The following is a 57,671-nucleotide window of genomic DNA, read 5'->3' as shown; positions in this document are numbered from 1 at the left end:
CTTTTATCTAAACGGCTGATGTTCAGTGGTAGAACTTCGTTATCTAGCTCTTTTGAGCCTTCTAACCAAGCACTGTAAGACGGCTGAATCGCACGAGTCGCATTGACTAACAGTTGATTAAAACTTGCTTCTTGCTCTGCTTGCGCGGTGTCATCGATACCAAGCAACTGGTTAATCACTCGTAAGTTACTGTCGAGTGTTTTAACGAAGAAATAGCCACCGCCAGCAAGAATGACAACAGACACAAACATCGCAAGATGACTTTGTCGTTGAATCAAACGTAGGTAGGTTTTGTTCTCACCCGCAAAATCGCTCTCTGGAAGGATCTGAGAATCGATCAGGAACCTTGAGAAGTAAGGAGTTTCTGTTAACTGAGTATGCTCAGAGGCAATGATCGGTAAGTTGAAGTAGTTGCTGCAACTCTTCGCCAGCAGGTTGTATTTACGTCCGCCTTGTAAGCTTGAGCAGAAAAAGATTTCGCGGATGTCTAACGAGTAAACACCACTGTTCGATTCACAGAGGCGCTCTAAGATGTAGCTAACCTCAGACTGAGCCAGTTCAAACTGTTTAGGAAAAGAAAGGATTGCCTGTTTTTCGTCGATCTCAGTTGAGTTTGCAGAAGAATCCAGAGCGTTACTTTCCAGCACTTTAACAAGGTTACGGTAACCGTCTTTGTAGTACTCAGTGATCACACCTTTTGCTTCTTTCAACGGTATAGAAAGGAACTCAACACGCGTTTTTAGTGAACTGAAATGAACGTACTCTTTAAAGCCATCCAGTTTATCCAGTTTAGACATCATCAAATACACAGGCAGTGCAGAGGATGTTTTCTCACTGATTGATGTCATACGTTGGAGTAATGCTGTCATGGTGTAATCTTTTTGCTCTGGCTCTGAAACAATCAGGAACTCAAAGTCGATAAAGAACAGACAACCAGCAAAAGGTTTTCTAGGGCGATGACGAATCACTTCGTTAGTGAACGTATTCCACAGTGAAGCATCGCTACTCGACACTTCTTGGAAAACTAAACGTTGATCAGGTTTGATGTACACCGCACCGTCAGACTCATACCATTCGAAGAAGTCATTTTTGGCCGTGCGTGTTCTGTCCATTGGTTTAATTGCACTGGAATTAAACAAAAATTGACGTCGTCCAGACCCTTTATTACCAATCATTAGATAGATTGGTTTTTTACCCGCGTTAGAAAGGAGAGGGCGAATCACCATGGAAAGCGCTTCTTCCTCTGTTTCTAGGCGCTGAGCCTTAGCGTTATTCTTTTTCTTAAACCACAAAGTGAATTGAAAAATAAGGTAGAAAGTGGCAATAACACCAAGACCAACCCAAAGATAAAGTTTGTCTGCGTCTTCAAGCCAGAATAAATACACCCCAGCCAGTATTGCGGCAAATAACAGTGCCACAAAGGTCGAAACCACGATCGGGTTTCTGAGTATTTTTTGTTTGAACATAAGCCTGTAACTTCTTTTACTTGTATTGTTATTTGTTGTCGGTTTCCGCAGTTTGTAACTGGTTTATCTTATATAGGTAGGTGTTCAGTAAAAGGAGTGAGCGATCAATTTCCTTTTGCTGGGTGTTCTTTTCTGCGTATTCAATTCGACCAAGAAGCGGAAAAAGTGAATTACTGTACTCATACGCTTTCTTTGAATCTTTATCTGAGTTCTGCTTTGCGACATTGGCAAATACGGTCCTAGCATAGGCAAACCGTTTGTATATGACATCGAATTCAGCCTCGAAACGAGAACGTTGCTCTAAAAAATTCTCTCGAAGTTGCTGTGCAGATGACGAATCTGGATAAAGTATCGTTAACTCACTGGTGAGCTTATCTATCGTATTTACCTTACTAACTTTGACTGGATCAATCGTCCAATCTGTCATTAGAACGTCGAGACGATCGACCGTCGGCGACCTTAAAGAAGTAAGATATTCCTTGTTTTTAACGCTTAGTGAATCAACCAAGGTGGTGAGTTCGCTCAAAGAGGCATGTTCAATCTGGCCTTTAAGTGTTTGGTACTGGTGCTGCTTGTAAATGAAGTGCGACGCAAAAGCCGTCACCATTAAACCGATTATCGAGTAAACCATCACCTTGCTTGACTTAGAGCTCTCAACGTCTTTCTCTTCGCCCTTTTGGGATTGAGTTTTGGTTACTGATGGTTTTGCTGGTGGTGCGATTTCAACCTTTATGCCTGTACTGTCGGGTTTCGCCTGTTTTGCTTCTATCGTTTTGGTTTCTTTTGCTTTTTGTTCTTTAAGCTCTTCAATCCATTGATTCAAAATACGACGAATACGACCAAACGAAGGCGCTTTAATGCCATAGTGAAGGCGAAGCTCTTCTTCAATCCTTAAACAAAGCTGATGAGCAGCCTCAATTAGAGGTAACTCTTCTTGCCTTACTTTATGTTTGTTGATGCGTCTTTCGGTGTTTTCAACCATCCATTCGATAGCGCCCATGCGAGCGTTAGCTTTCGAATGCTCTGGATAAGCGGTATACCAATACACCACGCACAAATCGAGTAGAGAGTTTAACCCTTCAACAAGCCCTTTTAGACCCTCATTATGCGTTGCTGCGACAGTAAAGTAGCAACTACAGCGAAAGTCTTTTCCTTGTGTACTTAAAATCTTCTTTGAGAGCGTTTGAACCGTCTTCCATGAAACACGTCCAGTGACCTTATTTAGATTATTTATTTGACGCTTTATTTCGTCAAAATCATCTAAGCCATTAGGGTTTGAGCCGCTGGGATTACTTTCATCGATCGGCCTTCTAGTGAAGTCGCTGAAAAACATAATGTCTAATTCCAACTGAATGTATAAGAAATTTAGCCTTCTACAATTAAAAGTATAAAAGTAGTGCTATGATCTATTTTTTGCTGGGATTTTATAGGCAAAAGTGAGAAATAGAATAATAAATAATATTTAAAAACGGATAAATTAACTATGTGTGATCTTCGTTCACATATTCTGTTGGTTGTGCTGAGTTGTAACGTATTAGCAACAGTGATGTGCGTCGCAATAGTAACCTTTATTGGGGAATATTTTAAGCATGACCCATATTTTTTTCTGATTGGATTGAGTAAGAATCGGAATCAATATGACATTATCTAATTTAAAATCACCTTTATTAGAGGTGACTTTAATAGAGTTTACTTATGATTTGGTGAAAGAATGTTTTGTGCTGGTTATCATTTTATTAACAATTCTAGCCTCACTTTTCGGTGTTTAATATTTGGTCTGTATTTTTAATTTTAAATGTTTATAAGTAAATTTAGCCGTCTAGCACTTTGCAATTATTGGTAGTCATTGTGTTCTAATTGATAGGCTTTTTACCTTATTTGATGGCGCTATTTTTTACCTTATTGAAAAAGAAAAGAGAGTTGATATCTTTCGCCTCTAAGTATTATTACAAGGCTTACCTAGAGGGACGAAATGCTAAAACCAAGTCAAGTGGGGCTGATTTCAGCCATGTGTCTGTTTTCTACTTTTGCAATAGCGAAAGGGGAACGATATGGTGGATCAGTAAACATGCTTATGATGGAAAGCCACGACTACGACGAAGGTTCTAGCGGCGATCAAGAGGCTTTACGTTATGGCTTGGTGCATACGCGCCCAATCGACGAAAATAACAACCGTTGGCGTTGGTGGCTAGGCCTAAATTATCTCGCAGAAGACATTGATGCTCCGGCAAATGGCGTCTACGAAGAAGTCACTAATTACGAGCTTCGCGTTGTGCCTCAATATGCACTGAGCTCTTGGAGTATTTTTACCCCTTATATTGGTGCCGGCCTGTCTTTGGGGTATTCCCAGTATTCAAATCGTTGGAAAGTCGATCAGGATGGTTTCCGTTATGAAGCCATCGAAGACATTGACCAATTTGAACTTGGCGCTGTCGTTACGTTAGGTACCGCAATCAAACTTGGTAGCAACCCTGACGCCCACATTCAAATCATTCCGCAAGCTTCCTACATTCTTCCTGTTGTAAATGATGGATTGGGTGGCGTTGAACTCTCTGTTTCACTGCTATTTTAAGGTTTAGCAATGCGCTTACATCAGCTAGTCCTATTCATTTCGAAATGCCCAGAGGAATACACGGGTGCGAAGCATATTGAAATGCCGGAAGGTGGCGGCTCAGTAGGGCGAGCATCCAGTTGTACTTTGCCTTTGGCGGATCACAATCGCTTTATTTCAGGAACGCACTGTCTGATCAGTGTTTACGGTGATACGTATTACATCAGCGATGTCAGTACAAATGGAACCATGGTCAATGGCAACAAGATACTGAAAAACCAGCCAGTATCGATTGTCGACGGTGACATTGTTTCTCTGGGTCAATACGAAATTGGCGTGTCGCTAGAGCACGTTACTGCTTCACAAGACATTGCTGCCGATATTGCTCCTGAGCGTGTTTCTAACGACCCGCTTGTTAACTTAGGGGAGGCGGTAGTCGAAGAGGAAGAAAAAGTAGGCGCATTAGAAGACTTGTTCATGGAAACAAAACAAGATGATGTTGATAGCCACGACCCTATTGCACACCTCAAGTTTTCCATGCAACGCGATGATGACCACTTAATCAGAAACGAAGAAAAAGATCAGGAACCACAACCTAGTTCTATCGAAAACACGCGTCAAATCGTAGACGACAGTTTCAGTATTCATTCCGAATTGGATTTGCCTAACCTGATCCCTGAAGATTGGTTGGGTGCAGACACCAAAAGTAACGAATCAACGCCTGTTCAAACCAAGAGTGATTCACAGCCCCAAGCAAACACGCAGCGAGTTCCAGACGATTTTTACCGTAAAGAGACTTCGTCTAATGCTGAAGAGTCATTGATGAGTGACCGTTCGCCAAGTCATCAGGTGAACGGTGATGCTTCCTATCAACAGAGTGCGCCTAAAAGCGAACCGGTTGGACAAAAATGGGAAGAGGTGACGCAAGCGTTTATCCCTTCTTCACAAATCACGGATAAAACTCAGCAGCCAGCGTCAGAAACAAAAGTCGGCTTTGTATCGAATACGTCTTTCGATGAGGCTGGAAGTGAAACTCATAATGATATTAGCCAAGCATTCTACGAAGGGTTAGGTATCACCAACCCCGACTTGATAAGTAATGAAGCCTTGTTGTTTAAGCAAATGGGTACGTGCTTACGCTTGTGTATCGATAACTTGCAAAAAGACCTTCACGAAGTGGAATCTTTGAAAGAAGAGGAAGGGCTTAGCCAAGCAGAGTCGAATCTTGCCGAGCTCATGTTGACGTTAAATAGCCAGAATTTACTCGCGCCAAACGAACTAGTCGAACAGATGCTTGATGAACTTAATGATCATCAAATTATTTTTAATAAAGCGCTCAATGAGTTGTTGATTGAACAATCAGAAACGAATGACCCTGTCACGTTTGCAAATGATGTAGCAAGCAAATCGATGTTTGCAACTAAATCTAAGCTCTGGGGCGAGTATTTGGAGTTTTACGCGAAGAACCGTCGTCAGTTCAACGAAACATCGTTGAAAGGTCTTATTAAAAAGAACTACAACAAAGCGATTAAGGGAAGCCATGCGTAGTATCGCTGTATTACTCGGATTTGCATTGCTATCCGGATGTTCCATGTGGGATCAGTTAAAAGAATCAACAGGCATCACGCCAGAAACTTCTTCTATTGAGTTAGTGATAGAGGCGTCGTCGGTTTTAAACGTACGAGAGGGAGGCCAATCATCGCCAGTTATCCTTCGCGTTCATGAGCTAAGCTCGCCAGTACTTTTCCGTAGCCTAGACTTTTTTGCATTGTTTGAGAACGATAAAGCGTCATTGGGTGACGAATACATCAAGCGTTACGAATACCAAATCCAGCCAGGCGACAAAATCCATGAGATGTTAACGCTTGATCCAGCTACACGCGCTGTCGGCTTCTCGGTCGCTTTCCGTGATATTGATGGATCGTCATGGCGAAAAGTGGAAGTCATTGAAGAGAAGAGCGAGTACTACCTGAAGCTCAAGTTAGAAGGCAGTGAGTTGATTTCTGATAATACTCGCGGCATTGAACAAGTTTACTTTTAAGGAATAAAAGCATGTCTTTATACAATCCAGTTGTTTGGCAAGATGGAATGTTCATGAAGCCGCAGCACTTTCAGCAACTCGATCGTTCACAAAGTAAACTTTCTAGTATGTTGAGTTCAAACGCCTCGCCCCTGCATTGGGGCATTAAGCGTTTAGAAATTAACTCGCAGTTACTTGCGCTGGGTAAGATTGGCATCACTCGGGCAGAAGGTATTTTGCAAGACAGAACGCCTTTTGATTTGCCACTGTTGGCAGAATTGCCAGAAGTGAAAGACGTTGACCCTTCGATTGCCGACAAAGTGGTTTATCTCTGTTGCCCATTACCGTCAGAACGTTCTGAACTGTTCGGAACGAAGAAAGACGGCGCGCGTTACACGATGGAATCTCAAGAAGCGGTTGACGCTTGTTATGATTCAGAAGACATGGCAAACATCGTAGTTGGTAAGCTTAACTTCTGTTTGATGTATGACCATGAAGACAAGAGCGCATACACATCGATTCCGATCCTAAAAATTTCAGAAGTAAAGCCAGATGGCAGTGTTATCTTAGATGAGAGCTTTATTCCGACTTGTATTGATATTCATGCTTCAACCGTACTGAACAAGTTCGCGACTGAATTTGCTTCTATGTTGAAACACCGCGCAGAGTCTATCGTTCAGCGTTTAGGTGTTGTCGACCAGCAAGGCGTATCCTCAGTTTCTGATTTTATGCTGCTCCAAGCGCTTAACCGATACGAGCCGTTATTTTGGCACTTTGCGAGTGCAGAAGGGGTCCACCCAGAATCTCTGTATCGAATTCTCCTTCAAGCGGAAGGTGAGCTTTCAACGCTTTGTTCAGCAACGCGTCGACCAATTGAGTTTACTAAATACAATCATGGTGACTTAACCAGTTGTCTATCACGTGCACTTGATAGTGCGAAGATGACGTTAAGTGTGATGTCTGAGCAACGAGCAATGCCACTGACACTGAAAGATCAGAATTACGGCATTCGAACAGCAGCAATCCCAGACAGCAAGATCATCGATACTACGACCTTTATTCTTGCCGTTAAAGCCGATGTTACACTGGATATCTTACATACCCAGTTTGTTAGCCAAACGAAGATCGGTTCTATCGATAATATTCGTGATCTGATTAACCTGCAGTTACCAGGTATCGAGATCAAACCAATGCCAGTTGTACCTCGTGCGCTGCCTTACCATGCGGGTTACACCTATTTCGAACTCGATAAGACGGGCGAAGAGTGGTCAGCACTGAAAAACACAGCGGCGATTGCGATTCATGTCGCGGGTGATTTCGCTAACTTGTCATTGCAACTTTGGGCAGTACGTCTATGAGTTATGCAGAAACCGATGTAACCGTCGTTCTATTTCAACCAGAGCCTGGCAAACCGATGGAGGTGATGCCGGCGCCTGATTTGTCGCGCAATATCGCCGTTCAAGACCTCAACATCGAGAGTATGGGTATCAACCCGTTAGTTGATCAATTCTCTTGGTTGATCGCGAGTCTGTCTTGTATGTCATCGATTCCATGGCTAGATGACCCAATGCCGTTTCGTGAACAGGTGGCTCGTGAGATTAGAAAGGGCGAGCGTAAGCTCAACGAAATGGAATTGGATCGCGCATCTATTTTGGTTATCCGCTACTGCTTGTGCGCAGCAATAGATGAGTCTGTCTGTCGTCAGGAGTGGGGAGCAAACAGTCATTGGAGCCAGAACAGTTTGTTGTCAGAGTTCCATAATGAGACCTCTGGTGGTGACAAGTTCTTCGTGATTTTGGAGCGCTTAAAAGCAGACCCTCGCAAGTACCGACACGTCATCGAGTTTCTCTATTTACTGCTTCAACTTGGCTTCCAAGGTAAGTACGGACGCGAAGAGCGAGGCAACGAAAAACTCGCGGAAATCGGCAGCACTATCTATCGACTCGTGCGTGATGAACGTTTAGCCGAGCAAGAGAAAGTATCTTTAGTCAACCTTAAAGCTAAATACCTTAAGAAGCCGTTAAAAAGGGTGATTTCACCCAAGCTGATTTTAGGGGTGAGCGCGATTACCTTTGTGGTCATGTATGTCGCGACCTACATGGTGATCGACCTTAAGTTTCAAAAGTTGTTGGAAATGTATCAATAACCAGAAGATCTCAAATTGAGATCTTCTGCCAGTTTTAAACTTTATCGTGAATATCACTGGCGATTTAGTGGAATTCACTAGTCATTTAGAGAGATTGCAATATGCGATCTCTTTTATTATTCAATCAACAAAATTCAAATGGATTGGTTATGGGCGTAACAGTTGGTGCAAATGGACTTTCAATAGTTCATAAAGGCTCAGGTGGTGAAGCGAATGCAACGCTCCCAGATGTTTGTTTAACGAAGGTCGGCAAGCCGATCGTTCCTATCCCTTATGGCAACAATGCTAAATCAGTAGACCTTGCTGGTGGCACTACGACTATCTCTATGGATGGCGGCAACAGTGTCGCAATCAAAGGCAGTACATTCTCAAAAAGTACCGGTGATGCGGGCGGCGATAAAAAAGGCGTCGCATCCGGCACGATAGAAGCCGAAGCAAAATTCATTTCAGCCTCACCAACGGTTAAGTTTGAAGGCAAGGGCGTATGTCGCCTGTCCGATCAAATGACCATGAACAAAGCCAATACCATGTGTCTTGGCGGCGCACAAAACCCCTCGGTTTCTGTTACGGAAGAGCAGGAAGGGACGTATACGGTTGATTTGTACCTCTCTTACTCAGACGGTGAACCAGTTCAAGGTGCAACTTACACTCTCACAGATCAATCTGGCGCCGTATTTGAAGGAACATTAGACAACAACGGTAAGGCTTCGGTCGGTGGCATTGCTCCGGGTGAGTTTGCCATTGAGTACGGCGAGGACAGCCGAGATTTTATGCCGAATGTGCCAACTAAGACCAATCCGAACTTTAATCCGAGTGCGAACGCTCAACTGATCATTGAAGAAACAAAGAAAGGTGAAGTTGGCTTCTGGGAAAACGCTTGGACGCGAATGTCTGGTGCCGCTAGTTGGATTTGGGGCGTGATTCTTGGTGATTTCAACGATGATGCTTCCGTTGAGCAGATCATCGCCAATACTGCTTTGACCATGATCCCTGTTGTCGACCAAGCTGCTGACGTACGCGATTTATCTGCGAACATTATGACTTTGCTGAGTGAAGAAGAGCGCGATAAGCCTGAAAACTGGTTAGCGCTTTCACTTACCCTTGTCGGCTGCGTTCCTACATTTGGAAGTGCGGTTAAGGGAACGTGTAAAGTTGCGCTAAAAGGCGGGAAAGGAACTTCAAAGGATACTTTGCTGGCCGTTTTAAGAGGCATGGGTAAAGGCGATCCAGAAAAATTCTTGCGTACGTTAGATTGGATGGATTATGCGAAACAAACCAGCCAGATTGTTAGTGATGTTCTAAAACCTTGTATTGAAGTAGCAACTGAGTTGGCTTCATACGCAAACAGAATGGGTGCAGATGAGCTTGGTGCGTATTTCTTGAAGTTAGCGGATGAGGTAAAAATCATCGATAAGATGGTACCGGACAAGCTTAAAGAAGCGATGGGCGAGTTTGATAAGCTTTTTGCTCGCATCTTAGGGAAGGGCGAGAAAACGTACCCAGCAAAAGTAAAACATAATACCGGTGAGTCTGCTCAGTCAGGAAAGAACTCTGCAAAGGCGAATGAAGATAAAGATAAGAAACCTGTAAGGTGTAAGATTTGTCGCCGTATTGCTGGTCACAAAAACGGTCAGTGTTCAGAAGCACTGAAAGTGAAGTAGTAAGGGATTAATATGGGCATTAGAGAAAATGAAGGGCGTTATGTTCGTTCACGTAGTTTACGGGATACTGCGGTTAAAAAGAAGCACCCATTGAACTTTATGGACAGAGCCGTCGCCTCTCATCATATCATTTCTTGCGAAGCTACACGTAGACTATCTAGTTACCGCCGTAAGCAAATAACTTATAAAGGCTATGATGTAAACCACACGTGGAATTTAGTCATTTTGCCAATGCAAGATAGAATTGCGTGTCAATATAAATTGCCGTTGCATAGCTCTAGCCACAAAGATAGTGGAATCGTAACTCACTATGAAAAATCTATGGGAGTTTCTGTCTCTGGATTACAGAGCGAGTTAAAGAGCGAAGTATTGAATGAGAGCGACCAGCTAAAGAAGAAGATCTTCGAAGACGATGTCGCAGTAATTGATGTGCTCAGCGGGTACCATAAAGTCGTTGGTGTGAAGTTGGCTCGTACTCTTAAGGGGTTAAACTGCAAAACTAATAAAGAGCGATTTACTGCAAAGTTGGACGACTTATCTATTGATATTCTTGGTGAAATTAGCCGAAACAAATTGTTACTAATACAGAGAGGTGCTAACTTTTTACCCGGAAAAAGTGGATGCAAAACATGTAGTGAACCAAATGCAAAAACTAATCGAGTGCATTTTAATAGTCAAGATAATGCTCCCAGTACTATAGAAGTAAAAGCATTTTGCTATAGTGGTCGTCGATTAAAAACAATCAAAGAACAAAAATAAAGTAGGGTATATATGTATTTTTCATTGATCTCCGAAAACTACTTCTCTTCAAGTGTTAACTTTGTTTCTGTAGATAACAGAGAGTCGTTGTACAGTACAAACCATTATCATCCAACTTCATCGATAAACCCTGTTGTGTGGGTGGATAGTGAAGGAGGAAGTATAAAAAACGTTGGACCGATAGTTGATTGTGGTGATTTATCGGTAAGTCGTCTATTTGCTGAAATCTTAATGAGTTTCGACCCTTTTGGTATTGAGTATTATCCTTCTCAGCTGAAGTTGGAGGATGGAGAAGTACAGAATCGATACATTTTAGCTATCAATAATATTATAGATGTACTAGATGAAGAGCGTTCAGATATTGAAATCTCTCCAAGAAGCGGTGAACTGATAGTCCACGAATTATTTATTTCTGAAGAAAAGCTAAAGCAAGTCCCGTTATCTAATAGAGTAGCATTTCGAGTAAAAGGTGCTGAAACGGCGATGTTTTTTTGTGAAGAATTGTTTGATGTGATTGATTTTATGGCAGAATTTTACTCTTTGAGAAAAGCTAAGATTAGCACAGATGACCTTGCTCCAAAGTTTTGAGGCTTAAGATGAAAGAACAATATCATATACTAACTAAACAAGACCTAGGTAACTTCCCATTCCAACAAAGCCCCAAGCCAATAGTGCCAGTGGAACCTGATCTACTTTTGGAAATGACCTTTTCTCCAAAGCTATTTATCATCAGTGATATTGCGTCAAAAGTGGAGAAACTGGTTGTACACGGAGTAGAGTGGTTAGACGCTCGCGTGGATTGTTCTCCAAGCCAGCCGTCTGATGATGAAATTAAAGTTTACGAAGATTATCGTATGCCTTACATCCATCAAACTTATAAATTGACGGATAAAGAAAAGCAATACGGGAAGTTAAACTGGCTAGACATTGAATCAACAGAGTTTGATTTCTCTAAATTAGAAAATATCCCCTTAGAAGAACGATTAATATTTAAACTAGAAGAAGATTTTGGCTTAGTTTTCATTCACCAAAGTGTGATTGACCTTCTTAAAAAAGACGTCAAAGACGTTTGGGTAAGAGATGTATAATAAGCGCCGAAAGGCGCTTTTTCTTTTATTCAATCGGATACAACTCTAACAAATAAAAGATGTGAACGTGGCTAATGAATCCATATTGGTTAGGAAATAATGAATAGAACAACGAAATTAACTTTGCTGTTGGCGGTGGCAACATCGGTCGTCGGCTGTCAAACGATGCCGAATCAAACACTGACTTCTACGGCAACTCAAGAAACTATTGAATATGCGAAAGCCGAACTTGATGGGCAGCGTTTCTACAAACTTAATGAATATGACCAAGCGATTGAGGTTTCTGACGACGGGGTCATTGTATTCAAGTCTTACTTACCTCGTAGCGGCGGTTACGAATGGGTACCTGTAGTTATTCAGAACAGCAGTTTTCATGTGTCATGCGACTATTTCCGAGAGTTTGTGGATGCAGGAATGGTAGTGCAGGCACAGTTTGTCGGTAAAGGTGGGCGTATTGAATACTATGATAAAAAACGCTGTGAAGAGTACGGCGAGCCCGTTTGGAATTAAAACGTTTCTATTAAAGCGCCATTCGGCGCTTTTTTACTCTCTACAACCAACACCCACTATCTAGCACATCAATTAATCGTCTCGACAAAAATAACTCAGCGTAATTGGCGTTGGTTTAAAATGAACCACACTAGGGCAAATGGTACACTGTACTCATATAGATACACTGTAAATTAGCGTTTGAACCTCTTCCCCATAACATTGATATTTAGCGTTCAAACGTTGAGAAAACCCATATGCGTTTGTCGTTAAACCTCGTGATTGCATCCACTTTTGTAGCTGTTGCTCCAGCTGATGCTAACTATGATCTTGATTCTCTGCTAGAGATGCCACTGTGCTCGTTAGCAGACACTAAAGTTGTTTCGGCAACTCGTACCTCTCAATCCCTTGCGGACACGCCAGCTTCGGTTTATGTGATTACAGCCAAAGAGATCCAACGCTCTGGTGCTCGTTCTGTGGCTGATGCATTATCTTTGGCTCCCGGTCTTCATGTCGCCAAGTTCTCTAATTACGATTGGGGGGTCAGTGTGCGTGGCAATAATGAAACACTTAACAACAAGATGTTGGTCATGGTAGATGGCCGCAGTGTGTTCAATCCAATGTCATCCGGTGTTAATTGGGATTTAATTCCCGTCGGCATGGACAACATTGCCCAAATAGAAATCGTTCTGGGCCCGGTAGGGACAGTGTGGGGTGGTAATGCCGTGACAGGAGTCATCAACGTCATCACTAAAGAAGCAGAAGGCTCGGCAAAAGGGAAGGTGTCAGCAAGCTTTGGTAATTATGGCTACAGTGAATATCAATTGCATCATGCAGGATCAATTGGTGAGTACACCAACTACAGTGTCTATGGTGAGTTTGTTGATCACATGCCTTGGACAAGTGATGAAGCTCGCGTGGCTCCGCTGCAACATTTTAACGTATACACTGAACGCTTTGGTGGCCGATTAGATTATCAAAAGCATGAACACACGTTGAGTGTACAAGCTGGTGGTATTCGCTCTCGCGAAGACTACAACTGGGGTAATTATCAGCCTCACTTTGTCATGCCCGGAGCAGAACCGGTCAACTTTTATGAAACCGAAATGACCATGCAAGAGTACTTCGTTGGGGGGCATCATATTTTTGATCGTCCTAGCGGAGACCGATGGGAAAATGAAGTTTGGTTAACCTACAGCTCTAACGACATTTCACACGATAATGCGCGATTTTTCCGAACAGATCTAGACTCCCATTATACCTTTTCAAATCTATGGGGAACCGAGTTTACTGTTGGTGCCAATATTCGGCTTATTGATGAACAGTTTGGAACTTTCGATAAACACGATGAAATGACGATGCCTTATTTGCGCTTATCGGACAGTCCAGATTTTCTCAACCAATCGTATGGTCTGTATGCCAACTGGAGTATTCCGTTGGACGAGAGAACCAAACTGACATTAGGTAATCGCTGGCAATACAACAACCTTACTCATCATGTCGATCCACAACCACAGGTGCGTTTGAGTTATGAGCTCGCGAATAACCAACGATTGTGGGCGGGTTGGGGTCAAGCAATAGTGACGCCGTCACGCTTGGAACTGAACACGTATATGCGTGAAAACCATTATATGGAAAACGTACAGTTCAGCGACGGTAATTACTATGACTACTATTACAGTTACCTATTAAAAGGGAATGAAGACCTAGATGTAGAATCAGTCTCGACCTACGAGCTTGGATACCGTTTGTGGGATGAGAACAAACTGCAATTCAATATTGGTGGCTTTTATACTCGTCATGAAAATATTCGTGTTTATAAAACGGATTCTGCGACACAAGCGATTGTTACTGGTGGCTCATCACCGGGCACGGTTGGTACTGTTGTAGAGCAATACACATCCAGCTTAGTTGATCCGATCTGGAGTGAAAGTTTTGGTGGAGAGGTTTCTGTGAAGTGGCAACCTCGTCAAGACATTCAAATAAACGCCAATTACAGTTACAAGCGTATTGTTGGCCATTGTGAGGGCGCCATTTGCTCTAACAACAAGGCCGTGAAACGTATGATTGAAAATGAGCCAAACCACTTTGTGAATGCACAAGTAATGTGGGACATCACGCCACAATGGTGGCTCAGCGTGACTGGTCAGTATGTTTCTGAATCTAAGTTACACGATGATTACGAGTCGGCTTTGAATCCGGTTAACGTGGCGAATAAAGACTATAACTGGCCGGAAGTGGTTTCCTTTGATGCATCGGTAAGTTGGCAATACAACGATTGTTTGCCACAAATTACAGCGTCGGTAGAAAATCTAGGTGCAGACCAAAGCAAAGAGTTTCCCAACAACTACAACCCTTTCGCTAATGGAACGCAATACTGGCTAACGCTCGATTGGAACTACGCTCAATGGTAAAACGGTTTGAGCGAAGCTCAGCAGTGAAATGGGTAATAACGATTTGGGCACTGCTCAGCGCGACGTTTGCCTTTGCTCAATACGATGATGCGGATCTGAAAGCCGTTTATTTATATCGTTTTGCTTTGCTCGCCGATTGGATGGCGACGGGGGAATCCATCGCCCCAGTTGAGTATTGTGTGTCTGAAAGTGACTCTGTTGGCGAGCACCTTAAAAACATCGTTGCGCGCAAGCCGCAGTTGTCTCGTTACTATGATTTATCAAATCCGGTGACGCCGAATACCTGCCACATCTTGTACATACCGCAAGCAAAGAAGTCCCAAATCTTATTGTTGCGCGATCAATACCCTCATTCGTTGTTGATCAGTAATGGCGAAGAGTTCGTGAGAATAGGGGGGATGGTCGCCTTTGTTAAGGTAAACAATCGTATTCGTCCTATGGTATCTCGTAGTCACGTCGCGCCAACACAGATACAACTGCGTGCCCAACTATTGAGTATCTCCTTATTGGTTGAAGATGAGGTCGCGCCATGATTCGCTCTCGTCTCGCTCGTTTGCCTTTAAGGCATAAGATGATGTTGCCTACATGGCTAATGATTACCCTTATTGTCATTGGTCTTGGTACGCTCGCGATTCAATACGTGGTAGTTGCACAAGAAAAGGCGTTAGAGCGTCGTATTGATATTCTTGGCCAAGGGGTGGCAAACACGTTACAAGCGGCATTGATGTTTGATGATGCATACACGGCAAAAGAGCAACTGACCAACCTGAGTTTCGACCCTGACATTATTTCCGCGGTCGTGATCAATCAGCATGACAAAACAATTGCGTCGATAGAAGATCTGCCAGCAGGTTGCCACTGGCAAGAGCGTCAGGTGATTTGTTCACATCTCAACGTTGTGATGCGTCATAACGATGTCTTATTAGGCGATGAGAAGTTGGGCGCACTCGAAATATGGGTTTCTTTAGAGAACCTATTAATAAACGAACGGAAAATGTGGTTATCGCTTGGCGTGATCGTTTTCTTACTTTCGTTGTGTGCGTGGGCGTTGGCAAAGTTACTACACTCATTAATTTCATTGCCATTGCTGTCGTTGCATCGTTCTGTTGAGCATATGAGTCGTGTCGGGGTCCTCCGAAAAACATTGCCAGTTTATCATCAAGATGAAGTTGGTAAGCTAACAGAATGCTTTAATGAAATGACCATGAGTTTGGCTGAACGTGAATCACAAGTGGCTCAAGTGTTAAAGCGTGTTGAAGATAAAAACCGTTATATCCATAGTGCACTCGACGCAATGCAACGTTGCGTACTCGTAGTTTCGTCAAATCACCAGGTGACGTACTTCAACCCTATAGCGGCAAAAGAGTTAAAAGGGATGGAATCAAATTCGGACGCGAGAAGCCTCTTGATGAGTCACTTCGAGCCTATGTTGAAAGTAGAGCGTATCCTGTTTGCAATCGATACGCATACTACAGTGAAAGGGTTAGAAGTTCGTAGTGTTGACAAGACTAAGCGCTATTTGATCTCTTGTAACCCGATGGACACAGAAAAGAGCAGCTTGATTCAGCTTCAAGACATTACGGAGCAAACGCTATCGGAGCAAAGACGTAAGCTACTCGATTTAATGTTTGATCAAAACCAAGACGCCATATTGGTATTGAATCGAGCTTTAAGCGTTCAAACTCAAAATCAATCTGCGACACAGTGGTTTGGTGAGGTTAATGCATTAAAAGGTCTAGAATTGTTTTCACCTTTTGAAGTGACGAAAGCGATTAAATTAAGGTTATTGAAAACGGGTCACTACAAAACGCACGTTGATGTAAAAAACCAACAAGGGCGTGTGATGCCGTGTGAGCTGAAGGTTCGCGCTTTGAAGAGTGAAAATGGACGTGCAGAAGCGTTTGTGGTCTCATTTACGGACTTGACGATTGACATCGAGTTAAAACGTTTAAATTATCAAGCAAACCATGACCCATTAACCGGCTTAGCCAACCGCTCAAAAGCGTTACGTCGACTCCAGGAAAAGCATGATGTGGGTGCCTCACAGCATATTTTATTCTTAGACCTAGATGGATTTAAAGCAGTTAATGACCAATACGGTCATGCGGTTGGCGATCAATTATTGAAAGCCGTTGCTCAACGTTTGGTCAACTGTGTGGCGAGAAGGGATCTTGTGTCTCGTCTTGCTGGCGATGAATTTTTGATTGGGGTTCGTCAGGCTTCGAGTTGTGAGCCGATCGCGAATCGCATCATAGAAAGCCTAGCGAAGCCCTTTTACTTTGGCGATATCACTTGCTATATCTCTGCAAGTATCGGTATGAGTTATTGGGCGCGAGAAGATAACTCGACGTTGGATGACCAAATTAACGCTGCGGATATGGCTATGTATCTTGCGAAAAAGGGCGGTAAGAATCAGTACCAAGCCTGTTTAGAGCCTGCTTGTATTTTGGATTAACTTAATAGCCACACACTATGCGATCAAGCGTCAAGTACGAGCAAATAGAGGTGTGGCTTTTAAATGTACGTCATTGTCCATTTTATCTTTTCAGAATATAGAGCATGTTATTCTGTTTGATTTTTGAGCGAAAGGCGTTCTGTTGATGATGAGATGGTGAACGCAATTTCGTTGTAGTCCAAGGTGGATAATGTTGTAAGAATGTCCTTACTAATTATTAAAAATTATCATATTATCAATAAGATAAAATTAATTCGCTAAGTTTCGAAATTTGACATTTAAGCTGTGCAAATTAGTCTGAGCTCCCAAGTCGTGGAAGCCAGTTATGCTTAGCATTTTTAGAAAAAACATCGTATTCATTTTCGCATTCATTGCTATTGCGTCTTCAACCGTTTCGTTTGCCGCGGATGAGCCAAAAGAAACGGTTGTTATTGGCGTTATTGCTCAGCATTCAGAAAATCCCCAAATAGGGGATGAAATCGGTGCTTTCTACGGGATCAACCTTGAGTATCTGACTAACATCGCCAAGGTCCTCGAACTGAAATTGGAGCTTCGTTCCTATAGCACGATTCCTGCCCTGTTAACTGACATCGAAAATGGTACGGTTGATGGCGCGGTAGGTTTTAGCAAAACACCAGAAAGAATTAGCCACTTCTTATTTTCAGAACCCTTTTTCTCCAGCACGATTGCGGTCTGGTACCGCGATAGCAACTATAATCAACGTGACCCTCGAGAGCTTCAGTGGGTTTGTGTCGAGGGAAGCGTCTATTGTGACTACATTAGAGAGGCGGGTGCAACCAAAGTACGCGAAGTAAGAACGCGACTAAAAGCATTTGAAGCAGTACGTAGTGGTCGTGCAAATGCACTTATCTCAACGTATGTCGCCATTAATCAATATTTAGACCAAAACGATATTGTAAAAGGGGCAGTAGACATTCCGAGTTGGCTCAACGAGGAAGAAGTTAGTTTTATCACTTCAAAATCAAACCAAGATTTGGTTGACCGAATCAATAAGATCTTGAGCTGGGAACGTCGTGGAAAGAATATTCGCTCGGTAGCGTCGAAGAACCCATATCATGTTAACGACAAACTATTAGTCGAGTACCGTCGTGATCTCGATAGTAATAAAGTCATCACCTACAGCAGCAGCGAAGAAGCGTTTCCGTTTCTTTATCGCAATCCACACACGGCTCGCCTAGACGGTTTCCTGCCTGATTTCATCGACCTAATTCGTTCAAGAACAGGCCTAAAATTTGAATACATAGAGCCCACGAACAGCTTAGATAGTGGATTGACTGCGTTTTCCTCTGACCTTGTTCCTGTCGCTTATGTTGATCATGTTCGGTCGTCTGATTGGCTAATTACTAAGCCTTTTATGCACAATAACTTTGTCGCGATTGAAGCGCTAGATGTGGAGAATCATCCTCCTCACGATGCGACGTCAGGCATTTTGATGAGTTTAAAAAAACAGGGACTGGTTAACTTAGACTCATGGAAGGAAGAGCGCTTTACTCGTTATGACGACTTGAAGCTACTTCTTAATGATCTAAAGAACGGCGAAATTGATGTGGCTTACGTACCTGACGATATAGTTCACAGCATGATTGCGCAAGATAACATTGATGGACTGTTGATCAGCGAAAAGGATGTCCTGACGTTGTCGATTGCCTTTGCCGTTGCCAACCACAATACCAAGTTGAAGAAAATCTTGGATAGCATCATCGATACGATTGATGCCAAAGAGATCGACAAGTTGAACCGGACTTACCGCAATTTCAACCTTGTCTATGGCTATGATGAAGAAGAGATTACCACCATTGTACTGTTTGTCGCGGTCATTTTTGCGGTGCTTCTCGCCGTCGTCTACTTCGTATTGGCGCACCTCAAGCTGAAAGTGAACCTTGCTGAGCTCAATGCCACTAATGAAGAGAAAGAAAAACAGTGGTTGATGGGGATCATTCAAGAGATAAACAGCATTGTATTCATCCATGGTGAAGACAACCAGATTCAAATGAGTAACTGCTCTTTGTTCCTCAATCGGCGATGCAATGGTTGCACCATTCTCGACCGAAAAACCGCAAAACCGTTGGTCGATAATGCCCTTGAACTGCGTGAAGTCATCGAGGGTAAACGCATTACCGATACTAGCGCGTCCACCGGTTGCAAAGGTGGTATTCAGCACGTGTACCGCGAGCGAAAAACCATCCTTTCACCAAGCAGCAAGAAAAAATTTGTCCTAACGGTTCTTCAAGATATTACCGAACAAAAAGAACGTGAGTTTGCCTTGATTGATGCTCAGGAGAAAGCTCAAACGGCAGTGCGTGCACGTGAAAACTTCTTAGCGACCATGAGCCACGAACTAAGAACGCCACTGTCTGCGGCGCATGGGTTACTCGACTTATTAGAGCGTCAAACTCGAAGCGACACCAACAAAGAACTCATCACGCAAGCCATGCGTTCTCTTAATCACCTTAACGTGCTGGTGGATGAGGTCCTGGATTATTCAAAGCTTGAAGCAGGACAATTAAAAGTGACACCAGTAAAAACCAACGTCATTACAACCTTATGCGATGTTGTGCGTAGTTTTGAACCCAAAGCGCAGAGTAAGGGGTTGGATTACCGAGTGACTGTTAAACCCTTTACCAACCCTTGGTTAAAAGTAGACGCGGTTCGACTCGTACAAATTACGACGAACATCTTATCAAATGCGGTCAAGTTTACTTCTGATGGTGAGATACGGATTAGCATTGCGCTCAATCAAGAACAACTGATTCTCAAAATCGCCGACACCGGCATCGGTATGACGGAAGCGCAGTTGGATGGGATTCTTCAACCATTTGTTCAAGCGGACGATACGATCACTCGTAAATTTGGGGGTACAGGCCTAGGGCTAAGCATTGTTGATGGCCTTGTGGAATGCATGGGCGGAGACCTTCAGATTAACTCTGAATCGGGACTGGGGACGACCATCGTGGTTAAACTGCCTGTTAAGCTCTGCAAACCCATAGCGCAACCTTCTATTGTATATAGCTACTCGCCGACATTGCCTGCCAATATTCGCGATTGGTGTGAAGTATGGGGAATGGAAGCAACCGATATTTCCCCAAGCCTTGCTGGAACATTTTCTGAGGAAGGGAAGTATCAAGGGCTTAATTTGAACTGCGGTTGTGACGCCATATGTTCACTAACCGCAGTAGAAGCAAAATATCCAGATACGTTGTTAAGTCTGTTGAGCCAAGGTTGTACACCGACAGTTGAGCCGATTAAGCAAGTAGATAAGGTCTCTTGGAAGCACGGTACGGTCTTGGTCGCAGAGGACAACCCAATAAACCAAAGTGTCATAACCATGCAGCTACGAGAACTCGGCATAGAACCCGTAATTGTGAGCAATGGTTTAGAAGCATGGCAATACGTAAATCAGGACGAATTCGTTACCTTGGTATTAACCGATTTCCATATGCCGGAGATGGATGGTTTTGAATTGGTGAACAAGCTCAAAGCAAATGAGGAGCTGTCTAAAATTCCAGTTATTGGTGTGACCGCAGAGGATTCCCGTCTAGCAAACGAACGAGCGAAAACCATAGGGATCGACGACATTCTCTTTAAGCCATACGACCTTGAGCAGCTTAAGGTGAAATTGCTGCCTTACTTGAGTGAACAAAAAAACAATCTTTGGCCTGAATGGCTAGAGAAGTTTAGAGCGCAGGATGCAAAAGAGATCGCTAATGTCTTTAAAAGCTCGATGACGCAAGACGTAACCAATTTAAAAGCGGCAGAAAGTAAACAAGAGAAGAAACGAATTATTCACGGTATTAAAGGGGCGTTAGGGGCGATAGGCGTCACTATCTTAGCTGAGTTATGTGTTGAAGCCGAACAGGCAAGTGACGCGGATTTCGATTCGCACGTCACAGGACTTATTGACCGGATAGAACACGAAGTTAACCTCGCAGGACACTGGATTAAAGCTCATGAATAAACCACTGAACACGATGGTGATCGATGACCATCCTCTACAGATTACGTTGTTAAGGCAGATGTTATTACGTAACGGTGTTGATGTTGCTGCTTATGATAAGGTCGACGATGCGATAGCACATGCGAAACATAACAATTTAGATGTCATCTTTTGTGATTTACAGATGCCAGAGAAAGATGGCATAGACATGATGGAGATGCTCAATCAAATTGGCTACAAAGGCAAAGTTGTTCTAGTCAGTGCGATGGAGCTGACGATCGTGACAGCCGTGCGTGCTATGTGTGAAAGCTTTAGTTTTGAAGTGCTTGGAAAGCTATTGAAACCATACGAAGAGCAGCAAGTCATCGATATGCTGACTCAAGTGAACCTAGAACCAGTCAAAAGCACCAAATTTAACCAATGCGTAGACGTTCAAGACCAAGAGTTTTTGTTTGCGCTTGGCGAGGGACGCATCAAAAACTACTACCAACCGCTGGCGGACGCGAACAGTGGTGACATTATCGGATTTGAAGCTCTGGCTCGTTGGTTTCATCCCATCTATGGTGTTTTACCACCACATTGTTTTTTGCCGATTGTTGAACGTTGTCATTTGTCCGCCGAGTTGTTTGATGCCGTGTTTAGTAACGCGTTATACGACATTAAGCATCGTGGACTCACTCAAAAAGTCTCAATCAACGTTGACCACGATAATCTTGAAGATTGCGAGTTCGCAAGCCAGTTTATTCAGCGATGTTACGAAAACGGCATCAGCCCAGACCAATTTACAATAGAAATTACCGAGCGTGATACTTTTCAGACCAGCGCCGCACTCTACAAAAACTTACTCAAATTCAGAATGAATGGCGTGACGGTGAGTATCGATGATTTTGGTACTGGCTCGTCATCGCTAGAAAAACTCGCTCAATTGCCTTTTAACGAACTGAAAATAGACCGCTCGTTTATACAGGGGTTAGTGAATGACCCGAAAAAGAAAAACATCGTGCTCGCAATATGTGCACTAGCAAAAAGTCTCAACATTAGCGTCGTCGCAGAGGGGGTGGAAGACGAGATTACGCTGCAAGCCATGCGCCAATACACGATCGATGTTTGCCAAGGCTATTACATCGATAAACCAATGCCTTTAGAAGCCATAACAATACTGAATTAAAAGAATGATGAACAAAATAAACTGCCTGATCTTTGATGATCACCCACTTGTCTGTATCGCCATTAAATCGCTTGTTGAAAGCCTAGGTATCGCCAATGAAGTGATGACGGCAACAAGCTCAAAAGACGCTTTAAAAATGCTTAAAGAAGGCGATATTGGGCTGCTTATCTTAGACGTGAACCTTGCTGATTGTGATGGTTACGACTTTTATAAACGTATTAAATCCCATGGTTTTAGCGGAAAAGTGATTTTCTTTTCTGCTGAGACTAGCCATATGTATAGCCAAATGGCATTCCGTTCAGGGGCCGATGGTTATGTCTGTAAATCCGAAAATCACGAGATCTTAAAAGACGCTATAGAGGCGGTTGCGAAAGGGTATTCATTCTTCAAGTTCAAACAAACAGTGGAAGAGCATCGAAATGTCCCAACGTTATCAAGCCGAGAAAGCGCGGTGATGAAGTTACTTCTACAAGGAAAAAGTAACCGAGATATTGCCGATGTTCTGTCGATCAGTGACAAAACCGTTAGTACATACAAGCGCAGAGTCATGGATAAGTTCAACGTGAAGAACATCGTGGAGCTTTCAAAAGTCGTTGATACTTAAAGGGTAAGGGATGAACCTGAAAAATATTTATTTGTCTTTTTTCTTTAGTGCGCTTTTGTTTACCACTTCAATGACCATGATCGGTGCGATGTTGATCTCCCATGAAGTGAAGCAGTTTAAGATTTACACTCAGGGGATATCCAAGACCAAGCAAAAAGTCACCTTACTTGGTCTATTGATGGAATCTGAATTGGCACGTTATGAAGGTTCCACAGCTCATGAGATTAATCAACTGACGGAATTCAGTTTTCAAGATGCGATCTACGCGTTAGAGCCGGGCAGCGAACTGGACTATGTCGAAACGATTGCGCGGAAAGTACTGCACGAGGCTGAAGGGTATTTAGCAAACGTTTATGAACGAATTGATGTCGTGCTTTACTTTCGTTCATATACGGCGAGCAAATTGATTCTCGAGAATCCGATTAAAGAGCTTGAGAACTTGTCTGAACCTTTTGATATTGATTGGTGTAAACAAACGTACTCTTGCGTACTCGCGGCATGGAAGGATCAGCTAACCGATCGCATTCTCATTTCTAAACCTTTTAAAACGACGTATTCGGAGAGTAGGGCATTTAGTGTGATTAGCCCTGTTTACTACCAAGGTGAGATTGTTGGTGAATTTGGAGAGCAAATTTTTCTCGATTCACTCAAGGTCGAAGGGAAAGCCCTAAAAGTGGATATCAACAACGGCAACAAACACATCGTTGTTTACTACCCACATTACCCGTGGTCAGACTTCGCATATACACAAAGCTACGTTGCGGATAACAACAACTTAATCGTTTATCAATTTCCATTCAGTAAAATACTGATTGATTTCGGATTCCTGTTCCTAATCATGTTTGTATCTATTTATGGATACTATTCAAAGGCGCAAGAGTCCAAAGAAAGCAAAATTCAATTAGCCAATGCAATCAGTGATGCAACCAAAGATGAATTGACTGGTTTGTTCAATCGTAAGGTGTTCAAGGAACAAGCGTTCAAGAATAAGATAAAAATGACTCCGTTTACTGTGGTTGCTATTGATGGCGATAGAGTGAAACGCATCAATGATAAATATGGTCATCATGTTGGTGACGAGGTGATCGTGATTATTGCGGATGCGATGAAGAAAGTGTTTAGAGTGTCTGACTACTTGATTCGCACGGGAGGGGATGAGTTTATTGCGATTCTACCAGGATGCAGCGAGAGTAAATCTCTGATGTTGGCCAAAAAGCTGCAAAATGCCGTGACAGAGAACCGTTTAAAAAGCTTAGATATTAATGTAAGCGTCAGTACCGGACTTGCCATGAGCAACGAACACGAGACGTTAAATGATGTGATCATGCGCGCGGATGAGGACCTTTATGAAACAAAACGGCATCGTAGTTACTCTGAAACTGTGTCTTAAACGGGAAAATCAGTGTAAATGACTATATTGTTATTAATTGAAAAGATAAGAGTTTGATAAACTTGACCAAAACGTGACTTTGGTCTTCTATAGTAAAGCAGCTCATTCAAAGGCTGCTTTCTTTGTATTTGGCCGAAACTAATTATAAAAAACACAACTTTAATCTTTGATTCTACTTGGTAACCACACTGTGAATAAAGATCTCGACCTAAATCTCCTCAAAATACTGGTGCTGTTAGAGCGTCATCGTCAACTTAAACCTGTTGCTAAGGCATTGGGTAAAAGTGAAGCCTCGATCAGTAAATACCTCACTCGTTTGCGAACACAATTAGAGGATGAGTTGTTTATCCGTCATGCACATCATTTTGAACCGACGGATTATTTAAAGCGTAAACTTCCTGAAATTACAGGGGCGCTTGATCAACTTGAATCGTGCTTAGTTCGACGTGAGTTTGACCCGCTTTCATACGAAAAGAGCATTACGATTTGTTTGCCTCAATCCGCTCAGTACTCATTTGGACACCTTTTGCTTGGGGATTTGATGTCTTTGTTCCCTAATGCTTACATCACTGTATCAAGCAGTACCGACCACACGATTGAAGATATCTTGGAAGATAAAGTAGACATGCAATTGCACTACTTCAACGAAGAGTATCCTAAGTCAATCCATCAGCAATTTATTGGTTATGCGCCAGCTGTTGTTGTTGTTCCGGAAGAGCTCGGTATTAGCGATTTAGAGAAAGCGTGTGATCTTCCTTTCATTTTATTAGAAATGAATGGTTGGAAGGATCGAGAACAAGTGACGAAGCGCGCGTTGGAGAAAAGCGGAATAAACATTAACCGTGTGGCAACGATGGGAAATATCACAAGCTTATTGCAGGCGATTAAACACCAAGGTGCAGCGACAATTTTGCTTGAATACCAAAGACCCATTAACGGTTTCAATTTTATCTCTGTACCAGAGAGCTTTTACCCAGATGGTCGCCCTAAAGTGGTGGTACAGATGAAACAAACTCATCGCTACAATTCAATGCATCAGCTACTGACGGATGCCATCTCGAAGTATGTCAATGTCTAACAACATAAGCTGCCGCACTCTTCTTGAGGAAGGGTGTTGAGCAGTTCAACAACGGATTCTGCGTGGTACTTTTTCAGAATGCGTGTTTTGTAAGTACTGATGGTTTTCGCACTTAATGACAGTTGCTCAGAAATCTTTTTATTTGAGTAACCTTGCGCTAAATAATGGAAAACCATCGCTTCTCGATTCGATAAAGTGACGTTACCTGAGGACTGGTTGTGCGTCGCTTTAAACATCGAATATCCGCGTGTTACGCTGAGAACCGCATCCATGATGGTTGCTTTCGCCTCATTCTTATTCAAAAAACCGTGTGCACCCATCTCAAAGGCCGCTTTAGATAAACTTGAATAATCACGGGATGAAATAAACAGGATCTTTCCTTGATAGCCAGTTGCAAGAATATTCTTAGCTAAACGCATACCATCTCTATCACCTAGCACAACATCCAGAATAACCAAGTCAATTGGTTGGTTACGAATCAACTCCATTACCTCTGCGCTGTCTGTTGATTCAACGACATTCACGGATTTAAATGCGCTTTGAACGAGAGAAGCCAGAGCCTCACTATATAACGGTTGGTCGTCGATAATAAGAACGCTATTCATATTTATGCCTCACCTTATATTTCAATTTACTGGCCGCATCCCTTCAGCAGTCATTTAATGTGGAAGAATTGTAGGAAAAATCCGTGGCGAGCGGGTGAAAATGACAATTTCACTATTTGAAACTTGTTGTCTCAATTGTGAGATGGTGTCGCAGTAAAAATAATGAAATCAATTAGATGCAGGATGAAAGATTCGCAGTGTTGCATTGACGTCCGTCTCTTTCTTTGGGGTCGGAAAAAGCTTACAAAAACTTAAAATCCTATAAAATACAATGGCATACCGTTTCTTAATGAAAGGTGTTAATTTGCGGTAAAGAAACGTGTTTTTTACTATTTCTTCCTTGCTGTTCTTATGGAGTAGGCGGAATGCTAAATAGGATTAAAAAAATAAAACACAAATTTTACCTGATTTTAAGTACCGTTATTTTGGTGCTTTTTGCGATAACCGCAGTCGGTGTACTTACTACCAACCAAATCAATACAAACTTTATTCACTTTCAATCGATTAATAGCAGTGCATTTGAAGCAACTGAAATCGAAGCGAATCTTCTAACTGCAAGAATTAATGCATTAACCTATCGAACAAACCGAGATCGCCTATTTTTCAATCAAGCAATGGAGGCGTTAAATCTGGCTAAAGACGAGGCGCAAAAGCAAGCATTAAGTTCGGAGGATGATGAACGTAAGTTGCGCTTTGAAAAGGTTTCGTTTCAGCTTGAACAGTATATGGTGCACTTGGGAGAAGTTTCTCAATTAATGGCGAAAAGAAATACCGATGTGAATGCTTTAGTTTCTTATCAAAAAGAGATAGAAAACAAACTCATGCGCCGTTTGAACAAACACACAACTGAGCGAGGTTTGATAGCAGATGCGACTTTGGTGTTTAAGGCGCTTACGCAAGAAGCAACGGAATACTTGTTAACCAACAGCGAGCAAGACTATGAGCAATTTGAAGCGAAGCTGGATCACTGGAAGAGATTCATGATACAGCTTCATTTTGTTGATCAAGACAAACTCAACGAATTAACTGGACACCTTTCAACTGCGTTATCCAGTGTTGCAGAAACCATTCGAGCAAGGAATCAACGTTGGGATGCACTTAAAGATATTGGTTTTGAAATTGCCGACCAAATCAACGCAATAAAATTGGATGCAGTTAATGACCAGAATGTTTTAAAGGAAGAAATTCAACAAACGACAGAACAAGCGACGATGAATGTAGCCTTGGCATTGTTGATTGGTTTACCTGCAGTGACGTTTTTGTGTCTATTTATCTCTAAAGACATCACGAACAATGTCATCTTTGCAAAGCAAGTAGCGGAGAAATTGAGCCGAGGTGAAATTAGTGTAGAGCAGCAGCATGCAAAAGGCAGTGATGAGGTTTCTGAAATGCTTGTTGCGTTACACAACATGGAAGAGCAGTTGTATAAAACCGTTTCTGAAGTTATCTCTTGTAGCGACCTTCTTGCTTCGGCATCAGAGCAACTTTCTGCAGTAAATTCCGAAATCTTGAGCAATGCGCAGTCACAGCAATTGGAAACTGACCAAGTAGCGACAGCGGTGAATGAAATGACGGTGGCGATTGCAGAGGTAGCACAAAGCGCAAACGGAGCGTCACGGGAAGCAGAAATTGCATCGGAGGTATCCGACAGAGGGCAGAGTGTTATGAACAGTGCGATGCAACAAGTTGGTGGACTTGCTGAACAGATGGGAAGCATAAGTCAAGAAGTTGGTACGCTTTCTAATGGTACTGCGGAAGTGGCAGACATTACCGAAGTTATCCAAACCATAGCTGAACAAACGAACTTGTTGGCGTTAAACGCTGCGATTGAAGCTGCACGAGCGGGCGATCAAGGTCGGGGCTTTGCCGTTGTTGCTGATGAGGTTCGTCAATTAGCGCAGGAAACACAAAAAGCGGTCGAAAAGATTGGGAATCGTATTACTACGCTGCAACAAAATACCTCTCAAGTGGTTGAATCTATCGATGCAGGCCAGCACATGTTGGAACAAACTGTGCAGCAATCGGCTTCTGCCAATGATGCGTTTTTAAGTATTTCATCAAATATTGATCAAACGAATGCATTGAACATACAGATTGCAGCCGCGACAGAAGAGCAATCTGCGACCGCAGAAATGATCAACCAAAGTGTTGTCTCTGTTCGCGATCAACTTGACCAGACGGTAAATATGATTCAAAACAGCAACCAAGCCGCCGATGAATTGGCGAAGATGTCGATAAACCTCTCTGATCAGATTCGCTTTTTTAAACTGCAATAAAATAAGAAGGGCAGACGCGATTTTGTGTCTGCCTTTGTATTTGCGCTTGCAGGAGGAAGATGATTACGTAAAGATCCCTTTTTTGTTCTATTTTGAGTCTGTTATGAGCCAACCTTCTTTTGAATCCATTGTTCACTCCCGTCGTTCTGTACGTAAGTACGATGCCAGTGCTGAATTTAACCACAGTGATGTCGCGGATGCCCTTGAGCTGACAACGTTAAGCCCAAACAGCAGCAACATGCAGATGTGGGAATTTCATCGTGTTATTTCATCTGAAAAACGCGAACAACTTGCAGAATTTTGTATGGGGCAAAATGCAGCGAAAACGTCAAATGAACTGGTTGTGTTTGTTGCTACGACTCATAACTGGCAAGAGCGCGCCAAGCGCAACGCAGAGACTGTGCGTCAAGCTTTTGAAAACCGTGACGACGCTGCGGCTAAGCGCGCTCTTAAGTATTACGAAAAACTGATTCCAATGGTTTACAACAATGATGCATTTGGCCTTCGTGGCGTTGTACGCAAGTTATACAGTTGGTGGTTGGGGCGCAATAAGCCAATGGTTCGCGAAGTCAGTAAGTCGGATATTCGTGTTTGTTTGCACAAGAGTGTTTCTTTAGCCGCGATGACGTTTATGTATGCGATGCGTGAAAAGGGGTACGACACGTGCCCAATGGAAGGCTTTGATTCAAAAAGAGTAAAGCAGCTTCTTGGATTACGCGGTAGTGACCAGATCACCATGATCATCAGCTGCGGTGTAAGAAGTGAAGAAGGCGTGTATGGAGAGCGTCATCGCGTTGCCAACGACAGCGTGATTAAATCACATTAATTAACACTAAACTTTTCTGTCGCTATGCCGTTAACAGTAGTGAGTAAACTGCGATATTGAGTCGTTGAATGTGTTTTGTTCAAAAATGAGACAAAATTTCAGCATTTGATAGAGAAGTGTGCAGTTCGCATCCTTTTGATTATTTACAAATTCTGTCTCAACGACTACAAAAGGACTCTTGGATTTTTCGCCTGTGAAGTGATTCTCTGTGGCATTGCATCAAGCCTCTTTTTCTTGATGCGTATTTTGGATAATTGGGTTTATGAGTAACGTAACCAGCACCATTTTGACTGAAAGTGGCACCAATGAACTTGAAATCATTGAGTTCCATCTAGAAAAACAAATGCCAGATGGCAGCACAAAAACATGTTTTTACGGCATTAACGTCGCTAAGGTTCGTGAAGTGATTCGCGTCCCAGAGACGACTGATTATCCGAACGCCCAACCGCACATGATTGGTGTCTTTTCTTCTCGTGAAGTGCTTACGCCTCTTGTTGATCTTGCTGGTTGGTTAGGTGTCCCGACACGCCGTGATTTAGAACGTAAGTTTGTTATCGTTACTGACTTTAACAAGATGACTAATGGCTTCTTGATCGACAGTATTTCTCGTATTCATCGTATTTCTTGGAATGATGTTGAATCTCCAAGCCAGTTTCTAGAAGCTGGGGAGCAAGATTGTGTCGTTGCCGTTGTGCGTAAAGATGGCAACTTAATCATGATTCTCGATTTCGAAAAAATCATTGCTGACATCAACCCAGAACTGAGCATGGAAAAATACGATGTGACGGGCGATAAATCGGTTGATTTGAACCAGCGAATGGTTGGCAAACGTAATGCTAAAACTATTATGGTTGTGGATGACTCTGCATTTATTCGTTCTCTGATTCAAGATACCTTGGCTTCTGCGGGTTATAACGTGATCACTTGTAAAGATGGTGGTGAAGCGTATGAAAAGCTAATGAGCTTGATTGAAGTGGCGAAAGAAGAAAACTTACCAGTGCGTGAGTTGCTTGATGCTGTCGTCACTGACGTTGAGATGCCTCGTATGGACGGCATGCACTTAGTGAAACGACTGCGTGATACAGAAGCGTACAACCAAACTCCAATTGTGATGTTCTCTTCTTTGATGAGTGAAGACAACCGCGCGAAGGCATTATCTCTTGGTGCGAATGACACCATCACCAAGCCTGAGATAGGCCGTATGGTGAATATGATGGATAAACACGTGTTTAATTTTGCGTAGTCTATCCGACAGTGAACAAAAAGGCTGCCAATTTGGCAGCCTTTTGTTTTATTAAGGACAAGGAAGAATCTCTAGCGTGTAGCTCTCATTCTCTGATTCTGGCGGTCCATATAAAATGCCACATTGAGTAAGGCTAGCGCGGGGTTCATCTGCTGCAGCAATAACCATTTCACGTGTACTTGAACCCGATGGATGTCGGATAATCTTCCAATCTGAGTCCGAACCATCAATTCCCTGAACTAATAATGGAAGGCTATCATTGTCCGCATCTGGGTAGCCGTAAAGAAATACACAGTACTTCGAGCCATTTAGCTCACAACCATCGAAAGGCAGTGCTTGCATTGGTGTTTTGCCGTGTGTGTTTTTGTTTGAAACATAGGCAAGGTGCTCTTGCCCTGTAGTTGCTAGTTTTGCATACCCGACGCCTAGGCCAGAAGCTATCGCACCTTTCATCCCTTCCAAGCGAGCTTCACGAGCATCGTCTTGAATGTTTAAAAAGCGCGGAGCAGCGGTGACAGCCAAAATACCAAGGATAACGATAACAACAACAAGCTCAATTAAAGTAAAACCTGATTTTCTTTTCATAAATCATCTTTTAATTAGGTTGATACGATAGTCTAATGTTTTTAATTTATATGGTGCTATAGACTATTAATTTCCATAAATGGTGAATTTATATGGTACATCCACTCTAAAATGGAGTGTGATTATAGTTCCGTTTATTTGTGCTGGATAGTGTGGAAATCGTAAATCTAGCGTTGCAAATCTGTATGAATTGTAAAGTCGTAGAAACTGAGACTAAGAAGTTCAAATGTTGACACATTTTGATTGTGTTTTAGTGCGCTTTGATGAATCCTACGCAGGGCGAGAGTGGGGGAATTATTACTATCTGATATTCATTCTGCTTTCTAATCATAAAATCAAATATAAGAATGACATCGATGGAATTCGATTCTACAAACTTGCTTGCTATGGGGCTGATCTTCTTAGGCTCTTACGTTCAAACCGCGATTGGATTTGGCCTTGCTATTGTCGCCGCGCCACTACTCATTCTCTGGGCTCCAGAGTATGTGCCTGCACCTATCTGTTTGGTCGCATTGTTTATCTCGTTAATGAATGCGATGAAGCACAGAAGCAGCGTCGAAATTGGCGGTTTAAAGATGGCACTGATTGGACGTGTTCCCGGATCAATTGCTGGTGGTGTCTTACTGTTTTTCGTTTCGACAGAAGCATTAACTTTATGGATTGGCTTTTTGGTTCTGTTTGCCGTTTCCGTCAGCGTGTTGCCATTTCGTATTGAACCTACGCCAGGTCGTATGACTTTTGCTGGATTCTTTTCTGGTTTATTTGGTACGAGTTCTGCTATTGGTGGACCACCAATGGCGCTTTTATTGCAACATCAAGAAGCAAATCAGTTACGTGGTAACCTGTCAGCGTTTTTTGTGTTCAGTTCTATTATCTCTTTGATTGTTCAGATCCCTGTGGGTTTCTTTAACTTACATCATCTGGTGATTACTTTGCCCTTGCTACCAGCGGCCGCACTTGGTTACTGGTTAGCGGTAAAAACAACGCAGTCTTTACCAAAAGAAAAGATTCGATTTGGCGCTCTCACACTGTGCTTTGTTAGTGGTATTACTGCGGTGATCCAAGGTCTCTCTTTGTAGTTATCCGAGAAGGTCAAATTCGCTTTACAAAACGCGTTCTCACTATAGAATCGCGTCACTTTTCTTTGTCGAGTTAGTTATGAACAACAGTCGTTACGGCAATTTCATGGCAGCGTTGTCCTTTGTAATCTGGGGATTACTGCCTATTTACTATCGTTTTTTACCTAATGCTTCAATGGATGAACTATTGGCACTGCGCATTATTGGTTCAGTTCCGGTTGGTTTTATTATGGTTTTGGCGATCACCCGCCATTGGCCTAAATGGACGGCAATTTGGCAAGATAAAAAATCACTATGGTATACGTTTGTTGCCAGTAGTTTGATGTGTATATCCTGGGTGGCGTTTACGTGGGCGTTAACGAATAACCGTGTTATTGATGCTAGCTTAGGCTTTTTTATAGGCCCGCTTGTCTCAGTGGCCCTTGGGGTGTTTGTCTTAGGAGATAAGCTTTCAAAAGGGCAGTTTATTGCGATATTACTGGCATCAATTGGTGTTATCTACCAGGTGATTCAATATGGTCAGTTACCTTTAGTTGCGTTGACGATGGGGTTGTTCTTTTCACTCTATGGCTTATTCAAGAAAAAGATCAATTATGATTGGAGTACAACGCTTTTTGTCGAAGCCATTGTGTTAACACCGTTTGCCTTAACGTATTTATTTATTAAACAGTGGAGCTTTGGTCAACTAGCATCAACGGTTGATGTAACAACATTTATGCTCTATTTGGGGAGTGCTCCGGTTACGCTATTACCGTTAATTTTCTACTCCATTGCTATTCGTATTACTAACTTATCAACGGTTGGTTTGATGCAATACATCGAGCCGAGTTTACAGTTTGTTTTAGCCGTTGTATTTTTTGGAGAAGTATTCGATAGCGTAAAAGCCGTGACATTTGCATTTATTTGGGTAGGGCTGCTATTTACTATCTTTGAAGGGATCGCCAAACTTGCCAAGCGCAAAAAGCTTGCCAACCACTCACTTTAATTGATTCCTTCTTTAGATTCATAGGGCTAGCTTATATTTAATATATAGTTAACCCATAATGAACTCTAAAGAAGGAATTGTCATGATTACCGCTCTCTACGCTTCTGTCCTCACATTACTGCTCATCTGGCTTGCTTTTCAAGTCATCAAACAAAGACGAAGTAACAAAATTGCTTATGCTGACGGGGGCGTTGAAGCGCTTCAAATTGCTCGCAGTGCGCAAAGTAATGCAAGCGAATATATTCCCATCACCCTCATTCTCATGGCATTACTTGAATACAATGGCGCCCCAGTCTGGTGGATACACCTTGCTGGTATCACGTTCGTCATTGGCCGCGTCATTCATGCAAAAGGGATACTTGGAGAAGAGCTGAAAGGTCGTGTTACCGGGATGAAGTTAACCTTCTTGACTATGATTGGTTTAGTTGCACTTAACTTAATCTACTTGCCCTACGATCACTTATGGTAAAAAAATCAACGTATTTACCCCCAGCTTGGCTGCTTGTTCTGGTTGGCTTAGTACTGAACATAGCAGCAATTATCTTAACCAGTGTGGTGTTGGATAAACTTGGAAAAGAGACAAGCCTTCTTGCTGATCAAAAAGCTGATAATCTTTATTCGATTCAACTTGCTTGGAACAGGGTTGAAACGCTAGAGCGAAAACGGGAAGTGCTGTTATTGCATTTACATTTAGCTCAAAGCCAGAGTGTCTCCGAAGAAATGAACAACGTACTCAGAGCGCATTTGTCTGCTTGGACTGGTGAAAAGGTCAGTCCAATCGAAATCACTCAACTTCCAACTCTGATGGCAGAAATTAATCACGCTCAAGGTAACGATCGAAATAGAATTGATGGCTATTACCTTGAAAACTTGGAGATCAGTGAAGTGATGTCAGAGTTGGAGGAAAACATGGCTTGGTATAAAAGTATTGGCTTGTTTCTTCAAGTGTTTGGCTTGGCGTTAATTTTAGCGAGAGATTTGGCTCGTAACCCCTGAATTTTTCCTTATTGGTTGCTATTTGCGAAAATACGTTCGCATATTGCATTCTCAGTAATGCTCAATGGATTATTATTCATGGTGATTAATTGATATTAGTTGAATATCAATTGGTTAAGTTGTAACTGAAAATTGGCACATCTAATGCTTGAGTTAGAGTGACCCTTTAAGCCGAGGGTCACCTAGCCAACTGACGTTGTTAGTGAACTAGATTGTTCACAAGTATATATAGCCAATCACATCTTTTGTGGTTGGCTTTTTTTTTCACAATCAATTCACGGATGAATTGTTACAGTTTCGGGTCGAAGAGTCGCGATAGCTGTGATAGTTTTCGCCCGAGTTGAATCATAATTGGTTGTATTAATGAAGAAAATTGTACGTTTGGTTGGTGTGGCCTCCATAATGGGGTCTCAGTCTGTGTATGCAATGAGTGAAAAAGATTGGGATATTCTGACTGACATTGGTGCGTATGGCCTGGTTGCTACCGCAGCGGCCGTCCCTGCTTACAAAGGGGATTGGGAAGGCTTTTGGCAAGCGGGGTTCAGCATTGGTGCTGCTTCAGGCATCGGTTTGATCGGTAAAACCACTATAGATGCAGAACGTCCGGATAAAAGTGGTAACGACAGTTTCCCATCCAACCATACGGCTAACGCTTTTGCTTCGGCAACAAACCTTTATTTGCGTTATGGTTGGGAAGCTGGTTTACCTGCATATGGTGTTGCAGCACTGGTGGGTGTAGGGCGTGTGGAGGCCAAAAAACATTATTGGCGTGATGTTCTTGCTGGTGCAGCTTTAGGTACGTTGAGCGCGTATGTCTTCACTGATGCTTATGATGAAAATGTGCAGCTTGTCCCATGGGTGACGAGTGAAGACGTTGGTGTATCGCTGACTTATCATTGGTAATTTTGTACGAGCACGATCAAAAGAGCCTCGGCATACCCGAGGCTCCTGTATTATGACTTTTCGTTTCTAAGTGCAGTTTTTAGAACTGGGCCTTAATCCAAATCATACGGTGGTCTGAAGAGACATCTTTGCCATTGCCGTACTTACCGATACGGTCGTCGTTAAACAGCTTGCGACCTTCTTCATATGATGCTGCCCAGTAAACACCAGAATCAGCCACATTTAGGTTCGCTGATGGCATCGCATAGTCAACACCAAGACCGAATGTAGACGTAATGCGGTTTGGAATTGGGTGTGTTGAGTTTTTGTCTACCGCGTGCTCGGCTGCACCATAGCTTGTTGGGTAAAGCTCGCCATTCATCACATCTTGGTTTACCAACGGATCATTGTGGAAGTCTTGCATGATTTCACTAAAGCCATCGCCATCCAATGGGTCAAGGTTTTGGTCACCCATCATCACAAACTTCGCACCTTCAGCTAAGCCACCTTTGTTGCCTGCATCATCGTAGAAGTATTCTTTACCTTGTACATAGTGATGCCAGAACTCAACTTCTGCACCGTTTTGAACTTTGTTTTTACCTGGATCGAATACCGGTGGAGTAGGGTGAGACATCAAAAGATGTACAACTTCGTCGCCTTTTTCTGTTGGGATAATAATCGGTGCATCTACGTGGTTTTTAGAGGACAGACGAACAACATCCCACTCTTCTGCTGTGTACCAATCGTCACCACAGGCCATGCCATCAGGGATCGTTTGTGAACCGTCACAGATAGTGATGGTTGGGATTTCTGCCCCTTCCATGTCTTTCCACTTGAACTCTTGGAAAGTTCGTGTGTTTTCTGTGTCAATTTTGTATTTAGACATCAGTGCAAATGCGTATTGACCATGATAGAAACCAAAGCCCCATGCATCGCCAGGAAGTTGGCCTGCAGTGCCATTGTTATCTAGGTCAAGGCCACTGTTTAAGCCTGTGTTGGTTGAGTAAGATTCCGCATAAGGATACTCAATAGGCTCAAGGTTAGCTTCGCCACCGGCGCCTTCAAGGCTTTGTGCGATAGATAGGTAGTTTTTCTGGAAACCTTCCAGTGCGACTTTATCTTCTCCAGTTCCATCATTATTGAATTCCGCCATCATCAGAACATCAGGTCGGTTTTTTTGAATGATGGCTGCGACGTTACGAATTTGAATGACTTTCTCAGCCATTGTTTTATCTTCGTCGGCGATTGTGCCGTCAAGGTAAGCCGTTACCAGCTCAGTTTGCTTTGCTGGTTCAACTTGCATTTCTGCAACGAGGTCTTCAAAAGTACTACGATCAAAAGAGAGGTTATAAGTGGCGATCTTTACTTCTTTAGGTTGAACATCTACGTATTCAGTGTCGTCGTTGCAGCCAGTAAGTAACGCAGCGCCGATTAGGAGAGCTAAAGGGGTTTTGATGTATTTCATTAGTATGCAATACCTTATAATTGGGTTCGCGCAAATACTAAAGTTATCAGTAGCTTTTGTAAGCGATCTTTGTCACACAAACGATTGCGTAGTTGCACTAATGATCAGGTTTTGTGTGATTAATGCAATAAGTGCATCATTTTCAACAGTAGAAGGTTATATACAATCTGTTAAATAACGATGTCTATTTTATTTAATTGGAATGGATTTATAGCGTTAATTGATTGAATGAAGTGGATTTTGTGCGCATACAAACTGAGTTTAGGTGAGAGACGTTTTTCTTTATACTACGCACGTACCAGAAGTGAGGACGACCTCACCGCTCTCATCACTATCGGGGACGGCCCCATTTGTTAGGGATCTCTCAATGGCTTGGGCAATTCTTTTTCTTGCGGGTCTATGCGAAGTCGCATGGGCTGTTGGGCTTAAATATTCTGAAGGCTTCTGCAAACTTGGCGCATCAGTATTCACCATCGGTTTTATGGCGTTAAGCTTTTGGTTGCTTGGTATTGCGCTTAGAACGTTACCACTTGGTGTTGCTTATGGTGTTTGGGTGGGCATTGGTGCGATAGGAACGGCGATTGCCAGTATCTATTTATTTAATGAGCCAGCGACATTGGTCAAGCTCATAAGCTTACTGTTGATTATTGCTGGTATTGCAGGCTTAAAGTTTGCGGCTTAAGTTCTCAATCATTGATAAGTAAAAGCCAGAGTCAGACTCTGGCTTTTCGCATTTTAAAGCAGGTTCTTGCCTTGTTAGCGTTTCATAAATGGCAACTTTAAGTGTTGTCCAAATACGTTGATAAGCGCGCCCGTAACAATCAGTGCTCCTCCTAAGTAAGTCCAAGCGGACGGTAACTCACCAAAGAACACGATCCCCAGCAGTACTGAGAATATGATTTGGACATAAGAGTAGGCGGAGGCTTTACCGGCTTCCTGAGTTTGCATGGCTTTGGTTAAACCAAGTTGGCCAATTTGGGTAAATACACCAACGAGAACGAGCATCAAGGTCAAGTGCAAATCCGGCATCACGAACTGATCTCCGATGAGCAGGATAGATGCTGGAAGTGCAACCAATGGAAAATAGAAAATAATAACGGAGCTGTCTTCTGTCTGACTGAGTTTCCGAACAATCACGTACGCAATCGAACTACCAAATGCACCTAATATCGCGATCATAACACTAAACATCGGAAGGGCATGTTCAGCATTAGGGCCCGTTTCCGAACTGACCATGACATAGACACCCAATAAACACAGCACAATACAAATTAGAGTCGAAAACTGAATGCGCTCCTTAAGGAAGAAGACCGCGAGCAGTGCAGTAAATACAGGATGTATGTACTGAAAAATGGTCGCTTCTGCTAAGGGTAGCGTCGTAACGGAATAGTACACACACATGAGCGCCATCGTGCCAACCGCGCCTCGCGCAAACAACAAGGGTTTGTTATTGCCCCAAACTGATATGCCTTTGCGTTTTACATCTAGGTAACTGATCACGAGTGAAACTAAAGCCCTCGCTGCGACAATTTCAAATACAGGTATGCCATGTAAGCTGACATGCTTAACAGTGGCTGACATGAGAGCGAAACCAAAGGCAGAGAGCACCATAAAGCGCACACCAATGGGAATCATCGAATTGATTGAATTAGGCATCTTACGGCTCGTTTATTGAGGGAGATCGCACTTTAGCATACTAGACTGACAAAAAGATCAGCACCTTGTGATTAAGGCTCCGGATCTTATTGAAGCAAGGTAGACTGTCTCGTTCAGATATAGAAATAATAAATACATAAGGAGAAAGGGATGATTCCTATTCAAGCAACGCATGTATCTGGTGTTGTGATTTCCGAATTCGACGGCATAAAGAAAATGTTGTTATTAGAGCGAGTCAAAGGTGGTTATTGGTGTCATGTAGCTGGTGGGATCGAAGAAGAGGAAACTGGTTGGCAAACGATCGTTCGAGAGCTCAAGGAAGAAACACAAATTGAAGACGTCGAGCTTCACAGTGCGGATTTTCTTGAGCAGTTTTATGAAGCCCACAAGAACCGAATCATGGTCATCCCTTGCTTTGTTATGTTTTGTAAACCCAACCAAGAAGTGGTATTGAACCACGAACATACCGATTATCGTTGGTGTTCGTTAGAAGAGGCAAAGCAACTTGCTCCTTTTGCTAACCAGCATCAACTCTATGATCATGTGTGGCAAAATTATGTAGATAAAGCACCAACACCATTTACTCTTATTAAACAGAGCTAGATTCAAACAGGAAAAACGATGTACGAAGGGTATGAAACGAGCCAACCGCTGCAAATTTCTGAACGTATTACGATAGAGCCATTAATGACCAAGCACGCCAATACGTTACTTGAAGTTGTCAATAAAAGTCGCGACAGCCTGTCTCGTTATCTGCCATGGACAGAGTTCGTAAAGAATCGACGCGAAGCCGTGCGTTACATTTCTCAACGTATCAACAGTCGTGTAAGCGAAGCACACTGGTTTGCGCTTTTACTGGATAATCAATTTGTCGGCGTTCTCGGTATTAAAGGTGTGAACGAAGAGACACGCGTAACCGAGGTGGGGTATTGGCTTGCAGAAAGTGGGCGTGGTCATCGTGTCGTCAATCAAGTGCTCTCTGTCATCATTCCGTTAGTGAAGGGAAGAGGGCACGCGAGCTTGATTCAGTTTCACTGTATGGAAGATAACATCGCGAGTATTAAAGTAGCGGAACGAGCGGGAGCCTCTTTGAAAGAATACGTTGATCATGATTTTGAAACGTTGGATCCGTCTCAACGATTAGGCATTTATGAACTGAAACTAGCTGAAATTAATGCTTGATAAACATAGCCTAAAAGTAAATGTGGCGATATAAAAGAAAGAACAAATAGCAAAGGAATAGAGCGATGGAAATAAGCATTCGTCCCATTACTTGGCAAGAAGCAATGCCTATTCGCCATAAGGTATTGTGGCCCCAGAAGGCTATCGAGCATTGCATAGTAGAAGGTGATGAAGACGCTGAACACTTTGGGGCGTTTGTGAATGATGTTTTGGTTGGGATTGCCTCAATCTATCTTGATGACAACAAAGCAAGACTGCGCAAATTTGCGGTGTTACCGGAGTTTCAAAGATTAAGCATTGGCTCTTCCCTGATTCGATATATTTTAGCGAATTTACAGTTGTCACCCGTTGAATATTTTTGGTGTGATGCGAGGGAATCTGCGCTGGTTTTCTATGGAAAGTTTGGGATGCAAGTTGAGGGTGAACGCTTCTACAAATCTGAAATTCCTTACTACAAAATGAAGCTTGCGCTTTAAGCAAAATAATCTGAGTTTGAACTCTAACTTCCTTATTGCGTTAATAGTCAGAATGTTGCCCTTGTGTTAACGTTGAGCTGTACATAAGTGCGACATTGCCCGTTATCGGGTGCACAAGGAGATAAACATGAACGCGATCGTCGACGTCGAAGTGGGTCAATTACTACAGCAGAAGTTGGATAAAGTCAGAGCGGCGTATAACGCAGAACCATTCCCGAGCTTAGACGCCAGAAAGCAAAAGCTTAATCTTCTCAAGCAGACTATCTTGGATAACCAACAAGATTTAGTTGAAGCGTTGAGTGAAGATTTTGGCTACCGCTCTGAGTTTGATACGGCAATGACAGATGTACTACCGACCGTTGCTCAAATCAACTACACCCTAAAGCGCCTCAACAAATGGTGTAAACCAAGCCGTCGTCATGCTGGTTTATTGCTTGCTCCCTCAAAAGTTACGGTGGAGTACCAACCTGTTGGTGTTGTTGGCATTATTTCTCCTTGGAATTTCCCGGTCATTCTTAGCTTGTCCCCTTTGGTAACGGCTCTTGCAGCCGGAAACCGAGTCATGATTAAGCTGAGTGAATTTACGCCACTGACAAATAAAGTGATCACTGAGATATGTCGAGCATTGCCCGATGATGTCATTGTTGTCGAAGGGGAAGCAGAGGTTGCTCAAGCATTCAGCAAGTTACCGTTTGATCACTTGCTGTTTACTGGATCAACTAATGTTGGTCGTGCAGTGGCTCGTGCCGCCGCAGAGAACTTAACACCAATTACATTGGAGCTTGGCGGAAAGTCTCCGGTTATCGTGGCGGAAGACGCCAACTTAAATAAAGCGGTCGATGCTATTTTGTTCGGTAAGTGTATTAATGCGGGGCAAATTTGTGTTGCTCCAGATTATGCTTTTGTACCGGAGGGAAGAGTCAATGAGTTTGTTGCGCTCTTCTTGCAACGTTTTGATGCGCTTTACTTAAAAGGTCAAAACGACCAAGGCTTTACTCATATCATCAATCAACGCCAGTACGACCGTTTAAAGGCTGTGTTGGAAGATGCTAAAGCCAAGGGTGCAGAAGTACATACCGTGCCCGAGACGAGTTCAGAAGGCCGACGATTATACCCGCATCTGGTCACCAACGTTTCAGAAGAGATGACTATTATGCAGGAGGAGATTTTTGGTCCCCTTATGCCAATTAAGCCTTACCGTGATATGCAAGATGTCATCAGCTATATCAACCAGAATCAACGCCCACTTGCGCTCTACATCATGTCGGATGACAAACGCACGATTGAACATATTACCCGTAATACCCACAGTGGTGGTGTCGGGGTGAATGACACCATCTTGCACGTTGGCGCAGAAGACGCGCCATTTGGTGGTATTGGTGAATCTGGTATCGGTCACTACCATGGCGAGGAAGGCTTTAGAACTTTTAGTCATGCCAAAACGATCTTAACTACGCCAACTTGGCTTCCTCGTGTCGCTATGCTGATGGAGCGACGCGCTACGGCAATCAAAGCACTACAAAAGTTCTTTATGCGTTAACGTTGTTGATGTTTGAACGCTTAGGAATAAGAAAACCGCCTCGTGAGGCGGTTTTTGTTTGGGGCTAGAATATACGGTCGTGCAGCTTAAACTATGTAACTTAATGGCCACCTAAACATTCGGTAGCCTTTGATAGCTCTACTCTACACAGCTCCAGCCTGTGGTATCAATCGAGTTAATCCAATCGGCAATCAACTGAACTCCTTCATCATGGACAACGTGTCTACCTAGCTCTGGCATCATGTTTCCGTTGTCGACATTGATACGGTAGTGCAATACGGAGTTTTCTGGGTCGCCCGGCACAATTACATATGGCGATGGGCCTTTATGGAAGGTGATGCCGCGAGCACAAATGCCCATCTCACCAATACCTTCACGCCAGTATTCAAACTTGAATGGGTTGCTTGCAGCTTTACCTTCGGTACGGTGGCAGTGCGCACAGTTCACATCTAAGTATGCTTTGGCATAATCCAGTAGTTCTGTATTCGTCAGGTTACTTGCACCAGTCTCCGTATTAAAAACAGGGGTCTTAGGTAAGTTCTCAGGTGTATCTGGCAAGGCTTCTGTGAATAGTCCTAATGTCTCCCAATGTACTAACTGGTTAACTGGGGAGCTATCAGAAACGTCCTGTACGCTGTTGAGGTTACGAGCCTTCGGACCAATTGGAGAGAACCCCTTAGGTTGCGTATTGCCAGTGGGGTCGGACACGTCGGCTTCAACCTTGTGACACAGGGTACACTCGTTTCGGCTTGGCACTTCATAAGTGAAATTAAGCGTTTCACCGTTATGCTCCACACTTCGTTCAAACGGAACAGAGACTGCCGTCAGGTAAGCATCTGTTTTGTCTTCATTCCATACGTAAGGTAGGGCAATCCAACCACTGTCACGACGAATCAACAGGCGAGTCTCGATCATCTCCTCGTTTTCACCACGCGCATTATCGGTGCTTGAAGGAAGAGCAAAGGTTTTGATCAATACTGTGCCAACTGGGAAGTCGAATACCTCTTGCTCACGATAGCTTGCGGAGACTTCGTTTGGCATCACAACAAAACGGTATTTGCGTGCATAGTCGGTAAAGAGCTCAACGTTCATCTCATACAGCGTACCTTTGGCTGATGCAGCCAAGTTCAGGTTTTGCGTTGGATCTTTGGCATCTTCAAACAGATTGTATTGAGAAAGACTCACACAGTTTTCACCGTAGGTCGCGCTTTCTCGCGTAATGGCATCCCAGTTTATGCCAGACACATTTTCTACAGTACAACTCACGTTGCCTACGATACCGTTTGGTGTATCTGGATTATCAGGGTCAGTAGCCCCGTCTTCTGTTTGATTGTAACCATAAATAACACCATTAATCGTGACGGTATTGATGTCTAATGGCGTTTTAGAATCACAGCCAGCGGTTAGTAGCGTCGATTGCTCATTCTCGTACAAGAAATCGGCATTCGCTGGATCTTCGGCGTAGCGAGCAATGGCAGTAGGGTCCATATTATCAACCAATACACCTACGCTCGCTCCATTGTTGACTAAGCAATTACTTTCTGCGTCATTAAACTCCGTGAGGTAGTTCCAGTTTGTTGTTCCTGTCATGCCGTTTAAAGCATCGCGTAAAGGGGCAAACATTTGGGAGCGAATTAGTGATTCACCCGCGCCATCGTAGAACAACGCAGGGAAGGCTTGATGATTTAAGGTATAAGCTAAAATCATATCTTCAATGAGCGAGCCGTTAGGGTTTGCGCCTGTATTAGTAATGGTGTTGTCGTGGAAATACAGATTGGTCGGAACCGGATTCCAACCCTGCATTACCGCATTACCCTCGGATGTGCCATTCAGCGGACTGTAGGCATTAGGGTCACCATTGACCAATAGATAGCTGGTCATGGCCAGCGCCATCGAATCATGGTTGGAGATGGTATTATTATAAAACTCACTGTTACGGCCAGATAGGATCACAACGCCAGTACCTGGCGGGACAATACCAACTACGCCACATCCACCAAGTCCGCTTTGACAAGTGGTATCAACGTAGTTCTCTAGATTGTTGTCACGAATCACGTTATCGAAGATACGAACATCATCAATTAAACGACCGATCGTAGTTGCTCCCGGTAAGTCAAACAGCAAGACACCGCCCGTATTGCCTAAAGCGAGGTTGTCATAGACATCAACGTTCGAACTATTTTCAATTTCGATACCTGCGATGTTCTTTTCCGCTACGTTGTCACGTATTACTGCACCAATGGTTTGACCCACATAGATACCAGCATCGGCACTACCGTAACTCCAAGTGTCTTCAATCAATACGTTTTGGGATTTTACTGGGTAGATACCATAAGTACCACGTAGGTTACCATCTTCATCACGGGCACGTGGCACCTCGAGCCAGACCGCGGCAACATCGCGAATAATGATACCTTCAACACCATCGGCTTTTATGCCATTTTTTGACGCTTCTGATACTTGCAAATCAGAGACAGTGATATTAGAACCGCCACTGATTGCGATGCCGTCTTTACCATCAACATTACTAAAGTCGAGGTAAGTTTGATCAATACCTGCACCGCGTAAAATGAGGTTGTTTTTTGAATCGACCGTTAACTGGTTATTCATTTTAAAACAGCCAGCAGGTAAGGTCACAACACTGTTGTCCTCGGCCAGTTCAACAAGGTTTTCAATCGCAGTGACTTCTGCTGCGCTTGCCCATTCTTGTCCATTTCCACACAACTCAGGTGTGCCGTATTCAGACAGTTCATACCCGCTTGAGGATTGCGGTTCGTCATAATCATCACTGTTACAACCAATTAAAAGCGTGGAGCTTATTAGCGTAGCGACAACCGTTTTGTTTATTCCATGCATGATTTGCTTCCCTGTAATTAGTTTTATTGACTCAGTCAGGAATAATTAGAAAGAGTGGTTGTATTGGATGCCGTAGATGTAGGCATCGCCCTCTGAACGATAGGCAATATCAACACCCGGCAGAGCGTGTGGTTCAAGTGGCTCGGTAAACGTGACTTCTTCAGCATCGATAAAGGTAAAGCCAAAGTCGATTCGGCTGTTTTGATTGAAAGCGTAGGTTGCACCAAAGCTATAATTGATTCGGTCGGAATCTGGTAAGCTGATGCTCTTATCGTTCACGTTAGGTGTCTCGTCGTAGGCAATACCTGCGCGAAGAGTGAAAGAAGGGTTGAGCTGATAAGTTGCCCCTAACGCATACTTGAAGGCGTTTTCAAAGTTCTCATCTTTTTGCAGAACTTCTTGTCCATCGACGGTTGCGCGAATTTCCTCAAATACATTCCAACCCGTCATCATCACACTGTAGTGAATAGCAAGTGGCTCTGTAATCTGATGGAAACCAGAGAACTCAGTGATGCTTGGTAAATTTAAGGTTAAGTCACCAGTCACTGTTTGACCTGGCATCGAAATCGAGCTTGGAATATCTGAGTAATAATCACCTTCAAAATCTACATCAACTTTGGAGCGGTAACTTAAGCCAAAGCGATGTTTTTCGTTTATCTCCCACAGCGCGCCTAAATTAAAGCCATAACCCCAACCATCACCATCAAGTGATTTCGCGACGTCGCTGCGAGTAAAATTAGCGCCGGTATCGGCATTGATGGCATCAGCAAGGATTCCAAGGGTGCGAGTAAGCTTGGCTTTACCATAGACAAGGCTTGCTCCAGCACCAACACTGAATTCATCGTTGATGCGGTAGGCGATAGTTGGATTAAAATTGACGGTTTCTAAACTGGTTTCTCCGCCAATTGGGCCCGCTAGATAATCATCAGGATATTCAGTGGCAAGGCCAAAGTCGGTAAACATACCAAGTCCCCAAGACCATGAATCGTTGATAGGGGCGGCAATATAAAACGATGGAACGATCACATTATCAACAACGTCATTGTTGGTTAGCTGATTATTAAAAGCGTCTGACGCACCATTACCGGTGACTCGAACCTCTGGCATGATGTAAGCGGCGCCGATAGAAAGCTCGTATGAGTCAAACATCGTAATCGCAGCAGGGTTGTGGGCGACAACTGATGCGCCATCGGCAATGGCTGCCTCTCCTGCATTGGCTCGTCCTAGACCCGCAGCAGAATGCTCAGATAACTGAAACCCCGCAGCGTATAACTTAGGGGAGCTGAGCGCTATCGCTATAGCAAGCGCGAGTTTTGCATTCCTTGTATTCATATCACTCTGAAACTCCATGTGTTTTTAGGATGCGTTTTAAATAAAAGTGCTTATGTACCCATAAAGAGGGTGAGTAGGTTATTCACGAAACACTCATCTCAAGCATAAAAACAATTAACATAATTGTAACATTGAATTTCAAGATCTGTTATTTCCATCTCATATAACCAACGGGTTATGAATGTGCTTATAACTATCTGTAAATGTTATAGTTAAGTTCAATTTGTATCGTAGAGAAGCTTCACGAAAGCACTTGATTGCGTTTGATGTCCACGTTAAAAGTGTGGCTTAAGTATCAGCAAATAGCGGGTTGTAACAAATCATTTTTTAGTACGATCGTTTTAAACGGTTGTTTAATTGATATTTAAGGCTTAAAAGTTGAATTTGCGGAAATGATGCAATTTATCACTGAATCGGATGCTAAACTTTATGAACGATTAGAGCTTTTACTTAAGGAATAGAAAGCAATATGGTGCTGAATTGTTAGGAGCGTCTTCGGGTGTACCTACTAAATCACACTTTGTTTCTGCGATCTCTTTGCCGAAGAGAGGGAAAAAGGGTGGTTGCTTGTCGATGTATCAATCGAGCAAAGGGCGCACGATCTTGCCCACTGTAGAGTGGAACGGGATGGAAAAGTGATCGAGATACAGCGTAATTCAAATCTATACGAGTAAGCCTACTTTGAACGCATTTTATACGATTGCTAAGTTGGCTCATTTGGACCATAATAATAAGACCATTTGGTCTGTAGGAGTTCAAGATGGCAACAGCAACATTAAAAAGCTTTAAACCTAAGCTGCCATCTAAGGCAAATTTTTGGTTTATGCTGGGCATTGAAGATGCCGAAACCGGTCGTACAGATGCGGTTCATAAAGGTTTTGAGCCAAAGGTTTATCGTAATATCGTTGAGCGCGTAAAGCTCTCTCAAAGCGAATTTCAGCACGTGACGCTTATCCCTGTCAGCACAATCAAACGACGTTTAAAAAATGAAGAACGTTTTAATACGCAAGAGAGCGATGCAATCTACCGTTTAGCAATGCTGCTCAAACTTGCAACGGAGTTGTTTGATGATGAAGAGCGCGCTTTGGGCTGGATGCGAGAAAACGTCTATGGTTTAGGAGGAAAACGCCCACTCGACATGGTCTCTACCACGGTCGATTTCGAGATAGTTAAAGACTTGATAGGGCGATTAGAGCACGGGGTATTCTCGTAGTATGAAGCTCTATCGATTGACGCAAAAGAAGTTTTCCGAATCTCCATTTAGTCCGATTGGCGCAAAGCTTTACGGAGGGCGATGGAACTCAAAAGGAACCGAGGCCCTCTATTTTTCGGAGTCTGAGTCACTTTGTTCTTTAGAAGTATTTGTCCATGTTAATAACGATCCTGCTATTACGAGACTTTACGATTTGTATCGTATCGAGATGCCCGAATATCTGATTGCTGCTTTGGATGAAGAAGACTTGCCGGTAGCTTGGCGATCTATACCCGCCAGTGAATCCACTCAGTACATTGGTGACCAATTTCTAAATGATCCGCATCCAGAGTTCGCGGCATTACAAGTACCCTCAACCATTTCCCCCCGCGATAACAACTATGTTGTGAATCCAAACCATCCCAAGATGAAAGAGATCATCAGGAAAGCAGAAAAGCTCGAATTTGCTTTTGATCCACGAATATTTAAATAAGATGCTCAACGCTTAATAGGGTAAACGTTGAGCTTTCGTTTTTTATTGGTCTTTACCCCGAATTTGAGTGAGCGGCGTATGCGTTAGTTTTTGGCGGCCAGCTGTTGACTATCGCTCGTGTCGTTTTGGTAGCTGCTTAATACCACTTCAGCTCCTTTATAGGACAAATGACTTGCGTCGGTATACATCGCGTTATTCGCGTCGATCTTCATGACACAATTGCCTCTCTGGCATATGTAATCAGTTAGGTCGACAAACTCAACGTGTTCGAACTGCTCAAAGTACTGAGCAAGAATCGCAATATTCTTCGGATGGGTTTGTTTTGGGGCAAAGTCGCACTCTGTGCCTTTTTCACCGCCGAATAAGCGGATTTTCCATAAGCACTCGCCAATAGCAAAAGGCGCAGAAGGTGTTGGCCCAAATACCACTATCTCTTTGTCTTCTAATCCCTTCAATAATTGCGTTAGCGAAGCTTGATAGTTTTTACTGGAAAGCTCTTTTCCGAAGTTAGAGGAAATGACGACCTGTCGAATAGAAGGCGTGTTTTGAATGGTTTTGACTGCGTTGGTGAAGAAATCGTGACAAGATTGCCCGCTAACGCCAGGAATCACGTCGATATAGCCAATCGCACAAGAATCTTGAGTAAGTTGGACCACTCCTGCAGGCGTTTCACGTGCTAGTTGTTGAACAAATACCATACTATGACTATTTCCTAAAACCGCGACTGTCGGCTGCGATGAAGAAGAGCAGGCGTCGTTTACATTTGTATTACCGTTGCACGCTAATCCGTAGCCATTATTGACACGCATGGCCTCAAAAAATGCATTTCGGTCAGGGAAACCACCGCTTGTATGCCCAATAAAGCCAAATGTAAGCAGGGGTACCGTCATCAATACAAGTGAAGCGGTGAGTGTTTTCATGCCGATTTTTCTTCGGCTGCGAAATGGTTTCTCGACAAATCGCCAAGTCATGTACGACATTATTGATAGCATGCCGACATAAAGAAGGAAGCTGAATTCTTGTCCGGCCGTTAGTACATAACGATAAAATACCAACAGTGGGACATGCCATAGATATAGGCTGTAACTGATTAAACCGATAAAGACGATCCATTTTAAGCTAAGTACCTTACCGCACGTATTTTGGTTAGCTGAAAACAGAATGATCAGCGATGTACCAATGACAGGAATTATTAACATAAGGCCCGCACCATCTTTGGACTTATCGAATAACAAGGCTGAAGCCATGACTAAAACCACACCGATGACTGCGAGCGTATTGTTTGGTGTTACGTTGGTTTTTCTCATGATGAGGGCAATCATTGATCCTGCGGCCAGTTCCCATGCTCGCGAAAAAATCATATAGAACGCGAAATCGGGATCGCCACTCGCATACCAAATCGTCATTAAACTCAATAAAAAGACACCAATAAAGAAGGCAAGGTATGACATGATTTTATTTCGGGCGAGCAACATCAGTAGTAATGGAATGACGATGTAATATTGCTCTTCAACGCCTAGACTCCAAGTGTGGAAGAGTGGGTTGGCCTGCTCCTCTAAACCAAAGTAATTGTGACCCTTCAAATAAAGTAAAACATTAGAAGCGGACAAAATGGATGAAACAGAAAATTCACTGATTTCTTTGTGCGCTTGAGGGAGAAATAACCACCAAGACAATACATAACTCACTGCGATAACCAGTAACAACAGCGGTAAGATACGGCGGATACGTCGCTCATAAAAATCGGCAAGGCTGAATTGATTTTTGTCTAAATCATTGATGACTATGGTAGTAATGAGATAACCACTGATCACGAAAAAAACATCAACACCAACAAAACCACCAGCAAAAGCTTCGATGTCTGCGTGGAATAAGATAACGAGTATGACCGCTAGTGCTCTCAATCCATCTATTTCTGCTCGGTAAGTCATGATCTTCTCCATTTATGTAGCCAACGTTTGTTGTTCATCCTTGGGTGGGATGACTTGATCTTAATTAGGTTGTTCTATCCATTGGGATAGCCTTTGAGCTTGTCGATAAGCATTAAAGTATTTGAGGACTCGTTGTCGTCCGCGTTTGCCCATTTCTTTACGCTTCTCCAGAGATAGCTCCGCAAACTCATTAATGCACTGAGTGATGTCGTCAACACTGTGTTGTTTTACAAAAAATCCAGTCTCATCGGTGACGATTTCTTTGCATCCCATGACGTTTGAGGTGATCACTGGTGTGCCAACTGCCATTGCCTCTTTGAGTACAAGAGGCCCGGTATCGACGCAGCCAGTACGCGAGTAGCAAAAAGGAGCCACGAGACAATCGTATTTTGGTAAATTGTCCTTTACCCAGCTGTGTGGTTTTGCGCCCAAAAAGGAGACGCAATGAGTCAAACCAAGTTCACTAGTCATCGAAACGAACTCTTTTTTCATAGGGCCAGTGCCTATGACATCAAGATGGACATTGAGCTTATTGGCGATAGGGACCAACGCCTCAAGTAAATATTGCAGACCTTTTTGCTCAACGAATCGCCCTAAAAAAACCAATCGTAATTGTTCTGAGTCTGTCTTTTTTTCGGGGGTGAATTGCTCAGGTTTTACACCACAGTGGAGCAATTTTACGTTTCCGTTGGTCATATTTTGAAAGTCGTTATACATGTCATCGCAAACAGCGACTGCGAAGTCGCTGGCGTTGATCTTCTCTTTTACATCAAACGGAGACTCATAAACGTCATGCCCGTGAGCAACAAAAGAACAAGAAATATTGAGCAGTTTAGCGGCGACAATGGCATGTGCTGCTGTGTGCTGACAAAAGTGAGCATGAACGTGACCAATGCCTTGCTCAGCGAGTTGGAATGCTAATTTAAGCCCTGTACCCATTAACGACTTCTTCGGAATACCAGATTGTTTGAATGCAAAGTGACATGCTTTGAACAGCCCCTGAACGCGAAGGTGCTGTAGGCCCTCTGTCTTAATATTCTTACCAATTTCGATAACATCGTAAGTAAAAAAAGATTCGCAAGGTTCGATTTCAAACGTAAAAACTGTCACGTCGTGGCCACATGCCTGAATGGCGTCCACTTCAGTTTGAATGAAGGTTTCACTCAAAACTGGGTAGCTAGGTGTAATAAACGCGATTTTTTTCATTTTATGGCTCGCTTCTTTTCGTTCACGGTCGAGAAGGGAATTGCAAAAAACAAACCAAACAATCATCGACATAAAATCAATAAATTAGGGATAAATTTCTATTTTGAGAATAAAAATGACGGTGAAGTTTAAGGCGTTCTCAATTTGAAGTCTTTAATTGAGAAAAACCGTTCATGCTTGGGTATAACCGTTCTTTTATGAGGATTTAATCCGAAGTTAGAATGGTCTAGATATTGCTACTTTTAATCGGTCAGAATTGTTCTGACAGGTGAAGAGGCATCATGGCATGGATAAAGTCAGCGTGATTATTCCAACCTATCAATGTTTGGAATATCTCCCCAAAGCGCTTGGAAGCGTGTTCAATCAAACGCACCGTAATTTTGAGGTTATCGTGATTAATGATGGCGGTGATCTTCGAACTCAGCGTTATCTTGAGTCGCTGCTTGATCACAGGCTTAGGTTCCTTAACACCGATGGGGTTGGCGTGGCTGAGGCGAGAAACTTGGGAGTAAAAGAAGCATCGGGTGAGTACATTGCCTTTCTCGACGCTGATGATTTTTGGCTACCTAACAAGTTAGAAATGCAGGTCGCCTTACATCAAAGCAATCCTGAATTAGCTCTGAGTTTTAGTAACTATGTTCATGTCTCGGAGCGTTATGAACCCTTTAGTGATTGTTTTGGGTTTTGGAACCAGCTCCAAGACGAGACTGATGACGTACTACTGCTTAGCAAACCATTGGATATGATCATTGCCAATAATATTATCGGTACGTCCACCGTTATGCTGGATGCAAAGATGGTGGAGGCATTTCCTCTGTTCAAAGCAGAATTGCCTTACGCCGAGGACTGGGAGTTGTGGCTAAGAATTTGTGAAAAATACCAAGTGGGAGTGGTGAATTCAATTCAAGCTGGCTATCTGGTTCGCCAAGGTTCCATCACGAATACCAAAAATCGTAAATTACAGCAACTGGCTTGTGTGAATGGCATTCTAGAAACGTATCGAGAAAGTGCGTCATTCTATGATATTTCTCCTTTAGCCTTTAAAAAAGCGAACGCTAGAATCTTAGAAGGATATGCCGATTATTATCGAGAAGCTAAGTCTTACTCTAAGGCGATAGCACTTAATGTGCGCTCCTTGATTCAAGACCCTCAGTCTCGACGTTTGCGACGCATAATGGCGGATGGGCGAGAATTGGTACTATCAAATGTAAAGTCTACCTCTCAGCAATAATACAGCCTATTAAGCAGCAGAGATAAGGGTAGACATTGTATGAAATCAAAGATTGAAATTGAAAAGCGCACTACACTCAGTGTTCAGTTATTAGCAAAAGATTTAGAATTAATAAGTCAATGAGTGAAAGCGATATTCAGACAAAAATTGCTAGCTTTACCTGTATAGAAGAAGCGCTAGAGTACTTTGATATTGGTTTTGATAGTCGCTTCATAGACAAACACCGTATCGAACTTGTAAAGCGGTCTAATGGTTATTTAATTATGAGCAAGCCGGACGATTGGTTTTCTGCCCGTCGTGCGTTTAAAAATGCTTACTGCAAAGTACAGCGCAGTGTATTAGATAAAACGACACGCTCAGCATGTCGTGGTTGTACGACATGCCAAAGAAGATAAACAATGTGGCAGTCTTAGCTTCTTTTTCGACGTCACGCTGATCCGACTTACAAAAGAACCCCGTCTAAAGAGCGGGGTTCTTTTATTTTTATGAACGGAAACGCTAACTTGCTTGATATTCTGGGTAGTCAAGTAAGCCTTTCTCGGCTCCACCAAACAAGGTTGCAGGATCGTGTGCAGCTAACGGGTAGTCGCATTTAATTCGGTTCGGTAAGTCAGGGTTTGCGATGAATGGACGGCCGAACCCCACCATATCTGCAAGACCACTTTTTAGTGCTGCTGCCGCTTTTTCAGTGTTGTAACGACCAGCGTAAATAATGGTGCCTTTGTAAGCTTCACGAACTGCAGTTTTAAATTCAGCAGGTGTATCTGGCGCGTCGTCCCAGTCTACTTCTGCAATGTGGATGTACACAACGTTAAGCGCATTAAGTAAGGCAGCGGCAGCGGTGTACGTTTGTACAGGGGTTTTATCTACCGTACCGTTGAGTGAAGTAAATGGAGCAAGTCGAACGCCCACACGTTCAGCGCCGATAGCTTGTATCATCGCTTCGACAACGTCACCAAGGAAACGAAGACGATTTTCAATGGAACCACCATATTCGTCTGTGCGGTTATTGGCTTCTGAATCGATGAACTGGTTAACAAGGTAACCATTAGCAGCGTGCAGTTCTATGCCATCAAAACCTGCTTCAATCGCATTAAGCGCAGCTTGACGATATTCTTCTACAACGGCTTTGATATCTGCTTTGGTCATTTCACGTGGCTCGACAACATCTACAAAACCTGGTTCGTCGCTACCATTGTCGATGAATACTTTCACATTTTCTGCTTTCAATGCGGAAGAAGAAATTGGTTGTTCACCACCGATGTTGTCAGGGTGGGTTACGCGACCAACGTGCCAAAGTTGGGCAAAGATAGCGCCGCCTTTTGCGTGAACGGCATTCGTTACTTTTTTCCAACCAGCAATTTGTTCTTGGCTATAAATACCAGGAGTCCAAGCGTAACCTTGACCCATTGGTGAGATTTGAGTGCCCTCCGCGACAATCAAACCAGCAGATGCGCGCTGAGCGTAATACTCTGCCATGATCTCATTTGCAGCATTACCCGGTTGACTAGCACGTGAACGCGTCATTGGCGGCATAACGATGCGGTTTTGAAGGGTTAGAGCACCAAGTTGAAGAGGTTGGAACAGTACATCTTTCATAATAAGCCTCGTTATTTGCTCGTTTGAATCAATTCGATTTGGTAACCATCTGGATCTTTGATGAAAGCGATATGCGTTTCGCCGCCTTTCATCGGACCTGGCTCACGTGTGATATTGCCGCCAAGTGCTTTGATTTTGTCGCATGCCGAATAGATATCTTCACAACCTAAAGCCATATGACCAAACGCGTTTCCGAGATCATAGCTGTCTGTATCCCAGTTGTAAGTCAGTTCGATCGTTGCACCGTCTGGTTGGTTTGCGTTACCCACAAAAACTAATGTGTAACGGTATTCAGTGTTCTCGAAGCGGTTCAGTTCAGCCATACCAAGCACTTTGGTATAGAACTCAATGGATTTATCAAGATCAGCAACACGGATCATAGTGTGAAGAAATTTCATATATAGCCTTCTTTTGTTTTCGCTTGGCGCTTAACTTTTCTGTTATTGCTAAGTACCTAATGGCGACGTTATGAGCCTAAATATATAAGGTTGCCTTTGAAACATAAAATTATCATTGATTATTGTTTTTATAATTTATTTTTATTGAACTGCTTTTTAACGTAAATGATTTATTGATTGCATTTTATCTATGTATTTAACTGATAGGTTTGGCTTTTCTTTTCAAATCAGATTACTTAGAGTGCTAATAGCTTCGTACAGACGTATTGGGAATAGATTTTAGGAGGGAAAATGAATCAATCCGTGTTAAAGGCCATGACGTGGCTAAAAGGGATATTAGATTCTAACCAGATTACTTATCAAATCGTCGGCGGTTTTGCTGCCCATTTGCACGGTGGATCACGACCTATTGCGGATATCGATCTGTACATCCAGAAACAAGATTTTGAAAAATTGCTTCCCCATATTGCGCCTTATATCAGTAAGCCACTTAAGCACTATCAGGAAGAAGGCTGGGATCTTGAGTACTTACAGCTTATTTATGGCCAACAAAAAATTGAAATCGGCCTTAGCCCAGGAACGCGAATATTTAGCTCAAAAAACAAAGAGTGGGCGACGCTGGAAATTGACTACGCAGCAAATGTTATTTGTGATTTTAATGGAATGAAGCTTTCAGTGATCGATATTACAAGGTTAATCGATTACAAGCGTGTTCTCTCAAGAGAAGTGGATCTCATCGACATTCGAGAGCTTGAACGAATTCAACAGCAAACTCAATAGGGGAGAGATAATGGACAAATTTACCGCCTTGTTTGAGATTGCTCAGCGTAAGTCAAACTACGATGAAAACAATACTTGGTATCAGGGCTCCGTCACTTACTTCGAAGCGATATACTCGGAGTTGGAAGAAGTGAGAGATGAGGAAGTCAAAGGGAGAACATGCTTTTTAGAGGACGAACTGGGAGACGTGTTGTGGAATTATCTTAATCTTCTGATGGCCTTAGAAAAAGAACAGGGCATTGACGCTCGGTCTGTGATTGAACGCGCCGTTGAAAAATACCAAGCACGTGTGACTGCCATTGAAAATGGGAAGAGTTGGGCAGAAGTAAAGGCTGAACAAAAGTCAAAATTGAAGAATGAATTCGACTCGAAACGAGGCAACAACAATGAAACTGACTAAATACTTATTTTACTGCTAAAAGCGCTTAGTCAAGAATTCAAAAGTACAAAAACTATGGTGTCCCTTTTGAACAACTGGATGATCTTTACATCAAATCATAAAAGGTGAACCACCGGGAATGGGTTATTTGGATTGGTTAGGCTACATGTAAGAAATATCCAAATTGCTCAAATGTCGCACTAGTAAAGGATCAGGGAAGGTGTTTGATGGAGGTATCTCTACGCGAGATAACAAAGGAAAACTATGAGTCCGTCAGTGAACTCGATGTTACTAAAGAGCAAGAGTCTTATGTCGCTTGTAACATGTGGTCGCTGGTGGAATCATTCTATAATGATACGCACGTAACTCGTGCCATTTACCAAGATGAACAAGTTGTCGGCTTTTTTATGTGGGTTCGGGAAACAAAAGAAAAAATCTCTATTTGGCGTTTTATGATTGATGCCAAATATCAAGCGAAAGGCATAGGGCGTATAGCTCTTCATAAGGCGCTAGAGGAAATCAAACAGACTGAAAGCCTCCGTCAGATTGAAATTTGTTACAACCCAAACAACCCCATAGCAAAAACGTTTTACTCTCAGTTTGGTTTTATGGAAGTTGGTATGGACGAAGATGGCGAAGATATGCTCGCTATTATCAGCCTTGAACCAATATGACAAGGCATGTGAAAAGGGCAAGCATCGTAGTTGGTGCTTGCCCTTTAGCGTTTTACTCTGTCGATAGTTTAGCGATGAAAATCAGACTCTCATTCATTGGTCTGTTGATGTGCAAATCTTACTATCTCACTAACTTAATCGCATTTATTTAGTATTTGTCGTTGGCATAGGAGCAAGTAGCGCTTCCAGTTCCTCAGGAGTGAGTAGATCTTTCTTTTGTAAAATATCACTCTGTTCCAAAGATAACCGTGCCTTACTTATCAAGTATTTTTTTTGAGTTGGTGTGAGATCCTTTAAGGAGTCAATCAAATCTTTGAAGTGGTTTGTGTTCATAGCCTAGCTTTTCCCCGTTGACGTTTTATAATTTTCTAATGGTCTTAGTCCATATTGACTAAATAATCGTTAATTTGTTTATTAATGGTGACAAGCTCTTTATTAATTATAGCGATATCTGCGTTATCGGGAGCGATATTGTCACGTGTGTGTTCTTCAACTTTACCAAGAGCGGAGACTGCCGCTTCTTCTCCAAAGCTTGAAAGTATGCCTTTCAAACTATGAGAAAGAAGGAATAGTTCCGACCAGTTTTGTTCTGCATTGAGTTTATTAATTCTGTCTAAACCATCTTCGTAGTCTTCCATGTAGGTTGAGAAAACAGCAAAGATAATATCGACATCGTTATCCATGTAGGTGTTAAGTACTTCGAAGTTAATCATCTCTCATCTCCACTGTGGTATGTGTAAGTTAAAAGGCAAAGGTAATTGAGTTGAGTAGGAGCCGGAAAGGTAATCCTTCAACCAGTTCGACCAGTTTGGGGGGAGTGGTCGTTGCGATAGAAATTCGATACTTTCATCCAAGATGATATTAGGTGCTGATATGTTGTTGTCGGAAAGGTCTTTTAGTCTCAGCTCAGCTGAAAAGGGATACTTTTGTCGAAACTTTGGTTCTTTCGAATTGTGCTGGGGGTGGCCTTTTAAAGGAATGCCAGACTTAGCCGCCACCAAGGTAAGTAAGCTCTGCTTTATTGCAAATTCACCAAAAAAGTCCATCAATGGTATCGCTTGCTTTAACAGCAATAAGGGGGTTTTACTTGGCACAGAGTAGTAATAGCTCAGAGATTGCATCAATTTTTTGTGCGCGTGTTCTGGTCGTGATTCCAGCAAAAGTAACTTACATTGCATCATTTGTTTGAATGCGGCGAGATCAATCTGCTGGTTTCGATTCAATTGCTTTTCGGCCAGCAAGCAAAAATCATTAAGTTTCAAAAGAACACGTTTCTTCTCATTCGGCGAGCGGAGTGTTTTAAAGTGCTCGCTGATGATGTCGACATAGGCGTTCATCGCTGATAGCCATTGTGAATCTGTAGAAGAAACATTTGAAGCGTACATATAACCTACATCGTACAGCCGATCAATTTGGCCTAGTTTGGCAAGGATTCTCGATACGGTTACTAATCTGATACTACTACTTGGTGTGAGCTCAAAAGCGCGATTAGCCAATATAGACGCATTATTTTGTTGGCCGAGACTTTCATAAAGGCCCACGAGGTTATCTATGGCACGCAAGCAAAGTGGGTTTCGTGTGACATAATCAGCAAGGATAGTGACTGCTTCACGAATATTTCCTTTCTTATGCTGTACGAAAGCTTCTGCACAGATACGACTTGCGTGTTCCTTTTCTGTACAAAAAGGTAGAAAGTTTTCGAGTACATCAAATTGCTTCGTTTCTATGAGTGTATCGATAAGTAAAGACTCCACGCACACGCTTTGTGTATGCTTTTTATGCAGTAGAGCGATATCTGCGAGGGTAGGTCTTTCAATCTTACTTAGTTGATTTCCCACGTCTGCCAGTTGATGTTGTTCTTGCAGCGCTGCTAGCATTTTGTTCTTTAACGCTTTGGTTTGCAGTGGCTTGGTGAGTAAGTGACGAACTCGGCCAGACAAAGCCGTCAAAACAGTCTCTTGAGTAGCGTCGCCAGATATCATCAATACCGCTGTCGTCTCTGAAATGAGTTTTGCGCGGCTCATTAAATTGATCAGATCTAAGCCAGTCAGTTTCGTCGATAGGTGGTAATCCATCACAATGAAAGAATAGAAGCGAGTTTTGACCGCGGCGAGTGCTTCTTGTGCGCTGTTTACACAAGTGATGTTGGCGATTTTTGCGCCAAGCGCAACAAGTTGATGTCTGATCAACGTCGATGAGGTTGAGCAGTCATCTATCACCAAAATACCAATGTTCTCGACTTCAATCTTCCCTGCGGTCAAACTTCTTCCTATTTTACAGATTAGTACACTCTAAAATAAAATTAGTCATCGGATTGCATAAAGGCAAGCTGTTTCTAAGATTAAAAAAGGGGCAACATGCCCCCCATCAACATTTGCGTGAATTAACTCTGCACAGAGTCCGTTTCTATTCTTCTTAGCAGCTCGTTCGCTTTTTTCATCGCTCTTCTTGCACTTGTCGACTTCCGTTTGTTCAAGAGGATGTCTGAGAATTGCAGGTACTTATCCGCTGTTTGAAATCTTAAGTCGTTAATATCTTGAAATCCCGTCGGAAAGTTTTC

54 protein-coding genes (2 of these 54 cut by a window edge) are annotated in these 57,671 nt (G+C 42.9%); 38 read left to right on the top strand and 16 right to left on the bottom strand.

The features are described 5' to 3' along the window. On the bottom strand, positions 1-1,466 hold the start of the coding sequence (tssM, locus tag ITG12_RS20665) for a type VI secretion system membrane subunit TssM (RefSeq protein ID WP_248874942.1). Its footprint begins 1,924 nt before the window's first position; 1,466 of the gene's 3,390 nt are visible here — the first part of the coding sequence; its start codon is at positions 1,464-1,466; the stop codon falls past the left edge of the window. A 28-nt stretch (positions 1,467-1,494) separates the two neighbouring features. Further along, positions 1,495-2,799, bottom strand: coding sequence for a type VI secretion system ImpA family N-terminal domain-containing protein (locus ITG12_RS20660; protein ID WP_045419582.1), 1,305 nt, complete (start codon positions 2,797-2,799; stop codon positions 1,495-1,497). A gap of 639 nt (positions 2,800-3,438) precedes the next feature. Between ITG12_RS20660 and ITG12_RS20655 the strand changes: the two genes are divergently transcribed. The 18 genes from ITG12_RS20655 to ITG12_RS20570 all read left to right on the top strand — a co-directional run bounded on the left by ITG12_RS20655 (position 3,439) and on the right by ITG12_RS20570 (position 25,244). Then, on the top strand, positions 3,439-4,038 hold the full coding sequence (locus ITG12_RS20655; protein WP_105067092.1) for a hypothetical protein: 600 nt from the start codon (positions 3,439-3,441) through the stop codon (positions 4,036-4,038). A 9-nt stretch (positions 4,039-4,047) separates the two neighbouring features. Next, positions 4,048-5,565: an FHA domain-containing protein gene (locus tag ITG12_RS20650; RefSeq protein WP_038878555.1), complete on the top strand. Its 1,518-nt coding sequence runs from the start codon at positions 4,048-4,050 to the stop codon at positions 5,563-5,565. Next, the gene (gene tssJ, locus ITG12_RS20645; protein WP_081094945.1) at positions 5,558-6,058 is read left to right on the top strand and encodes a type VI secretion system lipoprotein TssJ; all 501 of its coding nucleotides are present in this window, start codon (positions 5,558-5,560) and stop codon (positions 6,056-6,058) included. Before ITG12_RS20650 ends, tssJ begins: the two co-directional genes overlap by 8 nt. A gap of 11 nt (positions 6,059-6,069) precedes the next feature. Continuing rightward, positions 6,070-7,395, top strand: a complete 1,326-nt coding sequence (gene tssK / locus ITG12_RS20640; RefSeq protein WP_038867808.1) for a type VI secretion system baseplate subunit TssK — start codon at positions 6,070-6,072, stop codon at positions 7,393-7,395. Continuing rightward, positions 7,392-8,183, top strand: coding sequence for a type IVB secretion system protein IcmH/DotU (icmH, locus tag ITG12_RS20635; protein WP_038878550.1), 792 nt, complete (start codon positions 7,392-7,394; stop codon positions 8,181-8,183). Before tssK ends, icmH begins: the two co-directional genes overlap by 4 nt. Before the next feature lie 149 nt (positions 8,184-8,332). Then, a complete protein-coding gene (locus ITG12_RS20630; RefSeq protein ID WP_248874940.1) occupies positions 8,333-9,844 on the top strand; it encodes a PAAR-like domain-containing protein in 1,512 nt (503 codons plus the stop codon). 12 nt (positions 9,845-9,856) lie between these two features. After that, positions 9,857-10,603 carry an AHH domain-containing protein gene (locus ITG12_RS20625; protein ID WP_248874938.1) on the top strand — a complete coding sequence of 249 codons (747 nt, stop codon included), beginning with the start codon at positions 9,857-9,859 and terminating at the stop codon, positions 10,601-10,603. 12 nt (positions 10,604-10,615) lie between these two features. Beyond that, positions 10,616-11,191, top strand: coding sequence for a DUF1629 domain-containing protein (locus tag ITG12_RS20620; RefSeq protein ID WP_248874936.1), 576 nt, complete (start codon positions 10,616-10,618; stop codon positions 11,189-11,191). Between the two features lie 8 nt (positions 11,192-11,199). Next, positions 11,200-11,691, top strand: a complete 492-nt coding sequence (locus tag ITG12_RS20615; protein WP_248874934.1) for a hypothetical protein — start codon at positions 11,200-11,202, stop codon at positions 11,689-11,691. 99 nt (positions 11,692-11,790) lie between these two features. Then, a complete protein-coding gene (locus ITG12_RS20610) occupies positions 11,791-12,201 on the top strand; it encodes a hypothetical protein (protein ID WP_248874932.1) in 411 nt (136 codons plus the stop codon). A gap of 236 nt (positions 12,202-12,437) precedes the next feature. Continuing rightward, entirely contained in the window at positions 12,438-14,594 is a 2,157-nt protein-coding gene (locus ITG12_RS20605; RefSeq protein WP_248874930.1) for a TonB-dependent receptor, read from the top strand. After that, positions 14,588-15,127, top strand: coding sequence for a YfiR family protein (locus tag ITG12_RS20600; protein ID WP_248874928.1), 540 nt, complete (start codon positions 14,588-14,590; stop codon positions 15,125-15,127). Before ITG12_RS20605 ends, ITG12_RS20600 begins: the two co-directional genes overlap by 7 nt. Next, positions 15,124-17,049, top strand: a complete 1,926-nt coding sequence (locus ITG12_RS20595) for a diguanylate cyclase (RefSeq protein ID WP_248874925.1) — start codon at positions 15,124-15,126, stop codon at positions 17,047-17,049. The genes ITG12_RS20600 and ITG12_RS20595 overlap by 4 nt, the downstream gene beginning before the upstream one ends. Positions 17,050-17,374: 325 nt before the next feature. Beyond that, complete coding sequence (locus tag ITG12_RS20590) at positions 17,375-21,025, top strand: transporter substrate-binding domain-containing protein (RefSeq protein WP_248874923.1); 3,651 nt, start codon at positions 17,375-17,377, stop codon at positions 21,023-21,025. Further along, on the top strand, positions 21,018-22,172 hold the full coding sequence (locus ITG12_RS20585) for an EAL domain-containing response regulator (protein WP_038867784.1): 1,155 nt from the start codon (positions 21,018-21,020) through the stop codon (positions 22,170-22,172). The genes ITG12_RS20590 and ITG12_RS20585 overlap by 8 nt, the downstream gene beginning before the upstream one ends. Positions 22,173-22,176: 4 nt before the next feature. Continuing rightward, on the top strand, positions 22,177-22,776 hold the full coding sequence (locus ITG12_RS20580) for a response regulator transcription factor (RefSeq protein WP_038867782.1): 600 nt from the start codon (positions 22,177-22,179) through the stop codon (positions 22,774-22,776). Between the two features lie 10 nt (positions 22,777-22,786). Continuing rightward, on the top strand, positions 22,787-24,166 hold the full coding sequence (locus ITG12_RS20575; protein WP_248874921.1) for a diguanylate cyclase: 1,380 nt from the start codon (positions 22,787-22,789) through the stop codon (positions 24,164-24,166). Between the two features lie 190 nt (positions 24,167-24,356). Continuing rightward, complete coding sequence (locus ITG12_RS20570) at positions 24,357-25,244, top strand: LysR family transcriptional regulator (protein ID WP_038867779.1); 888 nt, start codon at positions 24,357-24,359, stop codon at positions 25,242-25,244. Here the strand turns inward: ITG12_RS20570 and ITG12_RS20565 are convergent. Next, a complete protein-coding gene (locus tag ITG12_RS20565; RefSeq protein WP_038867777.1) occupies positions 25,241-25,849 on the bottom strand; it encodes a response regulator transcription factor in 609 nt (202 codons plus the stop codon). The two genes, ITG12_RS20570 and ITG12_RS20565, sit on opposite strands and share 4 nt — an antisense overlap. Positions 25,850-26,214: 365 nt before the next feature. On the opposite strand from ITG12_RS20565, the gene ITG12_RS20560 reads away from it, so the two are divergent. The 3 genes from ITG12_RS20560 to ITG12_RS20550 all read left to right on the top strand — a co-directional run bounded on the left by ITG12_RS20560 (position 26,215) and on the right by ITG12_RS20550 (position 30,194). Further along, positions 26,215-28,125 (top strand): methyl-accepting chemotaxis protein, encoded by a 1,911-nt coding sequence (locus ITG12_RS20560; protein ID WP_248874919.1) that lies wholly within the window; start codon positions 26,215-26,217, stop codon positions 28,123-28,125. 103 nt (positions 28,126-28,228) lie between these two features. Beyond that, a complete protein-coding gene (locus ITG12_RS20555) occupies positions 28,229-28,951 on the top strand; it encodes a nitroreductase family protein (RefSeq protein ID WP_248874916.1) in 723 nt (240 codons plus the stop codon). A 262-nt stretch (positions 28,952-29,213) separates the two neighbouring features. Next, positions 29,214-30,194, top strand: coding sequence for a chemotaxis protein (locus ITG12_RS20550; protein ID WP_038867771.1), 981 nt, complete (start codon positions 29,214-29,216; stop codon positions 30,192-30,194). A gap of 51 nt (positions 30,195-30,245) precedes the next feature. Here the strand turns inward: ITG12_RS20550 and ITG12_RS20545 are convergent, their stop codons facing one another. After that, positions 30,246-30,779 (bottom strand): type II secretion system protein, encoded by a 534-nt coding sequence (locus ITG12_RS20545; protein ID WP_038878522.1) that lies wholly within the window; start codon positions 30,777-30,779, stop codon positions 30,246-30,248. A gap of 356 nt (positions 30,780-31,135) precedes the next feature. On the opposite strand from ITG12_RS20545, the gene ITG12_RS20540 reads away from it, so the two are divergent. From ITG12_RS20540 to ITG12_RS20520, 5 genes are all read left to right on the top strand, one after another. Continuing rightward, the gene (locus ITG12_RS20540; RefSeq protein ID WP_038867766.1) at positions 31,136-31,858 is read left to right on the top strand and encodes a sulfite exporter TauE/SafE family protein; all 723 of its coding nucleotides are present in this window, start codon (positions 31,136-31,138) and stop codon (positions 31,856-31,858) included. Positions 31,859-31,937: 79 nt separating this feature from the next. After that, positions 31,938-32,843 (top strand): EamA family transporter RarD, encoded by a 906-nt coding sequence (rarD, locus tag ITG12_RS20535; protein WP_045399815.1) that lies wholly within the window; start codon positions 31,938-31,940, stop codon positions 32,841-32,843. A gap of 82 nt (positions 32,844-32,925) precedes the next feature. After that, entirely contained in the window at positions 32,926-33,312 is a 387-nt protein-coding gene (locus ITG12_RS20530; RefSeq protein WP_038867763.1) for an MAPEG family protein, read from the top strand. Continuing rightward, a complete protein-coding gene (locus ITG12_RS20525) occupies positions 33,306-33,839 on the top strand; it encodes a hypothetical protein (protein ID WP_038878513.1) in 534 nt (177 codons plus the stop codon). The genes ITG12_RS20530 and ITG12_RS20525 overlap by 7 nt, the downstream gene beginning before the upstream one ends. A gap of 363 nt (positions 33,840-34,202) precedes the next feature. Beyond that, positions 34,203-34,742 carry a phosphatase PAP2 family protein gene (locus ITG12_RS20520; protein WP_038878510.1) on the top strand — a complete coding sequence of 180 codons (540 nt, stop codon included), beginning with the start codon at positions 34,203-34,205 and terminating at the stop codon, positions 34,740-34,742. 79 nt (positions 34,743-34,821) lie between these two features. On the opposite strand, the gene ITG12_RS20515 is transcribed toward ITG12_RS20520, so the two are convergent. Next, entirely contained in the window at positions 34,822-36,186 is a 1,365-nt protein-coding gene (locus ITG12_RS20515) for an endonuclease/exonuclease/phosphatase family protein (RefSeq protein WP_038878507.1), read from the bottom strand. A gap of 367 nt (positions 36,187-36,553) precedes the next feature. Here ITG12_RS20515 and ITG12_RS20510 point away from each other — a divergent pair, with 367 nt between their 5' ends. Then, positions 36,554-36,868, top strand: a complete 315-nt coding sequence (locus tag ITG12_RS20510) for a multidrug efflux SMR transporter (RefSeq protein ID WP_038878504.1) — start codon at positions 36,554-36,556, stop codon at positions 36,866-36,868. A gap of 74 nt (positions 36,869-36,942) precedes the next feature. Here the strand turns inward: ITG12_RS20510 and ITG12_RS20505 are convergent, their stop codons facing one another. Next, positions 36,943-37,842, bottom strand: coding sequence for a DMT family transporter (locus ITG12_RS20505; protein ID WP_038878501.1), 900 nt, complete (start codon positions 37,840-37,842; stop codon positions 36,943-36,945). A 150-nt stretch (positions 37,843-37,992) separates the two neighbouring features. Here ITG12_RS20505 and ITG12_RS20500 point away from each other — a divergent pair, with 150 nt between their 5' ends. The 4 genes from ITG12_RS20500 (at position 37,993) to ITG12_RS20485 (ending at position 41,040) form a co-directional block, all read left to right on the top strand. Continuing rightward, positions 37,993-38,445 carry an NUDIX domain-containing protein gene (locus ITG12_RS20500; RefSeq protein WP_038878499.1) on the top strand — a complete coding sequence of 151 codons (453 nt, stop codon included), beginning with the start codon at positions 37,993-37,995 and terminating at the stop codon, positions 38,443-38,445. An 18-nt stretch (positions 38,446-38,463) separates the two neighbouring features. After that, entirely contained in the window at positions 38,464-39,024 is a 561-nt protein-coding gene (locus tag ITG12_RS20495; protein WP_038878489.1) for a GNAT family N-acetyltransferase, read from the top strand. Positions 39,025-39,089: 65 nt separating this feature from the next. Beyond that, positions 39,090-39,500 (top strand): GNAT family N-acetyltransferase, encoded by a 411-nt coding sequence (locus ITG12_RS20490; RefSeq protein ID WP_038867749.1) that lies wholly within the window; start codon positions 39,090-39,092, stop codon positions 39,498-39,500. Positions 39,501-39,627: 127 nt separating this feature from the next. Further along, positions 39,628-41,040, top strand: a complete 1,413-nt coding sequence (locus tag ITG12_RS20485; protein WP_038878487.1) for a coniferyl aldehyde dehydrogenase — start codon at positions 39,628-39,630, stop codon at positions 41,038-41,040. Between the two features lie 138 nt (positions 41,041-41,178). Here the strand turns inward: ITG12_RS20485 and ITG12_RS20480 are convergent, their stop codons facing one another. Beyond that, positions 41,179-43,896: an SO2930 family diheme c-type cytochrome gene (locus ITG12_RS20480; protein WP_038878485.1), complete on the bottom strand. Its 2,718-nt coding sequence runs from the start codon at positions 43,894-43,896 to the stop codon at positions 41,179-41,181. Positions 43,897-43,941: 45 nt separating this feature from the next. Continuing rightward, the gene (locus tag ITG12_RS20475) at positions 43,942-45,228 is read right to left on the bottom strand and encodes an outer membrane protein transport protein (protein WP_038878483.1); all 1,287 of its coding nucleotides are present in this window, start codon (positions 45,226-45,228) and stop codon (positions 43,942-43,944) included. Positions 45,229-45,988: 760 nt separating this feature from the next. Between ITG12_RS20475 and ITG12_RS20470 the strand changes: the two genes are divergently transcribed. Together ITG12_RS20470 and ITG12_RS20465 are read left to right on the top strand one after the other, a co-directional pair. Continuing rightward, entirely contained in the window at positions 45,989-46,441 is a 453-nt protein-coding gene (locus tag ITG12_RS20470) for an antitoxin Xre/MbcA/ParS toxin-binding domain-containing protein (RefSeq protein WP_038867740.1), read from the top strand. A 1-nt stretch (position 46,442) separates the two neighbouring features. Continuing rightward, entirely contained in the window at positions 46,443-46,913 is a 471-nt protein-coding gene (locus ITG12_RS20465) for an RES family NAD+ phosphorylase (RefSeq protein ID WP_038867737.1), read from the top strand. Between the two features lie 83 nt (positions 46,914-46,996). Here the strand turns inward: ITG12_RS20465 and ITG12_RS20460 are convergent, their stop codons facing one another. After that, positions 46,997-48,844 carry an acyltransferase family protein gene (locus tag ITG12_RS20460; RefSeq protein ID WP_248874914.1) on the bottom strand — a complete coding sequence of 616 codons (1,848 nt, stop codon included), beginning with the start codon at positions 48,842-48,844 and terminating at the stop codon, positions 46,997-46,999. A 60-nt stretch (positions 48,845-48,904) separates the two neighbouring features. After that, positions 48,905-50,050: a glycosyltransferase family 4 protein gene (locus tag ITG12_RS20455; RefSeq protein WP_038878592.1), complete on the bottom strand. Its 1,146-nt coding sequence runs from the start codon at positions 50,048-50,050 to the stop codon at positions 48,905-48,907. 286 nt (positions 50,051-50,336) lie between these two features. On the opposite strand from ITG12_RS20455, the gene ITG12_RS20450 reads away from it, so the two are divergent. Beyond that, on the top strand, positions 50,337-51,281 hold the full coding sequence (locus ITG12_RS20450; protein WP_038878479.1) for a glycosyltransferase family A protein: 945 nt from the start codon (positions 50,337-50,339) through the stop codon (positions 51,279-51,281). A gap of 119 nt (positions 51,282-51,400) precedes the next feature. After that, on the top strand, positions 51,401-51,676 hold the full coding sequence (locus ITG12_RS20445; protein ID WP_038878476.1) for a hypothetical protein: 276 nt from the start codon (positions 51,401-51,403) through the stop codon (positions 51,674-51,676). 103 nt (positions 51,677-51,779) lie between these two features. Here the strand turns inward: ITG12_RS20445 and ITG12_RS20440 are convergent, their stop codons facing one another. Next, positions 51,780-52,880 carry an alkene reductase gene (locus tag ITG12_RS20440; RefSeq protein WP_038878474.1) on the bottom strand — a complete coding sequence of 367 codons (1,101 nt, stop codon included), beginning with the start codon at positions 52,878-52,880 and terminating at the stop codon, positions 51,780-51,782. Positions 52,881-52,891: 11 nt separating this feature from the next. Then, positions 52,892-53,278, bottom strand: coding sequence for a lactoylglutathione lyase (gloA, locus tag ITG12_RS20435; RefSeq protein ID WP_038878471.1), 387 nt, complete (start codon positions 53,276-53,278; stop codon positions 52,892-52,894). 291 nt (positions 53,279-53,569) lie between these two features. Here gloA and ITG12_RS20430 point away from each other — a divergent pair, with 291 nt between their 5' ends. The 3 genes from ITG12_RS20430 (at position 53,570) to ITG12_RS20420 (ending at position 55,111) form a co-directional block, all read left to right on the top strand. Continuing rightward, positions 53,570-54,058: a hypothetical protein gene (locus ITG12_RS20430; RefSeq protein WP_038878468.1), complete on the top strand. Its 489-nt coding sequence runs from the start codon at positions 53,570-53,572 to the stop codon at positions 54,056-54,058. 10 nt (positions 54,059-54,068) lie between these two features. Next, entirely contained in the window at positions 54,069-54,458 is a 390-nt protein-coding gene (locus ITG12_RS20425; RefSeq protein WP_038878465.1) for a MazG nucleotide pyrophosphohydrolase domain-containing protein, read from the top strand. Positions 54,459-54,664: 206 nt separating this feature from the next. Next, entirely contained in the window at positions 54,665-55,111 is a 447-nt protein-coding gene (locus ITG12_RS20420) for a GNAT family N-acetyltransferase (protein ID WP_038867721.1), read from the top strand. Between the two features lie 144 nt (positions 55,112-55,255). On the opposite strand, the gene ITG12_RS20415 is transcribed toward ITG12_RS20420, so the two are convergent. From ITG12_RS20415 to ITG12_RS20400, 4 genes are all read right to left on the bottom strand, one after another. Further along, positions 55,256-55,444 (bottom strand): hypothetical protein, encoded by a 189-nt coding sequence (locus tag ITG12_RS20415; protein ID WP_038878462.1) that lies wholly within the window; start codon positions 55,442-55,444, stop codon positions 55,256-55,258. A 44-nt stretch (positions 55,445-55,488) separates the two neighbouring features. Further along, positions 55,489-55,824 (bottom strand): Hpt domain-containing protein, encoded by a 336-nt coding sequence (locus ITG12_RS20410; protein WP_038867718.1) that lies wholly within the window; start codon positions 55,822-55,824, stop codon positions 55,489-55,491. Positions 55,825-55,827: 3 nt separating this feature from the next. Then, the gene (locus ITG12_RS20405; protein ID WP_038878459.1) at positions 55,828-57,372 is read right to left on the bottom strand and encodes a response regulator; all 1,545 of its coding nucleotides are present in this window, start codon (positions 57,370-57,372) and stop codon (positions 55,828-55,830) included. Positions 57,373-57,494: 122 nt separating this feature from the next. Next, positions 57,495-57,671: the end of a serine/threonine-protein kinase gene (locus ITG12_RS20400; RefSeq protein ID WP_038878456.1), read on the bottom strand. It continues 1,968 nt past the right edge of the window; 177 of the gene's 2,145 nt are visible here — the last part of the coding sequence; its start codon lies beyond the right edge, outside the window — the gene reads right to left on this strand; it ends in the stop codon at positions 57,495-57,497.

This window comes from Vibrio sp. ED002 (genome assembly GCF_023277445.1).
GTDB classification, from domain to species: Bacteria; Pseudomonadota; Gammaproteobacteria; order Enterobacterales; family Vibrionaceae; genus Vibrio; species Vibrio jasicida.
This window is presented reverse-complemented; position numbering and strand designations above follow the sequence as displayed.

Coding starts and splice junctions, on each gene's coding strand:
- ITG12_RS20660 (WP_045419582.1), bottom strand. CDS start 2,799: ATGTTTTTCAGCGACTTCACTAGAAGGCCGATCGATGAAAGTAATCCC.
- ITG12_RS20655 (WP_105067092.1), top strand. CDS start 3,439: ATGCTAAAACCAAGTCAAGTGGGGCTGATTTCAGCCATGTGTCTGTTT.
- ITG12_RS20650 (WP_038878555.1), top strand. CDS start 4,048: ATGCGCTTACATCAGCTAGTCCTATTCATTTCGAAATGCCCAGAGGAA.
- tssJ (WP_081094945.1), top strand. CDS start 5,558: ATGCGTAGTATCGCTGTATTACTCGGATTTGCATTGCTATCCGGATGT.
- tssK (WP_038867808.1), top strand. CDS start 6,070: ATGTCTTTATACAATCCAGTTGTTTGGCAAGATGGAATGTTCATGAAG.
- icmH (WP_038878550.1), top strand. CDS start 7,392: ATGAGTTATGCAGAAACCGATGTAACCGTCGTTCTATTTCAACCAGAG.
- ITG12_RS20630 (WP_248874940.1), top strand. CDS start 8,333: ATGGGCGTAACAGTTGGTGCAAATGGACTTTCAATAGTTCATAAAGGC.
- ITG12_RS20625 (WP_248874938.1), top strand. CDS start 9,857: ATGGGCATTAGAGAAAATGAAGGGCGTTATGTTCGTTCACGTAGTTTA.
- ITG12_RS20620 (WP_248874936.1), top strand. CDS start 10,616: ATGTATTTTTCATTGATCTCCGAAAACTACTTCTCTTCAAGTGTTAAC.
- ITG12_RS20615 (WP_248874934.1), top strand. CDS start 11,200: ATGAAAGAACAATATCATATACTAACTAAACAAGACCTAGGTAACTTC.
- ITG12_RS20610 (WP_248874932.1), top strand. CDS start 11,791: ATGAATAGAACAACGAAATTAACTTTGCTGTTGGCGGTGGCAACATCG.
- ITG12_RS20605 (WP_248874930.1), top strand. CDS start 12,438: ATGCGTTTGTCGTTAAACCTCGTGATTGCATCCACTTTTGTAGCTGTT.
- ITG12_RS20600 (WP_248874928.1), top strand. CDS start 14,588: ATGGTAAAACGGTTTGAGCGAAGCTCAGCAGTGAAATGGGTAATAACG.
- ITG12_RS20595 (WP_248874925.1), top strand. CDS start 15,124: ATGATTCGCTCTCGTCTCGCTCGTTTGCCTTTAAGGCATAAGATGATG.
- ITG12_RS20590 (WP_248874923.1), top strand. CDS start 17,375: ATGCTTAGCATTTTTAGAAAAAACATCGTATTCATTTTCGCATTCATT.
- ITG12_RS20585 (WP_038867784.1), top strand. CDS start 21,018: ATGAATAAACCACTGAACACGATGGTGATCGATGACCATCCTCTACAG.
- ITG12_RS20580 (WP_038867782.1), top strand. CDS start 22,177: ATGATGAACAAAATAAACTGCCTGATCTTTGATGATCACCCACTTGTC.
- ITG12_RS20575 (WP_248874921.1), top strand. CDS start 22,787: ATGAACCTGAAAAATATTTATTTGTCTTTTTTCTTTAGTGCGCTTTTG.
- ITG12_RS20565 (WP_038867777.1), bottom strand. CDS start 25,849: ATGAATAGCGTTCTTATTATCGACGACCAACCGTTATATAGTGAGGCT.
- ITG12_RS20560 (WP_248874919.1), top strand. CDS start 26,215: ATGCTAAATAGGATTAAAAAAATAAAACACAAATTTTACCTGATTTTA.
- ITG12_RS20555 (WP_248874916.1), top strand. CDS start 28,229: ATGAGCCAACCTTCTTTTGAATCCATTGTTCACTCCCGTCGTTCTGTA.
- ITG12_RS20550 (WP_038867771.1), top strand. CDS start 29,214: ATGAGTAACGTAACCAGCACCATTTTGACTGAAAGTGGCACCAATGAA.
- ITG12_RS20545 (WP_038878522.1), bottom strand. CDS start 30,779: ATGAAAAGAAAATCAGGTTTTACTTTAATTGAGCTTGTTGTTGTTATC.
- ITG12_RS20540 (WP_038867766.1), top strand. CDS start 31,136: ATGGAATTCGATTCTACAAACTTGCTTGCTATGGGGCTGATCTTCTTA.
- rarD (WP_045399815.1), top strand. CDS start 31,938: ATGAACAACAGTCGTTACGGCAATTTCATGGCAGCGTTGTCCTTTGTA.
- ITG12_RS20530 (WP_038867763.1), top strand. CDS start 32,926: ATGATTACCGCTCTCTACGCTTCTGTCCTCACATTACTGCTCATCTGG.
- ITG12_RS20525 (WP_038878513.1), top strand. CDS start 33,306: ATGGTAAAAAAATCAACGTATTTACCCCCAGCTTGGCTGCTTGTTCTG.
- ITG12_RS20520 (WP_038878510.1), top strand. CDS start 34,203: ATGAAGAAAATTGTACGTTTGGTTGGTGTGGCCTCCATAATGGGGTCT.
- ITG12_RS20515 (WP_038878507.1), bottom strand. CDS start 36,186: ATGAAATACATCAAAACCCCTTTAGCTCTCCTAATCGGCGCTGCGTTA.
- ITG12_RS20510 (WP_038878504.1), top strand. CDS start 36,554: ATGGCTTGGGCAATTCTTTTTCTTGCGGGTCTATGCGAAGTCGCATGG.
- ITG12_RS20505 (WP_038878501.1), bottom strand. CDS start 37,842: ATGCCTAATTCAATCAATTCGATGATTCCCATTGGTGTGCGCTTTATG.
- ITG12_RS20500 (WP_038878499.1), top strand. CDS start 37,993: ATGATTCCTATTCAAGCAACGCATGTATCTGGTGTTGTGATTTCCGAA.
- ITG12_RS20495 (WP_038878489.1), top strand. CDS start 38,464: ATGTACGAAGGGTATGAAACGAGCCAACCGCTGCAAATTTCTGAACGT.
- ITG12_RS20490 (WP_038867749.1), top strand. CDS start 39,090: ATGGAAATAAGCATTCGTCCCATTACTTGGCAAGAAGCAATGCCTATT.
- ITG12_RS20485 (WP_038878487.1), top strand. CDS start 39,628: ATGAACGCGATCGTCGACGTCGAAGTGGGTCAATTACTACAGCAGAAG.
- ITG12_RS20480 (WP_038878485.1), bottom strand. CDS start 43,896: ATGCATGGAATAAACAAAACGGTTGTCGCTACGCTAATAAGCTCCACG.
- ITG12_RS20475 (WP_038878483.1), bottom strand. CDS start 45,228: ATGAATACAAGGAATGCAAAACTCGCGCTTGCTATAGCGATAGCGCTC.
- ITG12_RS20470 (WP_038867740.1), top strand. CDS start 45,989: ATGGCAACAGCAACATTAAAAAGCTTTAAACCTAAGCTGCCATCTAAG.
- ITG12_RS20465 (WP_038867737.1), top strand. CDS start 46,443: ATGAAGCTCTATCGATTGACGCAAAAGAAGTTTTCCGAATCTCCATTT.
- ITG12_RS20460 (WP_248874914.1), bottom strand. CDS start 48,844: ATGACTTACCGAGCAGAAATAGATGGATTGAGAGCACTAGCGGTCATA.
- ITG12_RS20455 (WP_038878592.1), bottom strand. CDS start 50,050: ATGAAAAAAATCGCGTTTATTACACCTAGCTACCCAGTTTTGAGTGAA.
- ITG12_RS20450 (WP_038878479.1), top strand. CDS start 50,337: ATGGATAAAGTCAGCGTGATTATTCCAACCTATCAATGTTTGGAATAT.
- ITG12_RS20445 (WP_038878476.1), top strand. CDS start 51,401: ATGAGTGAAAGCGATATTCAGACAAAAATTGCTAGCTTTACCTGTATA.
- ITG12_RS20440 (WP_038878474.1), bottom strand. CDS start 52,880: ATGAAAGATGTACTGTTCCAACCTCTTCAACTTGGTGCTCTAACCCTT.
- gloA (WP_038878471.1), bottom strand. CDS start 53,278: ATGAAATTTCTTCACACTATGATCCGTGTTGCTGATCTTGATAAATCC.
- ITG12_RS20430 (WP_038878468.1), top strand. CDS start 53,570: ATGAATCAATCCGTGTTAAAGGCCATGACGTGGCTAAAAGGGATATTA.
- ITG12_RS20425 (WP_038878465.1), top strand. CDS start 54,069: ATGGACAAATTTACCGCCTTGTTTGAGATTGCTCAGCGTAAGTCAAAC.
- ITG12_RS20420 (WP_038867721.1), top strand. CDS start 54,665: ATGGAGGTATCTCTACGCGAGATAACAAAGGAAAACTATGAGTCCGTC.
- ITG12_RS20415 (WP_038878462.1), bottom strand. CDS start 55,444: ATGAACACAAACCACTTCAAAGATTTGATTGACTCCTTAAAGGATCTC.
- ITG12_RS20410 (WP_038867718.1), bottom strand. CDS start 55,824: ATGATTAACTTCGAAGTACTTAACACCTACATGGATAACGATGTCGAT.